This is a genomic window from Bacillus sp. AFS098217, assembly GCF_002551815.1.
GTDB lineage: Bacteria > Bacillota > Bacilli > Bacillales > Bacillaceae_G > Bacillus_A.
In genome coordinates this window covers 1-46,029 of the sequence record NZ_NVPR01000083.1, presented here as the reverse complement: position 1 = coordinate 46,029, position 46,029 = coordinate 1, and the positions used below count along the sequence as shown (strand labels likewise).

The following is a 46,029-nucleotide window of genomic DNA, read 5'->3' as shown; positions in this document are numbered from 1 at the left end:
TTCTGTTTTCACTTCGCATGGGGCGGAAAAAGGCACTGACCGCTTCTATGCATGGCCAGATGCTCTCTCCCATCTAAAAGAGGGGGGGGTATGTCGGTTTTTTAATATACATTTGTCATTCTTATCCATTTCGATTACAATGAACCTAGCAAATAAAGAATCTCGTTATCACAGGGGGAGCCTCGTTGCTGAGAGGGAACACTTCGTTCCGACCCTTAGAACCTGTTAGTTAATGCTAACGTAGGAATTGTGCAAACGTCGAAATACATATACCTCATTATTTTCTATTCACGTATTTCATCTCTCCCTATGGTACATTATTCTTTTTTGTGCAATTTAGATTTAGGGGGAATAACAAAATGCGTAACACCAATTTACAAGCGATGATTGAATCTGCAATCCTTGCAGCCTTCGCCTTGATCATCGATATCTTACCACTATCAATTAAAATTCCAACAGGCGGTTCCATTTCATTTGCTATGATTCCTATTTTTATTATCGCTTACCGCTGGGGATTCAAAATGGCTTTCTTAGGCGGCTTAATTTGGGGACTATTACAAATCGTAGTCGGCGATGCTTCTATTTTAACGCCTACGCAAGCATTCATTGAATACTTCATTGCATTTGCTTTTATCGGTTTTGCTGGTTTATTCCATCGTCCAATTCAAAAAGCACTCGGAACATATAGCACTAGTAATGAACAATCTGATCTTGGCAGCCGCAAAGACAAACCTTCATCAAAAAGTAACCAAGGGAAAAAAGTACTTGGTTATATGATCCTTGCTACATTCGTTGGTAGCTTTGCACGTTACTTCTGTCACTTTATTGCCGGGATTATCTTCTGGGGACAATATGCACCGAAAGGTCAATCTGCTGTCCTATATTCATTGATCGTGAACGGTAGTACAATGCTTGCTTCTTTCACGCTATGTACAGTACTACTAATCCTTTTATTTACAACTTCACCACACTTATTCAAAAACGCTGGTGCATATTATATGAATTCCAAAAATAAGAGCGCCTAAATGGTGCTCTTATTTTTCTAATAACGAATTAGATAAGTAATATCCATACATGCAAAAAGCATCGTAGATTTTCTCTACAATGCTTTTTAAGTGTCTCAGTGTCTAATTGTTACTTTCCTGTGATTTCAGAATAGGAGAGTCCAAAGCGGTAACTAACTGTCTTGTCTCAGTTTTCTTTAAGTGATTTATGACGTTACACTTACGATGTTGAAAGGCCCATGCTTTAATCGGGTTTGTGAAGATGATTCTTTGCTCTTTATTAGGGGTCTCTTCCTCAAATTTACAACTTTCGCTCCATTTACACCACTTCATTGTAAACTGTGAAGAAAAATGATCGTCTTCTCGATCAAACAAGTGCGAAAGGCTCATCTCTTCATCTAGTATCAGGGTGTTACTAGTTAATAAGAAAGCAAAGGTCATCCAACGTCTCTCCATTCCCTCCTACTCCTTTTCACATATAGTGCCTAAAGCTTACTTTACCTAAAATGTATTTGCCTTTTCCCTTACACTTATGAGTTTATCCAAAAAACTACTACTCAACTATCGATTTATCTTACAAATTACCTTACACTTTTGTAAGAAATGAAAAAACCTCTATCTTTTTTGACTTTTCCTTCACTATCCTTTACAGTCGAAATATTCATGAGTTTTACATTGTAGGAGGATTATAATGAAAATCGAAATAAAAGACACTTTAATCTCTGAAGAAGCATTGCAAGCAAAGGTTAAAGAACTAGCACTTCAAATTGAGCGTGATTTTGAAGGAGAAGAACTCGTTGTTATTGCTGTATTGAAAGGTTCTTTCGTATTTGCGGCTGATTTAATTCGTCACATTAAAAATGAAGTAACAATCGATTTTATCTCTGCATCTAGCTATGGTAACCAAACAGAAACAACTGGAAAAGTGAAATTATTAAAAGATATCGATGTAAATATTACAGATAAAAACGTAATTGTTGTAGAAGACATTATCGATTCTGGCTTAACACTTCACTTCTTAAAAGACCACTTCTTTATGCATAAGCCAAAAACACTAAAGTTCTGTACATTACTTGATAAACCAGAACGTCGTAAAGTCGATTTAAAAGCAGAATATGTAGGCTTCCAAATTCCAGATGAGTTTATCGTTGGTTACGGCATTGACTGTGCAGAAAAATATCGTAACTTACCATACATCGCTTCAGTTGTAACAGAAAAATGAAACCATATATAACTTCCATCAAATTTTGATGGAAGTTTATTCATATTATCCTGTTGCTTTGAAATAAAGTTTGATTAAAAGCATCTTATAAACACGTATTTATGCAATTCCATTACGCATATATCCTCCCAGCCTTTTTTCTACAACTAAGAACATAGGCTGGCGGAAAATTAAACCAAACCCTTTTCAATAAAATTTCTGGGAAAAAGGTTTGTATAAATCCTTTTTTTACAAGCGAATATTGGAATGTGATAAACTCACCATTCTCTTGTAATGCCTCCATCACATTATTTAAAATTCGTAACGATACTTCTTGTGGTAATGAAGTAAATGGTAATCCCGATAATACATAATCAACCTTCTCTATTTGTAATGCCTTTATATATTTCTTTATGTTTTCAGCTGATCCATGTATAACCAAAACATTTGGATCGTCCGCGAACTGCTTCTGTAACTTTTTGAAAAAAACTTCATTAATTTCAATCAGAATAAATATTGTATGTTCTTTTTTTCTTTTTATAATTTCTCTTGTGAATACTCCTGTTCCAGGTCCTAATTCTACAATGTACCGTGCTTCCTCAAAATTAATCGCATCAACCATCTTTTTCGCTAATATGTGAGAACTAGGTGCGATAGCCCCAGTTTTTTTCGGATGTTTAATAAATTCGGTTAAAAACGTAATAAGTTGCATCTAACCTCTCTCCGTTCATTCGGTATTGTCTAATACGCCTCCAAATATAACTATTATTTTTTAAGAAATATCATGGGATTTTCTTAATATTTTATGAAGAAATGTAAAAAAGCTTTGTGCATTTACACAAAGCTTTTTCTCTATTTACGAATAAATAAAACAGCTATTGCTCATCACAATAGCTGCTGCTTTCATTACTTCGCACTCACGATCTTGTAATAAGAACGAACTGTTAAGAAATAATATCCAATATAAATCACGCTATACACACCGATACTCATGAATAATGGAATTAGGATTTCATATGGCATTAACGTTGATAAACCTTTTAATGCAAATAAACTGTGACAAATCCCTACTACTAATGGAATTGCAAAGATAAAGCTTACTTGTTTTGCAATTGCCTTTTTCATTTCTCGTTTTGTAACTCCGACTTTGCGAAGTACAATGTATCGATCACGGTCTGCATTCGCTTCTGTTAATTGCTTGAAGTAAATGATAGAACCTGTTGCTAGTAAAAAGACTAAACCTAAGAACAAACCGATAAACATCATTAATCCTGTTGCTTCCAGCATACTGTGGAAACCAGTGTAAAAATCATTGAAAGGTAACGCAACTTCTGACTCTCCGATTGGCATCACTTTCTTTAATTTCTCTGTCAGCACTTTACTATTCTTTTCATCTTTCACATCAATATTTTTAACAATACGTGTCTCGGCCACTGCTTTCGCACTGTTATATACTTCATCTGGTACAATGACGAATAATTCACCTAAGTTTGTTATATTACGCCCTTCAGCACCTTGAATCGTTAATGTTTCCGCCCTATTTCCAATTGGAAATACTGCTTTGTTCCCCTTATATACCGTACTAAATTCATAGCCTTCCATATACATGCCATCGTATACAAAAGCTTCATCGGCAGCTAAACTAACCTCATCTATATCCATTTTCTTCGCCAATTTATTAAATGCTGATTGCGATACAAGCTGATATTTCTCAGTAACTAAATAATTCGCATTCATACCCATATCTACTTTTTCGCCTTCAAACTTACCTTTAACAGGAACCATTTCTATTTCGAATTGGTTCGTTACGGGATGATTTTCCTTCTCTTCATTTAAAATTGCATTTACTTTATTATCAAGTGCTGCATCCTTTTTCTCGTAAGAATAACTGTGCGGCGCATAATCTTTCGTTTGTTTAAATGTATTGTAATACATCGTTACAGATGTACCAACCGCTGTTAATGTTACCGCACTTAATACTGCAATTGTTGCTAATGACTTTGCATTTCCTTTAATACGGTACAACAGCTGCGACGTTGTTATCATATTCATTCCATTATAGAATGACGATTTTTTGTTTCTCGCTCTTTTTAAAACGAATACTGTAAAGAACATAAACAATAAATATGTGCCAAGTACTGTTGCAAGTAAAATATAAAATGCAACCATCATAAAGTCAGCATATTTAGCGGCCTTCATAAATGTTAGTGATAAGAAATAACCAGAACCAATTAAGAAGACTGAAATCAATGCCATAATAAACGAACCTTTTGGCATCGTTTCTCCTTCACGTTCTGCACGGAAAAGTTCGATTAATTTAAAGCGATAAATTAATCGATATCCTTGAAGTGATGTATACAATATAATTACGAAGAAAATGATTGCTGTATCAATAATTGCGGACATTGGTACTTCAAAATGAACATGTAAGTTTAATCCCATCATGCTTATTAACAATTCAAGGAATAACTTCGAAAGTACACTACCAATTGCAATCCCAATTACTAATGATATGAATCCCATTAGCATATTTTCATAAAATAACATTTTCCCAATTTGTCTTTTACGAATTCCTAGTAATGAATATAATCCAACCTCTTTTTTACGCTTACGTGTAAAGAAGCCGTTAGAATATATAATAAATACTGCTACGAAAATAATAAGCATCACACTTGATACTTGGAAGGCTCCACTAATTTTCTTAGAACCTTCCGCCGCTTTTTCCATTTGTGAGTTATACTCTAGCGCCTTAAATGTAAAATAAATAACGATGCTAAAAATCATAGATGTAAAATATAAAAAGTAATCCTTAAAGTTCCGCTGTATGTTGCGGAGGGCAATGCTAGATAACGTCATCCATTGCACCTCCGGAAATTGCGGACATTACGTCGACTACTTGTTGGAAGAATTGTTTGCGAGTTAATTCCCCGCGGTGTAATTCTTTATATAACTCGCCGTCTTTAATGAAGATAACGCGTTTACAATAACTTGCGGCAAATGCATCATGCGTTACCATTAAAATTGTTGAATTATCATATTCATTTAATGACTTCATACTTTCTAATAAATCTGTTGCTGATTTGGAATCGAGTGCTCCTGTTGGCTCGTCTCCAAAAATCATACTTGGATTTGTAACGATTGCACGCGATGCTGCGCAGCGCTGCTTCTGGCCGCCTGACACTTGATATGGAAATTGGCTTAAAATATGATCAATACCGAACTTCTTCGCTATTTCAAGAACACGGCGATCAATTTCACTTGTTTTCACTTTTGATAGTGCAAGTGGCAATGCAATATTCTCTTTCACCGTTAGCGTATCTAATAAGTTATAATCTTGGAAAATGAATCCTAAATGATCACGGCGGAATAATGCCAATTTATCATCATTCATTTTCAAAATGTCTTTTCCATCAATTAAGATCTCACCGCTCGTTGCATTATCAATTGTAGAAAGAACATTTAAAAGTGTTGTTTTACCAGATCCAGAAGGCCCCATAATTCCAACGAACTCACCTTCTCGAACTTGTAAGTTAATACCTTTTAATGCTTCAAATTTATTTCCGCCTGTATCATATACTTTTTTAATATTTTTCGCTTCTAATACTGTTTTCATCTCTATATCCCTCTCTTCATCTATTCTCTATTTTCACTATATCTAACTTCTACTCTTGCCACTATGGATGTTTCTTACACAAACATGACAGTTATGTAAGGCCATTTAGCAGAAGAAACATAAATTTAACTTTATGAAATAACTACTTTGTTACTATAACACTGGGATAAATAGCCAGCTATTCATTCTCCTTACATGAATATTACATTTCTGTAAGGTAAAAAAATCGGTGCTGATGATTCAGCACCGATTTCCTTGCGAAAGAGCAATATGAATGAAAAAAGAAACGAGAAACATAACTGTTATAGCATTACATATGGAAAGGATCCTTTTTCAGCATCATGACTTTCACTCTATCATTCTTTAATTGGTAATTGTAATCGAAACGTGGTTCCCCTACCTACTTCACTTTCCACATGAATGGTTCCACCGTGTGACTCAGCAATCCATTTTGCTATCGACAAACCGATTCCATTGCTGCCTAAATCCCTTGATCTTGCTTTATCTATCCGATAAAACCGATCAAAAATACGTGGCAATTGCTCTTTTGGGATGCCTATTCCTGTATCCTCTACGATCATTTCTACTGTTTTTCCTTTTTGGTGAACTTTTAGATAGACAGAGCCGCCTTGTTTGTTGTATTTTACAGCGTTATCTATCAAAATGTATAACAATTGTGTAATTCTTTCTTTATCTCCTATAACAGGACATGACGAAGATGTCACAAGAACAATCGTTACTTCTCTTTGATCGGCCAATAGTTGAAAAGAGCGAACTAGCTGTTCTAACACTGTATACAAATCAAAGGAACTCAACCGAATGTCTAATATTCCTGAATCCGAACGAGCAATCGTCAATAAATCCGCTATCAACTTCGTCATTCTTTTCACTTCATCTTTCATATCATGAAAAATTTGCTGTGAAAAAGGGGATAATCGTTCTTTCTCCTCGACCTCAATCACTTCTAATGACGATTGCATAATCGACAGTGGCGTCCGCAGTTCATGAGATGCATCACTGACAAATTCTTTCTGACGTTGAAAGGAATGCAAAATTGGAATCATCGCTTTTCCAGCCATGAAGTAACCGAGCCATAAGGATAAGATAAGGAACAAGATGGAAAGACAAGATAATACTAAGAGAAATTGATCCAAGACTTGTTGTTGAGCTGTTACATTCGTTCCTGCAATGATGGTTCCAAAATGCTTACCTTGCTCTTCAACAGAAAGACCAGCAAATAAAATGTCTTTTTTAGTACCAGTTTGATCTACTATCATCTCCTTGCGCACTTCCACATGACGAGGCTTCCACTCTTTCATTTCATCACCTAAAGCAGCTGTTACGTACGGTAAACTGTTATCGGCATCCATGATTTGTCCATCTTTCGAAAGAATATAATAAAATGTTTGCATATCTGTATAAGGGTGTTTGTCTCTTTCATTGTCGTTATCTATGTAATTTTGCTGATTTAGTAAATCGTTCTTATGTTCTGCCCATTCTTCCTTGACGAGCTGTATCACTGCCTCCCGCTGATATTTAATGATGGAAGATGATACAAGCATATATGCAATGAAAATAAAAGAAAGCAGAAAAATCATCATTAACCCCGTAAATAAAATGGTTAAACGCCGCCTTGTTTTAAAAAACATGATGCTTTACCAGTCTGTATCCTACTCCGCGGATATTATGAATGAGGCGCTCTCCTTCAGGAGTCTCCACCTTTTTTCTCAATAACCGAACGAGTGCATCAAGATTATTGTCTGACACATCAGCCTCAATTCCCCATATTTTATCCAATAATACATCCCGCGGTAATATTTGTTCAGGATTCGACATTAAAATGTTGAGCAGTTGATATTCTTTTGGTGATAATTGAATTTCCTGCTCTTTGCGGCAAACTTTATGATTCACACGGTCTAGTGTGAGTTCACCAACTTTCAATACATTATTTATAAAGGGGATGTTCCCTCTTCGTTCTAAAGCTCGAACTCTCGCAAATAACTCTTCAAACTGAAATGGCTTCACAATATAATCATCCGCCCCTGCATCTAGTCCTTCTACTCGATTTAATACATCATCTTTTGCTGTTAACATTAAAATCAGTCCCTGAAAATGATTATTCCGTAGTTGTTTGCATACATCAATTCCGCTGACCTCTGGCATCATCCAATCAAGAAGTACCAAGTCATATAGAGTAGAAAATATATAATCAAGCGCACTAGCCCCATCTGTTACCCAATCGACAGTATGCTTTTCCTTACCCAACATATGAACAATTAAACGACCAAGCTTCTTGTCATCTTCTGCTAATAAAATATACATTATCCCAACATCTTCCTTTTTCTTTTTATTATACACACAAATAGGTAGAAAAAAGAAAGAGATTTATTATATTTCATTGAATATTCTAATTACGAATAACGCAACTACCACTACGAAAGTAGCTGAATAAAAAATCACCATCCATAATGCGCCTGTATCCGTTCCAATCATGATTCCATGAATGAAAGCGAGTAAATATCCAGGAATAGCAAGATAATGAATCGCTCGCCACCACTTCCTTCCTATTTTTTTCATGACATCTGAGGAGATAAAAAGAAACAACAGTATATACAACGCAATCGTTCCTACTCCAGATGCGACTGTTTTGTAATTGGCCGTAAATGGAATAACAATTTCACTTAGAGTATATGAAACATACTGATCAAACAACAGCATGAGCGCATGAAAAAAGGCGAAAAGTAAGCTGAACCAGCCAGCCGTTTGATGAATGATTAATAGCATCGGTTGCCGCGTTTTCGTAGCTATTTTTCCTTTATACATTAATCCAGCTACATTTGAGATGAACAGCAGCAAATAGGCTGTGATCCCTGCTGACCGTATCCACTCCCACGTCGAATATAAGGTTCCCATTAAAACATCATCTTCTTCGTATATCGTTTAATTGTAGCACTAACTTTCACTTTTCCGTTTTCATCAATAATGACGGCTGCAGCGTGAGGAAAGTGCTCCAGCATCCATAGAATTCCTTCATGAAAGGAAAGGATGCATAATACTTTAGCAATCACTTCTGATTCAGCTGTACTTTTTGCAAAGACTGTTGCCTGTATAACATCACTTTCGGCCTGTAAACCGGTCTGTCCATCTAATAAGTGATGGCGAACGAAAGAACCTTGTTTCCATGATCGATGTTTTTTATTAGAAGTAGCCATGCACCCTTGCAAAAAATAAAATTGAGCAATATCTCTCTCTTCTTTTTCCGGATCTGCAATCCCTATGACTTTCTCCTGATTCCCCCAAACGGTAAGATCGCCTCCTGCATTGAGAATTCCGTTTACAACCCCTGCTTGCCTCATTAATCTTGCACCTCTATCAACCACCCAGCCCTTTCCAATCCCTCCTAAGTCAACTTTTTCTGAAGTTTGTTTCACGATTGCACTTGCATGATGGTCAAACTGAAAGGAATTGCAATCTCCCTTTCCTATGTCATTGTCTATAGTGCTCCCAACATCTGTTATTTGATCAAAAGATCGGTCATATCCCATTCGTTCCATTCTTCTCGCCATTAAGGGATTGAAATAATAATCCGTCATTTCAGCATAACGAATGGCTTCTTTCAGAACATCAAAAAGAATAGGGCTCACTTTAATTTTTGCACCGATCGGAGCACGATTGACCATTGCTAACTCATTGAAATTGAGAAAACGCGAACAAATAGATTCAAATGCAAAAAAGCATTCTTTTAATTTTCTGCTCCAACTGCTATTCCAAGGGGCATCTCCCTTAACCTGTACTTCGGTGTTCATAGCTCGAAAGGAAAATGAATATTCACCATCCATCGTTAAGACCTCCTTGTACGAGTTTCCGCCTGCTGTTTCCTAGTATTTTTACCTTTTGGAGTCAATGTGGCCGCTGTATTAGAGGTATCTATTTCCCAATTCCCTTCTTCCCAATCCAAAGTAGAAATCCATTGTTCTCTCTCGGTCTTTTCTGTTTCTTTTAATTCCTTAATATTGGATATGGAATAGTTGTCTCTTCTCGTATTTACTGAAGGATCTTCCTTTTGATTAGTCGAATTTTCCTCTTGTACAACATTTAAGAAAACCGCAAGAGAACTGATACTACCAATCCCTACTACCCATTTCAACCATTTTTGTTTAGCCATTTTGATTCACCCTTGCCTTCAGCAAAATCGTCTGATTTTCATTCCATGTTATATCCCACCCTAATGCATTCGCTATAACACTAACCGGCACGTATATTTTGCTATTGTATGTAATAGCAGCCGTTGGCATCGGTGTTTTATACATATCTTCATACACAGCCCGTGAGCCTTCTTTAAAAATCAAATGCTTTTTCTGCTGAATAACCTCAACTGTAGAGATTCGGCGGTATTCATAAACCTCGGCTCCTAAATAAACAGCTACTTCTTGTACGGGGACAAGTATTTGCCCCTGATAGGGCAACACCTCTAACAAACATTCTTTTTCATTCTCTTTTTGCATCCTTATTTGTTGCTGAGTCGTTATAGGACTTTGTTCGTAAGCAATACTAAGAGCAGATAATTTTGACCATGTATGCCAAACTTCTTTCTGTGTATTTACTGTTTGTTTTTCATAGCCTTCCTCCGATTCATGACCTTCCTTTTTCTTGTGTTTCTCATGTTTCTCGTGTTTTTCATGGTCCTTATCGTCATCCGCATAGCTTCCTTGTTGAGGTATGAATATAAAAACAAAGAGCAACAAAAACGTTAGTAATTTATTGTTCCTTTTCATATTTCTCTCTCCTCTACCTTATCGATAACTTGAATATAAAGAATGAAACTGAAAATAAAATGAAAACTTTAAAATCGTGTTAATTGTTTAAAAGGATAAAGTCCTTCAATTCTTGAAAAAACGAAAAGCCGTTCTTCCAAATGGAAAAACGGCTTTTCGTTTCTTTTATAAATTTGAATTTGGAGACAGCTTTTTACACTAACATTTCACTTTATACTTCTTTTAGATTCATTGTTATACAATACTGCAGTCATAATCGAAATCATTACAACAACTACAAAAGTAAACACCCTATAGTTTGATATCACAGCCGTACCTACTAGCAAAGCAGGAATGCCCGCTATAATCATACCTCCAAGCATGCCAAGAGCAGATCCCACACTTTGTTTCACCACTTGTGTTTCGGAAACCCAGTCGTAATAAGCGAATCGATTATTAATAAAAATACCCCATACTGCTGAAAAAAATGAATATGTGATAGGAGTTATTATGATTAAAATGGAAGTCCAAATATCCGGCTTTAAACCTATTATCATCAGTATAGTGCTAATAATCGATGCCGGAATGCTTAATGAAAGATTCATTAGAATTTTACTATCATAAATCATTTTAGGGGTAAGAGGTAGTGACTTGATAATCCATACGTTTTTCCCCTCTAACGACAATGACACACAAGTTGTACATGTCATGGAAATCATCGCTGAAATAGCAAACGGTGCAATTTTTTGGAGAATTGTTTCAACCCCTGGATATCCGATTAATTGGCTTGGTCCTACTACAACTACTGCAAGTGAGAAAATGACTGCTATGACAACTCCCATACCAATATTTATCACATATACTGTAGAAGAAAAGAAACGCTTTAATTCTTTTTTATATAATGCAATCAATACTGTTTCTTTCTTCATACGATTGATCTTGTAATCCGAACACATATGATACGTAGAAATGCCTGTGTTGATTTGCTTATATTTAAGAGCGAGTATTTTCACAAAAAGATAATACCAAATAACAGATATGCCAACAAAAAGGATGAAAGCCCCTATATTCGCATCGACAATTGCTTTTTGAAAAATGGTAGCTAATGGATACACTTTAGTTAATCCCTCTGAAACAGTTGCCCCAATCCCTTCTAAATCAGTAAAGCTATATTTCGTATTTCCTTGCTTGAACATAAAGTATCCAAAAATAATGATTGCTATAAAGCTTAAAATGGTGGTGATTCTATTTGCATATCTAAATTTAGAGGCTATCGCTGTAATACATGCTCCAAAAACTGCCGCAATTGTTGTTGGAATTAAAGATACTGTAAACAGAGTGATAATCCACATTAAATAGAAAGACGCTAATGGCTTCTCATATATACAATAAACAACGCCCATCGGCAGCATGATGATCATTGAAAAGACCGTATTTAATACGTACAAATACAAAAATCTACTAGCAATAATCGTATCTACACGAATCGGTAAAGACATAACAAAATCATAATCCTTAAAAGCGAAAATCTCGCCATTCGCCTTAAACATCGTGAAAACTAAAACTAATACACTGCTAATCACAAATGCATAAACCGGAATGACTTCACCTATCCCAAGTTTGATCAATCCATATGCCGCGCTTCCACAATACAGTATCAAAAGGGCAGCAACTAATGCAATTGAGACTGAAATTAAAATTTTGTTCTGCTTCTTTTTCTTATCTTTTTCATATTTAAAAGTATTGAGGCCAAGCTGCGTTATTAGACGAATTTTTAAAAGAGCTAGCGTATTACTTCTCATCGGCAAGCACCTTCATAAAGAGCTCTTCTAATGAGTTTTCCTTTATTAAAGACTTTACTTCCCCTGAAATTGCTAGTTTCCCTTTATGAATCATCGCTATCTTATTACATAACTTTTCTGCTACATCTAATACATGAGTAGAAAAGAAAATCGCACTGCCTGATTCGCAAAGTTCCCTCATAATCCCCTTAAGTACAATAGCCGCCTTTGGATCAAGTCCAACAAAAGGCTCATCTAAAACTAATAATTTCGGATGATGTAAAACTGCTGATATAATCGCCACTTTTTGTTTCATACCGTGTGAGTAGGAAGATATTAAATCTCCCAAATATGGTGTAATCTCAAAAGCATCCCCATATTTTTGTATCCGTTCCTCTCTGTCTTTTGCAGACACTCCAAAAACATCAGCAACAAAGTTCAAATATTGAATTCCTGTTAATTGCTCATATAAATCTGGATTATCAGGAATATATGCCATTACTTTCTTACACGTAATCGGGTCTTTTTTTACTGAATGCCCATCAATAAAAATTTCGCCCTCTTCGAAATCTATAACACCTACTAATGATTTAATTGTCGTACTTTTCCCCGCACCGTTATGTCCGATAAATCCAAAAATATCTCCTGCTTGAACAGTCAGATTCAAATCATCTACCGCTTTTTTGCCACCTTTGTATGTCTTGCTAAAATTTATGATTTCTAACATATTCTCTCCCCCAAACGATTTAAACTCGTATCGTGTCGAATCAACTGAATGTATTTTAGTTGCATAATCAATCGTTCACATTGAAGCATTACTTAGAAATGAATAGACATATCGGAATAATGATTAACGATAATGCAGGAATTGACCATTTTTTTAATACTTGCTCTGCTTTCGGTATATTTTTTTGAGAATAATTGATTGTAAAATGAACGATCACATTAGTAACAAACATAAGCAGTGGCATTCCAAAAACTACTATATTTTTACTTACATAATGATCAGCGGCACCTGTAGCACTCCAATGAATAGGCATTTGTTCTGGCAAATCACTATATAAAGCAATTGATAATATCATTGGCACTAAACAAACTAACGAGCTTATGATACACGTTACATCCATTTTCTTTTTCATCATCTTTTCTCCATTCCATCATTATTTTTGTTACTTAATAAAAAAATATTAGGATTACATCAATATTAATCTGAATATTCAGACTTTCGTTATTAAATTTCACTCAGTGAGGTTTTTTCTTTTCCTCACTGAGCATTCTTATTAAAATATATAACTAATAACTAACTGTCCAGAATACAAATACTCGCTTATATCCCCATTTCTTTTTTATAAACAAAATAAGAATACAGCATCGTTAATGCTACTGCTCCTATAATAATTCCAAGCATCAAAAATGATTTCAAAGCTGCTGGTGCAAAAATACTTATAATCATCATAAGCCCTACTATTACAAATACTTTTCCGCTAAAGCGATGTGTTTTCCGCCATACTTCTTCATTACTTAATGTCCAAGCATTCCGAATCCCAATGAAGAAATTTGGTTTACATTGTGGTAAATAGTTGCCGATTACTAAAAATAAAATACCTACAATTATATTTGGTGCACTATTCATTGGAATTTTGTAGCCTAATGCCGTTGCAAGTACAAGGATATTCACCAAAAATAAAACAAATAATATACTGTAACTTATCATTGTAAAACTCTTAGAAAATTTATCATAATTCGTTTTCCTTGGATCCACCTTTGGAATAACGATTAGTAATCCATAACTAACAATCATAATACCTAATGTTAAAAGCATTGCATTAAACTTTGTAGCAAATCCATTTGCTTCTTCACCGCTCCAATGAATTGCCATTGTCTCTGGTAGGTGTGGCCAGGAAACCGCCCATGCTACACATGTTATAAGAATTAGTATGATTGCAAAAAGATGTTTTTTCATTTCCCCTCTCCCCCTTTATTCGTAAACGTAAACACCCAAGTTAATAAATCTTGAAAAACAGTGGTGTTTAAGGAATATACAACAAATTGCCCTCTTTTTTCATCTTGAATGAGCTCAGCGTTTTTGAGCGCATTTAAATGATGAGAAATACTCGGCTTTGTCATATTGAACTGTTCGGCAATTTCACCAGCCGTTAAATCGCCCTCTTTTAATAAGTCTAAAATCTTTCGCCTTGTTGGGTCTGCTAATGCTTTAAATGCTTGATTCAATGTCTTTCTTCCTTTCACCAATTAGACATTTAGATATTTATCTAAATGTTAAAATAAAAACTACAAATTGTCAATTATATACACAGCCCTTTTTACTTTTTCACTTTTGACCTATACTGTTTACTAGCGCTCGCTGCAACATAATGAAAAGACAGAAAACACATGGTACACTATAACTACAATTGTTTTTAGGAGGAATACATATGTATAAAATTTTAATCGTTGAAGACGATCCAAATATCTCATCTTTACTACAATCTCATATTCAAAAATACGGTTACGATGCAGTTGTTGCCGAAAACTTTGATGATATTATGGAATCGTTTAACACTGTGAAACCACATCTTGTATTGCTTGATGTCAATTTACCGAAATTCGATGGTTTCTACTGGTGCCGTCAAATTCGTCATGAATCTACTTGTCCAATTATTTTCATTTCAGCACGTGCAGGTGAAATGGAACAAATTATGGCGATTGAGAGCGGTGCGGATGATTATATTACAAAACCATTCCATTATGATGTTGTCATGGCGAAAATTAAAGGTCAATTACGCCGCATTTACGGTGATTATGCACCAAATATTTCAGAGCGTATTGTTGAAGTGGAAGGTTTAAAATTATTCCCTGAACGACCAGAAATCCATTTTGGCACTGAGCAAGTTCTTCTAACAAAGAAAGAAGCAATCTTAGCTGAAATGCTTTTATCTAAATTTCCACGTACAGCGAGCCGTGAAGATTTATTAGCTGCACTTTGGGATGACGAAAGCTTCGTTGAAGAAAATACACTAAACGTAAACATTACACGCCTTCGTAAGAAATTCAATGAGCTTGGTATTGAAAATGCAGTTGAGACTGTACGCGGATTAGGGTATCGTTTAAACGCAACTTGGAGTGAATAAGCATGAAGTTATTTTTACGTGATCATTTTGCGTTTTTTCTATTGTATGCATTAAACTTCGGTATCATTTTTATTCTATATGATGCGGTAGATGGATTCCAAAACAATAAGTTCTACTTTATTGTATTAAGTTTATATTTATTTATTTGCTTCCTCGCTTATCGTTATGTTCGTAATCGTAGAATGTATCACAGATTAAGTGAGCCGCCAGAGAAAATGGAAGATGCATTTATTGAAAGAGCAACTGCCCCTATGCCGCACGGTGTAAATGAGCTTGTTCGCACGCAATATCGTCTATTCCAAAAAGAACTGCAATCATATGAAGTAAAACAACAAGAACACCAATTGTTTATTAACCACTGGGTACATCAAATGAAGACGCCAGTTTCTATTATGCAGCTGATGGTATTAGAGATGGAAGATGAGCATCTCATTCCGAAGTTTAAGAAAGAACTAGAAAGATTGAATCAAGGGCTTGATATGGCGTTATATATGGCAAGATTAAATAACTTCCATGAAGACTTCCATGTAGAAACCATTTCACTAAAAGATACTGTAACGAAAAATATTAATGGCTTAAAAGAACTCTTTATTCGTAATGGCGTCTTCCCCGTTTTAGAAGTTCATTCCGACCTTATGGTTGCTTCTGATGCGAAGTGGCTTAAATTCATCATTTATCAATTAATGACGAATGCCGTTCGTTATTCTGGTGAGCGCGGAAAGAAAGTCTTCTTATCTGCTTATCGTAACGGCAGAGATATTATTCTAGAAGTTCGTGATGAAGGTGTCGGTATCCCGCAGGAAGATATTCGAAGAGTATTTGAACCATTTTATACAGGGAAAAATGGCCGTGCATTTGGAGAATCTACTGGTATGGGACTTTATATTGTGAGTAAAATTTGCTCTTATTTAGGCCATTCCGTAAAGCTAGACTCTGAAGTAGGCAAAGGAACTAGCATTAAAATCATCTTCCATAACGCTGCAAACAATGAGGCAGATAAACAAGAAAAGGTGATAAATGAATGAAAATAGCATATTTCAGCAAAATGTATGAGAGCTCATTCTCATACATTTTTTACAACATGACTACATCTTTCTCTTCTAGTTGGAGGTATACAGCATGACTTTTTGGCAGTTTGCATTTAAAAACGTAACGCGAAATTCCCGTGCTTATTTTGCCTACTTTTTAAGCAGTGCGTTTTCCATTGCGATTTTCTTTTCATTTGCAGTGTATTTATTTCATCCTCGTCTAAAAACTTTTAGTACAGTTGAGGGAATTACAGGGCTAATGATATTTTCAGAAGTAGTCATTGTGTGCTTTTCCTTTTTCTTTCTGTTTTATTCCATCGGCACTTTCTTAAAAGTTCGTAAAAAACAATTTGGAATTTTAACCGTTTTAGGAATATCAAGAAAGCAATTGAAACGTCTTGTTTTTATGGAAAATATGTTGATTGGGATATTATCCATCTTTGTTGGCATTCAACTTGGACTCGTATTCTCACAATTTTTCTTATTAGTAACAGGAAAAATCACACACGTTCCAGGATTGTATTTATATTGGCCTTCAGGGGCCATTATTTTAACAGCAACAATCTTTCTTGGACTCTTTATCATTGTTTCTGCTTTTACTCCTATGCTCATTCGTACACGAAAAGCAGTACGCCTTTTAAAAGAAGGAAAAATAAAGCAAAAAGAACGCAAACCATCTATACTTATTTCTTTATTTGGTGCTCTATGTTTACTATCGGGATATATGCTAGCTGGAAATCCAATGTTCTTTCTATCGTTAGGTCCAGACATTGCATCAATTTACATGTTTTCTAGTATTTTCGTCATTCCGTCACTTGTAGCAATTGGAACATACTTTTTCTTTTCACAAATTTGCTTCCTGTTCATTCGGATTTTGAAAACAAGACGAAAATTTTACATGAAGCGAATTAATATGTTGTGGATTTCAGATTTGGCAAGCCGTATTCGAACAAATATTAATATGCTTTTTATTGTAGCTATGCTATCTACTCTCGCTTTTACAATGATTACATTCATATACGGATTTGGGAAGTTTATAAAATTGGATGTAGCAAAAAATAATCCATTCCCGTTTACCTATCTTTCATACGATGCGGATCCCATGGCCACTCAACATATAGACTGGTTAGAACAGCAACTAAGCAAAGAAGGTTTTACATATAAAACGGTTAAAACCGATTTATATGCAGTGTCATTGAAAGTAGATGACATGACTGCCGATGAAAGAGAAGCGTATGTATTAAAGCAAAGTGACTATAACAAGCTTGCTACTGCTTTAAATCTCAAACACCTTTCTGTAAAGGGGAATGAAACATACATACTCCCTGGATATGGATATATAAACCTACTGGGTCCTATAGAGGAACAGTTCGAACAAAAAAACGTTACACTTTCTCAGAATTCCTTTCCCTTACATGTAAAGGGATATGAAAATTTTAGCGTCATCCCAACTGGAATGACGTATCAATTACTTATTTTATCTGATGATACCGTACGCTCCTTATCGAATAACATGAAACATATGACGCTTTATAATTTTCAAGTAAAAGACTGGGAAAAGACACATGAAATCGCTGCAGAGTATCTTGATAAATTAGAAAAAGAGCGAAAAAGCATCCCATCTGAAGAACCTTTATATAGGATGTGGGAAGCGAGTGATACGCTATACCAAATTAAATTAGGTGCCGCTTCATTCTTCTTTATTGGTACTTTCCTTGGTGTCATTTTCTTCATTGGTGCCGGGAGTGTTCTTTACTTTCGTATGTATACGGACTTAACAAATGAACAAGAAAAATATATTACAATTACAAAAATTGGGTTAACAGAATCTGAAATGAAGCGATCCGCTACCATTCAGCTCGCGATCTTATTCTTCGTTCCGTACATTATGGCTTCCATTCATACGATGTTTGCCACAAAAATGCTGCAAGAAGTCATAAATATATCATTATTTGCTGAAGTTACAGTTGTCCTTACGATTTTCGGAACGGTTGAAATTATCTTTTTCTTGTTAATTCGTTCCTTATATATGCAAAAGCTATCTCGGCATATTAGTCTTTAAAAAAAATATATACATCAATAAAAAAAAAACGACATAAAACCCCTCTTTTTAAGTGGGNNGAAGCGGTTAGGGCCTTTTCCTGCCACATGCGAAGTAAAAATAGAAAGAGCAGATAAGTGTAGGTTACTTTTTATTCTGCATAACTGGGATTTAGATGTCGAAAAATGAAAATGGATTTATATAGAAAGGTGATTCTTTATGGAAGAAGTCTTACACATAAAAAATGTCTCTAAAGTGTATGAGGGCAAAGTCCCTCATACCGCTTTAAAAAATATTAATTTACATGTAGATAAAGGAGAATTTGTCGCAATTATGGGACCTTCAGGAAGCGGGAAATCCACTTTCTTAAATGTAATTTCGACCATTGATTCTCCCACTGCGGGCGAAGTTTTTATTAATGGAAAACAGCCGCACACATTCCGCAGGGAAAAACTAGCCGTTTTCCGTCGCCAAGAATTAGGATTTGTCTTTCAAAACTTTAATCTACTAGATACATTAACAATTGGAGAAAATATTGTACTCCCATTAACATTAGATAATGTTCCATTAAAAGAAATGGATACGAGATTAGATATTATTTCAAAGAAACTTGGAATTGATCACATTTTAGATAAACGAATTTTTGAGGTTTCTGGCGGTCAAGCGCAGCGTACAGCCGTTGCACGCGCTGTTGTTCATAACCCGTCTCTCTTGCTCGCTGATGAACCGACAGGAAATTTAGATTCTAAAGCAGCAATCGATGTCATGGAGCTATTTACAAAACTAAATAAAGAAGAACAAGCAACCATCTTAATGGTAACGCATGATCCATTTGCTGCTAGCTATTGCAATCGTGTTATTTTTATTAAAGATGGTGAGCTTTACAATGAACTACACCGCGGATTATATCGTGAAAAATTCTATCAAGAAATATTAGATGTATTAGCACTACTAGGGGGAAGACGCAGATGACGTTTTGGCAGTTTGCATTTAAAAACGTAACGCGAAACTCAAGGGCTTATTTTGCCTATTTTGTGAGCAGTGCGTTTTCTATTGCCATTTTCTTTTCGTTTGCAGTGTATTTATTTCATCCTAAATTAAAAAACAACGGCTTAAATCATGCTCTTGACATCTTAATGACAATTTCCGAAGTTGTAATCGTAATCTTTTCATTGTTCTTTTTACTATATTCTATCGGTACTTTTTTAAAAGTACGAAAAAAACAGTTTGGGATTTTAACAGTATTAGGTATATCTCAAAAACAATTAAAACGCCTCGTATTTATGGAAAATATGTTAATTGGTATTCTATCTATTTTTGTAGGCATTCAATTTGGACTTGTGTTTTCACAATTCTTTTTATTAGTTACTGCGAAAATCACTCATGTACCAGGACTATATTTATATTGGCCAACAGGGGCTATCATTTTAACAATAACCATCTTTCTTGGACTCTTTATCTTTGTATCATCTTTTACGCCTATGCTCATTCGAACAAGAAAGGCTGTACGCCTTTTAAAAGAAGGAAATGTCAAACAAAAAGAAAAAAAACCATCTATACTCATTTCCTTGTTTGGTGCTGTATGCTTGCTATCCGGATATACATTAGCAGGGAATCCGAAATTTTTCATATCACTAGGGGATGTAATAGCCGTTCTATACGTTCTCTTTAGTATTTTCTTGATTCCATCACTTGTAGCAGTTGGAACGTACTTTTTCTTTTCTCAAATTAGTTTTTTACTCATTCGGATCTTAAAAAAGAGACGGAAATTTTATATGAAACGAATTAATATGCTCTGGATTTCAGATTTAGCAAGTCGCATTCGGACAAACATTAATATGCTCTTTATTGTGGCAATGTTATCCACTCTTGCATTTACAATGATTACCTTTTTATATGGATTTGGGAAATTCACAAAATTTGATGTTGCACAGGAAAACCCATTCCCATTTACCTATCTCTCACACGATGAGAACACATTAGCTGCTGAGCATATAGACTGGTTAGAGCAGCGGTTAACCGAGGAACAATTTACATATCAACAGTTCAAAGTAGACTTATACGAAGTATCAGGGGCAGAACAAAATTCATCTCCGTATTATGTCATCAAACAAAGCGACTATAATACACTTGCTACTGCGTTACAACGAGAAAATCTCTTTGTAAATAAAAATGAAACTTATGTATTTCTAGGACATTTAAATCAAGGTTTCTTTGGTACAATTGATGAGAATTCAAAACAAAAAACAATTACACTTATGCAAAATTCACTACAATTACAAGTAAAAGGTTACAAAAATTATAGCGTTACACCATTTCGTTTAGTACCACAATTAATTGTACTATCTGATCAGGACGTATCTGCATTCCCAGCTAACACGAAACATATGACGCTGCACAGTTTTCAAGTTCAGAATTGGGAAAAGGCGCATGTAATCGGGGCAAAGTTTATGGAAAAAATCAGCAATGAAAGTAAAGAGTTTCAATCCGAACATCCTGCATTTCATGCTGCTGAAGCAAGCGATTCACTCTATCAAACAAAACTAGGTGTTGCTTCATTCTTCTTAATTGGAACGTTCCTTGGTGTCATTTTCTTCATTGGTGCTGGAAGTGTCCTTTACTTCCGTATGTATACGGATTTAACAAATGAGCAAGAAAAATATATTACGATTACAAAAATTGGTTTAACGGAATCTGAAATGAAGCGATCCGCTACCATTCAGCTCGCAATCTTATTCTTCGTTCCGTACATTATGGCTTCCATTCATACGATGTTTGCCACAAAAATGTTACAGGGCGTCCTAGGACTATCGTTATTTGCTGAAATTACAGTAGTTCTTACGATTTTTGGGACAGTTGAAATTCTCTTTTTCTTATTAATCCGTTCGCTATATATGCAAAAGCTATCGCAGCATATTAAGCTTTAAGAAATAGAAGGGTGATCTTTTTTTATGGAAGAACTATTACACATTAAAAAATTATCGCAACACATCAAACTATGAATAAAATAGCCTTATGCGTCGTGCACAAGGCTATTTTCAATAGTTTTTGTTAGCAGCAACCGCCAAAGCCACCGCCATATCCACCATAGCCATAACCGCCGCCGTAACCGCAACCACCGCCGAAGCAGGCAGCACCGATGATAATCAGTAGGATAAACAATACAATTAGAAGCGCAAAGCCGCCTCCGCCAAAGCCATGATGGTCATGGTGGTCATGTCTAATATCACAATTTTCACTCATTACCCTATTCCTCCTTTAGTATCATTCGTAACAAGATCTTAATCTTGCTCTAAATGAGGGGATTCAATTTATATTATGTTTTACGGGCAAATCGGCAGCTTGTTTTTCCAAAAAACAGGCTTGTTTCCTTTAGAAGGCCACAATGTAGTGAAGAAAAGGGATAGACGATAGAAAAAAGAGGATGTGAATTCACATCCTCTTTTTCTATCCGCTCATCTCCCGCATACAATACGCTGCTTCGTTATTTCTCCTAATCTTTCTCGGTCTACTTTATACCCAAATCCAACTTCTTTCGAGACAATTACCTTTCCGCCTTGCAGCGTTACCTCTGGTGAAATAATATCTCGCTCCCAATGCCTGCTAGAAGCTGAAATATCACCTGGAATCGTAAAATTCGGAAGCGATGCTAACGCAATATTTTGCGCGCGTGAAATTCCCATCTCAACCATGCCGCCGCACCAAACAGGAATACCATGTTCCTTACAATAATCATGAATTTGAATCGACTCGGTCAATCCCCCAACTCTTCCCGGTTTAATATTCACAATACGGCAACTTCCAAGTGTAATTGCTACCCTTGCATCCTCTAAGCTATGAATACTCTCATCTAAGCAAATCGGTGTCTCTATTTGTTTTTGTAACTCGGCGTGATCAAGAAAATCATTATCTGCTAAAGGTTGCTCAATCATCATTAACTGAAACTCATCTAACCTCTTTAATTGCTCAGTATCCGCTAACGTATACGCTGAGTTTGCATCGGCCATTAACGGGACCTTTGGAAAGGCATTTCGAATTTCCTTCAGCAGTTCATAATCAAGGCCTGGTTTTATTTTCACTTTAAAACGGCCATATCCTTCTTTTGCATACATTTCAATTCGCTTTAACATATTAGAAATAGTATCTATTCCAATTACAACGCCGACTTCAATTTCTGGTTGTGTTCCCCCAAGTAAAGCCGCTAATGATTGATTTTCATGTTTCGCATACAAATCCCATACAGCACCTTCTATTCCCGCCTTTGCCATACGATTCCGTTTTATATGTTGAAAAAGATTAGGAATTTCACTCGGATGTGTAATCTCTGCTTTCAATAAATTTGGCAATAAAAAATCTTGAAGCATATGAAGTGCCGTTGTTACGGTTTCTTCTGTATACCACGGCTCTGAGAAAGCAACAACTTCTCCAAAACCGGTATATCCGCCCGTATCTTCTAGTTCAATAACGATACTTTCACGTGTTTCATATGTTCCGTAACTTGCTGCAAAAGGAATCACAAGCGGCATTTCCGTTACATAAAGCGTTGCCTTTTTGATTTTCATCTACATTTCCTCCAGCATGTGCCTTAGTTCCCGTCTTAACAATTTTTTCGAAGCATTTCGTGGTAACTCAGGTAAGAAATGCACTTCCTTTGGTACTTTATACTTTGCTAATTTTTCTTCACAAAAATGAATGATTTCTTCCTCTGTTACATAGTCTGCTCGTACAATAAAAGCGGCAGGCATTTGTCCCCACTGTTCATCTATTTTTCCAACAACACCAGCTTCCGCCACTTTAGGATGCGCAAGCAGTACTTCCTCAATTTGCGCTGGATAAATGTTTTCTCCTCCCGAAATAATTAAATCACTGCGCCGATCTAATACATATAAGAACCCTTCTTCATCCAAATATCCAAGGTCTCCAGTATGCAGCCAACCATTCTGTATTGTTTCACGCGTTGCTTCTTCACGCTTAAAGTAACCATGTGTCACATTCGGACCTTTTACAACAATTTCCCCTTCAACATGAGGTGCTGCTACCATGCCATCCTTCTCAATTCGAAGCTGACATGGGAAAAGTGGTTTACCCGCTGAACCGACTTTCGTTAACATGTAATCAGCTGATAGCGTACAAATTTGAGAAGAAGTTTCCGTCATTCCGTATGTTTGGTACACAGGAATTCCTTTTCTCACACATGCTTCTAATAGAGGCTTCGGTGCTGGTCCCCCGCCTAATAACATGCAGCGTAAAGAGTTAGGATAAGTTCCCTCTCCAAGTCTCTCTAATAAGTCTGTCAACATCTTAGAAACGACCGATATAATTGTTACCCCCCGTGTTTTTATTGCCTCATGAATGAAATCAGGATCATATTTCGGAACGAGTAAAATGCGCATACCGTACATAATATTTTTCATTAACAGAGATAACCCGCCTACATGAAACATCGGCATGCATGCTAACCAACAATCATCATCACGAAGCCCTAAGTTCAATGATGATCCAACTGCACTCGCCCAGTGATTACCGTATGTTAAAATAACACCTTTCGGCTTTCCTGTTGTTCCTGACGTATAAATAATTGTCATCGCTTCTTCTAAAGAGAACTCCTCTTGAACAACTGCAGTTTGCTTCGGTCCGTTCACTACCTCTTCAAATGCATATACTGGTACTTGCTCCGTTTCAAATTGTTGATCTGTTACTAAGCAAATAACTTCAGCATCTTCCATTTGCCAAAGTAGCTCTTCTCTTGAAAGACGTGTATTCAGAAGTACAGCTACCGCTCCTATATAAGATAAAGCGTGAATGACTGTGATCATCTGGATGCCATTTTTCATCAGAACAGCTACTTTTTGCCCTTTCTTCACCTGTAAGTGTGAAAGGTGTTCACAAACAGATACTACTTTTTCATGCAGCTCTAAAAAAAGAATTGTCTCCTCTTTCGTTTCAATCGCAGTGCGCTCTGGTGTTAAAAAAGCACGTTGCATTAACCAATTGGGCATCGTCTCCATTACACATTCTCCTTTCATGAAAGAAAGAGACTTGATGTAGAATCAAGTCTCTTGTTTTTTGCTTCCGCTTTTAATTTATCTAGCTATAGCGGCTAGAATGTTCGGTGGCTTCGCTTCTTCCTACGAGGCAAACTGCGCCTCTTCGTCAGAAGCTCCATCCCCCTCCTATTCTGAACGAGCTGCTTCCGCTTTTATCACGGGAAACGAGGGAATTGTCCGAAGTCTGGACGACGTTTTTCTTTGAATGCGTCGCGGCCTTCTTTTGCTTCATCAGTTGTGTAGTACAATAACGTCGCGTCTCCTGCTAGTTGCTGGATGCCAGCTAAACCATCTGTATCTGCGTTAAATGCAGCTTTTAAGAAACGAAGTGCCATTGGGCTGTTTGCTAAGATTTCTTCTGCCCATTGTACTGTTTCTGCTTCAAGCTCTTCTAATGATACAACTGTGTTTACTAAGCCCATATCAAGTGCTTCTTGTGCACTGTATTGACGGCATAGGTACCAAATTTCACGCGCTTTCTTATGACCTACCATACGAGCTAAATAGCCAGCTCCATATCCGCCGTCAAAGCTACCTACTTTAGGACCAGTTTGTCCGAATACAGCGTTGTCAGCTGCAATTGTTAAGTCACATACGATATGAAGTACGTGTCCTCCACCAATTGCATAACCTGCTACCATTGCGATAACTGGTTTAGGGATTGCGCGAATTAAACGTTGTAAGTCTAGTACGTTTAAGCGTGGGATTTGGTCCTCACCTACATATCCGCCATGACCGCGAACTTTTTGGTCGCCGCCAGAACAGAATGCACGTCCACCTTCACCAGTTAAAATGATAACGCCAACATTTGCATCATCACGTGCGTGTGCAAAAGCATCGATTAACTCCATTACCGTTTTAGGACGGAATGCGTTATGTACTTCAGGGCGGTTAATCGAAATCTTTGCGATACCATTGTATGTAGAATAAATAATATCTTCGTAATTGCCTTCTTTTACCCATTCAATAGCCATTACTCTTACCTCCTTTTTATTGTGCTAATGGTTGCCCACTAGCCACTCTATAAGTTCTACTCTCTTCAAGTAAGAAAAAAGTATCACTGCATAGTTTTTAGAAATCCCTTTACTATTGTATCAAACTTTTGCGGTTGTTCCACATGAATTGCATGGCCAGCCCCATCAATTTTGACAAAATTCGCGTGAGGGATGCTTTTTTGTATGTTTTTTAAGATGTGAAAGAACTTTTGATCTCTCTCTCCGTTTATTAACAAGACAGGCATTTTCAGCTCTTCAAGCCGATTCCACCATGATGGCTGCGCCCCTGTCCCCATGCCTCTGAGACTATTTGCGAGTCCTCTTGGATTATTGGCAAGTCTCTCTTTCCGCACTGCTTCTTGTACTTCTCGTGGCAACTTTTTTTGCGTTGCAAATAGCGGGATATTTTCCCAACGGTTTACAAAGGATTCCATTCCTTCTAATTCAATTCGATCTGCAAGCTGTTCATCTTTTTCACGGCGTTCTTTCTGGTCCGCCTCTTGCTTCAGTCCAGCTGTACAATTTTCTAACAGCAAAGAGCACACGCGGTTTGGATACAAACATGCCATTGTAATCGCAAGCCTTCCGCCCATTGAGTATCCAAGTATATGCGCCTTTTCAATACGCAAATGATCAAGTAACGTCGTCATTTGGAGTGCTACATTTTGAATATCATACTGCGCAAGTTCCTTAGGACTTTCCGTCTTCCCATGACCAATAAGGTCGACTGCAATCACTCGAAACTGTTTGCTCCATGAAGGAATAAACGTACGCCACGTCTCCATACTACCCGTAAAACCATGAAGAAGTAGAAGCGGCTCTCCGCTTCCGACTACTTCATATTCATACGTCACACCTTGCAGCGCTACTTTCATTCCACTTCACCTTGTACGAATGTTGTAACTGTGTTTGATGTCTTTGTCCATAATTCACGATGCAGCTGCAAGTTCTCTTCTCGATTTGTACAAATTTCCACAACGTGTAAGCCTTTTTCCGCTGTTCCTTTTTGTACTTCTTTACGAAATACTTCCCAGCCATTTACACGGGTAAATGAACCACCATACATTTTAACAACGTGTTCATAATCCAGCCCAAGCGGCGTTCCAAATAATGATTCGAAATGTTCCTTTGACTCATATTGCGGTAAGAATGAGAAAATACCGCCGCCGTCATTATTCACAACAACAATTGTTATGTTTAAATCATGTAATTTTGCTGCTAAGAGCCCATTTAAATCATGATAAAATGATAAGTCACCAATTACTAATACGAGTGGATCACAAACTGTACTTGCTCCTAATGCCGTTGAAATAATCCCGTCAATACCATTCACACCACGGTTTGCCATAACATGGACCTTTTTATCTGTTGTAAAGAAAAACGTATCTGTATCACGAATTGGCATACTGTTGCTAATAAATAACGTTGCGTCTTCTGGCAATACATGCATCATGTCTGTAATTACTTTTCCTTCAAATGCTGTTTCATATGTTTCAATTTCGCGAAGATGTGCTTTCGTTTTATCATTGATATGTTTCCACATCTTACACCAATCATTCTGTTCTCGCTTTTGCATATTCCCTATCAGTTCTTTACAAAAATCGATATCACTTGCACATACAACTTCAGTTGCTGCAAGAGCTGGATCTCTCCATTTTCCAGATTCATCTACAACGATATGAACAGCCATCTTTTGTTTCTTTATATACTGCGTTAAAGCTTTTGATACAGGCATACCGCCGAAACGAATCATAACATCTGGCTTCCATGTATCCTTTAGCAATTCATTTCGTAAAAATGTATCGTAACAATCAATTACCATTGTTTTATCATGTTGTCCAGAGCGAAGGTTTGAAAGTGGATCTGCTAAAATAGGATATCCAGTTTTCTCAGCAAACTGCGTAATCACTTCCGCAAGATCTTGATGACTATCATCTCCACAAATAATAAGCCCCTTTTCCATACTTGAAAGGCGCTCTATAAGAGAACTTCCGTATTCACTCGTCATTGTCATGTTTCCTTGATAGACTGCTCCTGTATATTCACCACGGCCCTTTTCCCATAAATTCTCTAAAGAGAAATCAGGAATGAGCGGCTCCCGAAGCGGAAAATTAATATGAACAGGCCCCTTTGGCGCAAAGCATGCACTTGCCACAGCACGCCCTGCTGTCATACGTGCATAATGATACATTGACTCTGAAGCCTCTGGAAGTGCCATCTCCATAAACTGTTTCACAAAAGAACCATATAAATTCAATTGATTCATCGCCTGCGGTGCGCCCACATCTCTTAGCTCGTGCGGTCTATCCGCTGTTAATACAAGCATCGGCACTCTTGAATGAAATGCTTCACAAATGGCTGGATAATAGTTCGCTGCCGCTGTTCCTGATGTACACAAAATCGCTACAGGACGCTTCTTCGCTTTCGCAATACCAAGTGCGAAAAAAGCAGCTGATCGCTCATCTACATGCAAATACGTTTTTATTTGTTCATGTTGCTCCATTAGCAAGGCTAACGGCGTTGACCGTGACCCTGGACTAATGACAACATCATATACATTTAGACGCGCTAGTTCGTCTACAAACGCACCTAAATAATATGATAATGCTTCTATATGATTATTCATTTCATTAATTCCTCCAAAGCACCAAGCATCGGTCTAAACTTCAAACTTGTTTCTTCATATTCAAGTTGCGGCACTGAATCAATTACAATTCCGCACCCCGCAAATAAGGATGCCTTCTCACCGCTTAGTAATCCGCAGCGCAGCGCTACCGCAAATTCACCGTTCCCTTTGTCATCTATCCAGCCGATCGGTGCTCCGTACAACCCTCTATCTAATAATTCAACATCACGAATCAGCTTCATTGCTTCGAGACGAGGTGTCCCGCCAAGAGCTGGCGTTGGATGTAATTCTTCTACCATTTTTAAAAGAGATGCATCACCTTTCGCTTCAACCGGTGTATACAAATGCAGTAAATTTTTCGTTGTTAATAAACCTGGATGCTGCGGAATATTAACAGACTCACAATGCTCATTTAATACGTCCCGAATCATGTTTACTACATAGCCGTGCTCTGCTAAATTCTTTTCATCATGAAGAAGCATCGCGCCATTTTGCTTATTTTCTTCTATAGAATTACCATGACCAATCGAACCAGCAAGGCACATCGATGTAAATTTCTCGCCTTCTTTTCGGATCAATCTCTCAGGTGTCGCCCCTAAGAAACATGCTCCTTTATAATCAAAAGAAAATACGTAGCAATCCGGTTGTCCGATACGGAGCGCTTCTAAAACCCGAGCGGAATCAACCTCTTGATCCATCACTAACTTTAGTTCTCTTGCTAATACAACTTTCTGTACGCTTCCTTTTCTCATTTCATCCTGCACTTTTACAATTGCATTCATCCAGCCCTTTGGATCAACTTCTACCTTAGAAGTAACCGCCAATCTCGCATCCACAAGCGGGCGCTCACTCTCTTGTAAAATCCTTTTTTCTAAAGAGACAATCTCTTCATAAATCTTCTCTGCAGAATCTTCAGCTGTAACAAATGTATTCATCGTTAACCATGCTTTTTCATTTTTTACTGTTAATAGAAAAGCTGGTAACGACAATGTTGTATCTTTAAATTCTTTCCAAAGACCCGTTTGTTCTTTTTCTGGATCGAATGAAAAACCGCCAAATAAAAGTGGGCCAGTCCCAAATTCATACTCTTCTCTTTGAACAATTGCCTTCTCCTGCACTTTACTCCACTCCGCGCGAGCATTTTGAAAGCGCTTGTCAGAAGAATTTGCTATAGTAAAAACAGAACCAATTCCAGCAAATATGACATGCTGAGCCGGGTCTGTAAAATAACATCTATGTTCGGATGCAACCCTTCTTCCTGCTGCATAAAAAAGAAGCGGATCTACCCAATCTATTTGTTTTACAAAACTAACCAATGTTTTTTCATCAGTCGCATGTTCAATAGCTGTAACCAATACTTCTTGTAAATCTTTTTGTTTCGTCTGAATCACAAAGTCTCCCCCCTATGGGCGAAAAATAGTCATAAATACGCTTGATTTTAAGATACACCTCAAACGAAAGCCCTGTCAACGTTTAGCATTTCTGAGAAATTCACCTTCTCTTCCTAGAAAATAAACATTGACACTAAAAGATGCTTTTCCTACACTTAATTGTGTACATTACGTGACAAAGGAGGATTCAATATGGAAATGAAAGTCGAAACGAATTCCTCTCCTATGCCGCCAAAGCTAAGTAAACAAACGGGTTGGCGCATTTGGTGGAGTTTATTACGTCCTCATACATTAACAGCCGCTTTTGTTCCTGTTTTTATCGGAACAGCTTATGCAATGCAAGTAGGGGGTATTAATCAAATACATTTCCCTCTTTTCTTTATCATGCTTCTTGCTTGTCTTCTCATTCAAGCAGCAACAAACATGTTTAATGAATACTTTGATTATAAAAGAGGGTTAGATCATGAAGGTTCAGTTGGAATTGGCGGTGCAATCGTCCGTGACGGAATTCAGCCAAAAACTGTACTGAATTTAGCATTTGGATTTTTTGGTATCGCCATGCTATTAGGCGTTTATATTTGTATGAACTCTAGCTGGTGGCTTGCTGCAATCGGTCTTGTTTGTATGGCTGTTGCCTACCTTTATACAGGCGGCCCACTTCCAATTGCCTATACGCCTTTTGGAGAATTAACAGCAGGGTTGTTTATGGGTGTTATTATTATTGGTATTTCATTTTTCATTCAAACTGGAACGGTAACATCGGAAGTTGTCTTACTCTCCATTCCTAACGCAATTTTAATCGGGGCTATTTTACTTTCTAATAATATTCGTGACTTAGATGGAGACAAAGAAAACGGTCGTAACACATTAGCAATTATCGTTGGACGTGAGAATGCAGTTGGTGTCCTTGCTTCTATGTTTATCGTTTCCTATATTTGGACGATTGCATTAATCATTGTCGGAATCGTATCGCCATGGATGCTTATCGTTTTCCTAAGTGCACCGAAAGCATTTAAAGCAACAAAAGGATTTATCGGAAAAAGCATCCCGATGGAAATGGTACCTGCGATGATCGCGACAGCAAAAACAAATACAATCTTTGGATTTTTAATGGGAATTGGTTTATTACTTGGATATTTCTTATAAAAAAGGGACTGCCTGGGCAGTTCCTTTTTTATAGGCATTTTTTCAAATATATCGGCGATTCAACACAGCACATCGACCATTCAATGATTTACGACATAATAGATTCCCTCTAGTTCCTTCTCATAACGTGAAACTTTCCTCAGTGGAATTTTATGGTTATATAAATTCATTTTCATTTTTCGACATCTACATCCCTACTATGCAGAATAAAAAGCAACTTACACTCGTTTGTTCTTTCTGCTTTTACTTCGCATAGGGCAGAAACAGGCCCTGACCGCTTCTATACATGAATAGATGCTCTCTCCTACCTAGAAAGAGGGGTTTTATGTCTTTTTTTAATTGATATATATAGTTGAACGAATCAGGCTTTTACAGGTAGCTTATCTCCCACTTCACTTCTTTGTTTTTCATTAAATTTTGCAGTCGGAGTACTACCGCCCGCAAATAGCGGGATAATTCCCACAATCCAGCCCATACTACATAAAGAAACCGAATTGTAGGAAGGTGGATACTACTATGTTAACTCCACAACAAATCAATCATTTTAAATCCATGTTAGAACAGCAACAGCAAGAACTTGAACAAACGCTGCAAAATCATGAGAGTGAAGATCGTGCTTCTGAACGGGAATCTGTTGGGGAATTATCTGCTTATGATAACCACCCTGGTGATATGGCTACCGAATTATACGAACGAGAAAAAGATTTCGGGCTGATTGAATTATGGAATAAACAGCTGCAAGATACAAAGCACGCCCTGGAAAAAATTGAAGCTGGCACATACGGTATTTGTGAAGTGTCTGGTGAAGAAATTCCACTGGAAAGATTGGAAGCAATGCCAACTGCAACAACTTGTATTGAACATACAACAAATAAATTAAATCTAGAAGTACGTCCCGTTGAAGAAGAACTACTAGAGGGATTTGGCAAATATGATTTAGACAGTGCTGTTGCATACGATGCTGAGGATGCTTGGCAAGACGTCGCCTTATACGGAACATCAGAAACACCAGCTGATTTAGAACGCCGCGATTCTAAAAACTTTAACGAGATGTATATCGATGCTGAAGAGCCACGTGGTTACGTAGAAGACTTTGAAAACTTCATCGGAACGGATATATATGGAAAGAATCCGCAAGTGTATGCGACAGAAGCACATGAAGAATATGAGCAAATGCTGGATGATTTTGAAAAACGTGCCTTTAATGGAGAATTGTCTTCTGATGAGTCTGGTTCGAAGGCATAAAAAAAGCATTCCGAAATTCGGAATGCTTTTTTTCGCTAGCTAATTAGTTTTTTGTAACGTTAGCAGCTTGTGGTCCACGGTTACCTTCAACGATTTCGAAAGAAACTTCTTGACCTTCTTCTAAAGTTTTGAAGCCGTCGCCTTGGATAGCTGAGAAGTGAACGAATACATCGTCTCCACCTTCAACTTCGATGAAACCGAAACCTTTTTCGCTGTTAAACCATTTAACTTTACCTGTTTGCATGTCATGTACCTCCTAAATAAAATGAAACTATGAATCCACATGAAAAGGTGGATATAAAGGACATGAATGCATCACAAGCTTAAGGCCTTGAATTCAACGTGCTTTATTTCCGTACCACATTATGTAGCTCATTAGTGATTTCACTATATCACGCTATATCAAAAACGTCAAATGCGAACACTGTCACTTCATTATTTTTCATCATTTTTCATAATTTTTATTTTTAAGATCTAACGAATCTTTTATCAATACAAATAAAAATCCAATTGTACATAGAAACTCTAACCAATTGAATGTGTGGTCTTTTAGCAATTCAGCAATAAAGTCAATGCCATTCGTAACAAATAATATGCCAAAAATGCATATGCTAACTTTCAATATTTTTAAACTTTCCATACTGTTCACCTCAAATTCCAAACGAATATATTGTTATTTAAATATCATAATGAAAAATATATGTGTATATAGCTTTTCACCACGCTATATGTTGTGGTTACAATTTCTTTCGACCAAATGTATCTACCCGTACTCCAGCAATAGGAGATGTTAGTAGTTGAACAAATGCAAATGTAGTAATTAAATATCCCATAATATTAGTACCTAATTGTAATTCCTTCATATAAGATGGCATTATGGGAACAACAAGACCAATACCTAAAAATACAATAAATAAATTGAATCATCCTAAGGCTAAAGATAATTTTTTCTGTTACCTGCAACCATGTTACTTCCCTCATTCTATAGTTAATGGATTTTGTATCGTACTAATAAGTAGTGTAAACTTTCAAGTTACTTTAATGTCAATACAGTAATTGAACTACCCCCATCTTCACTTCGTTTAGAGGAAGGGGTGTTCTCGGTTAAAATAATAAAAAAATATAGGCCTTCTGATATTAGATTGATAAATTCAGAAGAAAATTTCATCCTTCCTCAGCTAACTTGTTTAGAAATAATGGCGTTTTTTATTCCGCTATTTGCGGGCAGAATACTTTTTTAAGTCGATGGGTATGTGCGTTCATTCCTATTTATTATTTTTTATTTGAAAATTAACAAAACGATAGTTTTCTAATTCCTTTAATTTCTGTACAATATTAGTATCTATTACATATGAGGTGAAATAATGAAAGCACATGAAATTGAGTATAAATTATACGGGGATGATATGCAGTTCGTTGAAATCGAATTAGATCCAGAAGAAAGCGTGATTGCAGAAGCTGGAGCCATGATGATGATGGAAGACCATATCGAAATGGAAACAATTTTTGGTGATGGAGCTAGTCAATCTAGCGGCCTTTTCGGTAAATTAATGGGTGCTGGTAAGCGTCTTGTTACAGGTGAAAGCATGTTTATGACTGTATTTACAAACACAGGTCATGGCAAACGTCACGTATCATTTGCTGCACCGTACCCTGGAAAAATCGTTCCAGTTGATTTAACAGAATATCAAGGTAAAGTAGTTTGTCAAAAAGATGCATTTCTTTGCGCTGCAAAAGGTGTTTCTATCGGAATTGAATTCACGAAAAAAATAGGCAGCGGCTTCTTTGGCGGTGAAGGCTTCATTATGCAAAAACTTGAAGGTGATGGACTTGCTTTCATGCACGCAGGCGGCACAGTATATAAACGTGAACTTAAGCCTGGTGAAAAACTCCGCATTGATACAGGGTGTCTTGTTGCGATGACGAAAGATATTAACTATGATATTCAATTCGTAGGTAACGTAAAAACTGCGTTATTTGGTGGTGAAGGCTTATTCTTCGCAACATTAGAAGGTCCAGGAACAGTTTGGATCCAATCTTTAACACTTAGTCGTTTAGCAGCGCGTATTGCAAGCCCAGCAGCTCAAAGCAGCGGTGAAGGCAGTGTTTTAGGAGGACTTGGTCGCCTTCTAGATGGGAAAGAGTAAAATCGATCAAGGCAAATCGCTACGTATGATGACGTAGCGATTTTTTTATTTATCCCGCTATTTGCGGGCAGTAATACTCCCACCTCAAAATTCAGCGAAAACATTGGTCAGCTCTAGCGGCTAGAATCTCCGGTCGTTTCGCCCCCTCGGACGAGGCAAAAAGCGCCTCTCTGCCCTTGGCACGGGCGTCCTGCGATTCTGAGCAAGCCGCTTCCGCTTTTCTAAAGAAGTAAGGTAGGAGATAAACTGCCCGTAAAAGCCCGATTGGTGAGAGCTGATAATCAGTGGGGGATGAAGAACCCCCCACTGATCAAAGTTTCACTTTATCTTTTTCTATTTTAAAACTGTACATACCGTTCTGAATTATATAATACTCCATTTATCTTACTTTGTTTTACAGCTCCTCAAAGAATGATTCCCCCCTTTAACTCATATATTGAACTATACTTTTTTCTTGAGGAGGGCTTCCTAGATGCGTGCTCCTTTGTCCTTTGACAAAGATACTGCCATATTGTTAGCTTCTTGCTGCGAGTTAACATATGAACAATATAAACAAAATGGAGTTTTCCAAATACCTGATGGGTTTCAATATGTACAAGGCTTTCAAGGAAAAGCGATTCAAACAACAGAATGGTTTGGCTTCATCTTAGAATCTGACGATACCATCATTGTCGCCTTTCGCGGAACACAAACAGATCCAGATTGGATTATCGATTCACTTGTAAACCAAAAACCGTATCCATACGCCTTAAATAGCGGGAACGTTCATAACGGCTTTCTCTCTATCTATGAGTCTTGCCGCGATACAATTATGGATATACTTGTCTCTTTACCATCTCATAAAAAGCTTCTTGCTACAGGGCATAGTTTAGGCGGGGCACTTGCTACACTGCACATATTAGATGCACGCGTTAACACTGCGTTTGCACAATACGGTCTCTATAGCTTCGCTTCTCCAAAGGTTGGAGATATCGCTTTTCGAAACTACTATAAACTCCAAGTAGCCAGTAGCTTTCGCTTCGTTAATTTATTTGATGTCGTTCCGCTTCTTCCCCCGCGTAAAGTACATTTTAATGAACAAGACTGGGAATATACACACGTTCATCACAACATGACATTTACAAAAAATACAAAATCCATTACCAACAATCACGCTATTACAACATATAAGGCATGTCTGACTTCTCATTTTTGAAATGGAAACATTCGGAAAATGCATACTAGTATACTATAATATTTTTTGTACCTATATAAGCACAAATTGAAAAATCGACATAAAACCTTTCTTTTTAGATGGGAGAGAGAAGCCGGCCATTCATAGAAGCGGTCAGATCCTTTTCCTGCCCCATGCCAAGTGGAAACAAAGAGAGAAAACGAGTGTAGATTACCTTTTGTTCTTCATAGCCGTGACTTATATGTTGGAAAATCAAAATGGATTTATATACTTTTGGATGAGGGGACCATACATGCTAAAATACTTCTTTACATTTTTTCTTGTTATAGTTTTTGCAGTTACAGGTTTCTGTACATTCTTATACTTTGCTACAGAGGAATATGATGGAACTGGTATGTTATATTTAGTAAATCCTTATATCTCGATAGCGAACTAAACAAAAACAGCTTGGAAACTTTCCAAGCTGTTTTGACTTTGCATACTGTTTCATTCAATTCATTTAAACTATTTTTTAAGATAATACATATACATCAATTAAAAAACCAACATAAAACCCCTCTTTTTAGGTGGGAGAGAGCATCTGGCCATGCATAGAAGCGGTCATGCCACATGCGAAGTAAAAGCAGAAAGAGCAAACGAGTGTAGGTGACTTTGTATTCTGCATAGCAGAGATTTATATAGTTCGGATTTTCATCCATTTTTCTTAAACAATCTTCATAAAGGACCTCTCTGTGTTCCTATTTTATTAATCACGAAAGCTTAACTCTATCACCAATACCCCAAATTTCGTTACTATATTGTAAAATCGTACGATCGCTCGCAAAATGGCCTGATTGTGCAATGTTTAAAATAGACATTTCTAGCCACTTTCTTCTGTTTTCATATGCTCTTCCTACATCTTCTTGCCTTTCTGCATATGGGCTAAAATCACGAAGGACAAAGTACTCGTCATTTTGAATGACAAGAGAGTCGTAAATAACCTCAAATTCAGCCCCAGCATTTGTAAAAAATCCATTCGTTAACTGATCAACCACTTTTTTAATGTACATATTATGATGGTAGTAATCATTTGCATGATAGCCACCATTTTGGTAATAATGAAGCACTTCTTCTGCTGTTAACCCGAAAATGAAGCAGGCATCATCGCCTACCCTGTCCTTTATTTCAATATTTGCACCGTCTAGCGTTCCAAGTGTAACTGCACCGTTCATCATAAATTTCATATTTCCTGTTCCCGACGCTTCCTTACTCGCTGTTGAGATTTGCTCACTTACATCTGCCGCTGGGAAAATATCCTCCGCTAGGGAAACCCGATAGTTTTCTAGAAAGATAACCTTCATATATTGACTTACATACGGATCATCATTTACCTTTCTAGCAAGTTCGCTTATTAATTTAATAATCTTTTTCGCGTAATAATAACCCGGCGATGCTTTCGCCCCGAAAATAAATGTACGTGGATAAAACGAAAAGCTAGAATCCTCTTTTAAACGATTATACAAATACAAAATATGTAACACGTTTAATAGCTGCCTTTTGTAGGCATGCAATCGTTTTACTTGTACATCAAAAATGGAATTTGGGTCAACAATAATCCCCATTTTATTGTGAATGCGCTCTGTCAAAATCTGTTTACGCTCCTGCTTTACAGCCTGCAACTTGTCAAGAAACGCCGCATCCTGTTTAAAATTTTGCAGTAATTGCAACTGAATCGGCTGCTTCTTCCACTCCGTTCCAATTGCTTCTGAGATGAGATTCGTAAGCTGCGGATTTGCCTTCATAAGCCAGCGCCGATGGGCAATCCCATTTGTTTTATTATTAAATTTGTCTGGGTAAAACTCGTAAAATAATCGCATTTCACGTTGTTTCAAAATTTCCGTATGAATTTTAGCGACACCATTTACACTATAACTTCCGACGATTGCTAAATGCGCCATTTTCACAAGATCATGCGCGATAATAGCCATGTCTTCAATTCGCTTCCACTCATACGGATACCGCTCCCAAAGCTCGTGACAAAAACGCTCATTAATCTCTTCAATAATCATATAAATGCGTGGTAATAACGGTCTAAAAATGTGAATAGGCCACTTCTCAAGCGCCTCTGATAATGTCGTATGATTCGTATAAGAAATCGTCTGAGTTGTAATATTCCATGCCTCTTCCCAAGCGAGCTTTTCTTCATCTAGTAAAATACGCATAAGCTCTGGAATTGCTAGAACCGGATGCGTATCGTTAATATGAATCGCAATTTTCTCATGTAAATTGCGAAGCGTTCCATTTCGCTCTCTCTGCATACGAACAATATTTTGTAAACTTGCCGATACAAGAAAATACTGCTGCTTTAAACGTAGTATTTTCCCTTCATCATGTGTATCATCTGGGTATAAAAATTCTGAAACCACTTCTGTATCGCGTTTATACTTCAAAACATTTTTACAGTTTTGCGGGAAAGGAACTGGCTCTGCATTCCAAAGTCTGAGTGTATTCACGGTATCTGTTTCATACCCAATAACTGGAACGTCATATGGAACTGCCATGATCACTTCTGCATCCGTATGACGAAATTCGAGGCGGCCATTTATTTCTATTGGCTCTACATCTCCAAAGTAGCTCACTTCTACCGCTTGATCATACCTTCTTACTTCCCATACATTTTCATGAAGGAGCCATTGTTCTGGTAGTTCTACTTGATATCCATCAACAATTTTTTGATCAAATAAGCCATGCTTATACCGAATGCCATATCCATGTCCAGGAAGATTTAAAGATGCAAGTGAATCGAGAAAACAAGCCGCTAAGCGACCTAGCCCTCCGTTTCCAAGACCTGCATCCGCTTCACTTTCTTCTAATTCTTTTAATGAAATACCAAGCTCAGAAAGCCCTTGTTCACATACATCTCGAATTCCTAAATTGAGCATGTTACTTCCAAGTAAACGCCCAAGTAAAAATTCAATTGATAAATAATACATTTGCTTTTGATTTCCAGCTCGGTACCTTTCATTCGTTGCAATCCAATCCTGATTTATATACTCACGTACCATATGACCGAGTGTATTATACTGATCTCGACTTGTAGAATCTTTGAAACTCTTCCCATACATCGTTTCTAGTTTTTCTAAAAAAGCTGCTTTAAAGCTTTCCACATGAGTAAACATTTTTTCACCACCTAAGAGTGTTTCAGCAAACTGCTATATAGCTCCTTATATGCAAGCGCGGACGTTTTCCAGCTGTAATCTGCTGTCATCGCTTGTTTTACAAGCTGATTCCATACTGGCTCATTATGATAATAATGAAGTGCACGACGAATCGTATGTAACATGTCATGCGCATTAAAATTTGTAAAGGTGAAGCCATTTCCAGATGCAGTCTCCTCATTATAAGACTGCACCGTGTCATTCAATCCCCCTGTTTCTCTTACGATTGGGATTGCGCCGTATGCTAATGCAATGAGTTGTCCGAGTCCGCATGGTTCAAACAATGATGGCATTAAAAATAAATCACTGCCCGCATATACTTGATGCGCCAACTCTTCATTAAATCCAATGTATACCTTTACTTTTTCTGGATATTCATATGCCATCCATTCAAAAAATTGCTCATAATCAGAATCCCCTGATCCTAAAATGATGCATTGTACATCCTCTTCCATGATTTCACGGAAGACAGCACGTACTAGATCCAGCCCCTTTTGCTTTGTTAATCGCGTTACCATCGAAATAATTGGTGTATCTTCTTTTTCCGGCAAACCAAAATAACGCTGTAAGGCACGCTTATTATCTTGTTTTTCATATAATGACTCTGCATCATACTGAGCAGTAATATAAGGGTCTGTTAGCGGGTTGTACACGCTCGTATCAATCCCATTTACAATGCCGCTCAGCTTATCATTATATTTGCGTAATAAGCCATCTAGCTTTTCACCAAAAAATTCATATTGAATTTCTTCTTTATACGTCGGACTGACCGCTGTAATACGATCTGAAGCGATGATACCGCCTTTCATAAAATTAACATTTCCATAGAACTCAAGCTGTTCGCTATGGAAATATTCATCACCAAGCTCAAGTAAATCATGCATAACCTCGCGGGGAAATACACCTTGGAACTGCAAATTATGAATGGTATAAACCGTTTTAATATGTTTATATAACGGGTTGTCCCCATACTTTTCACGCAGTAAGAAATTTGCCATTGCGGTATGCCAATCATGGCTGTGTAAAATATCCACTTCAAAATCAAGATGCGGGATACATTCTAATACAGCTCTCGAAAAGAAAGAAAAGCGTTCTCCATCATCATAATGACCATAGAGCGAATCTCTTTTAAAATAGTATTCGTTGTCGATTAAATAATACGTAATCCCGTCCTGCTCACCTTTCAAAATTCCGCAGTATTGATTTCGCCAACCGAGCTGAACATTGATTACTTTATGAAGCGTACATGCTTCTCGTAAATGCGCAGGGATAAGACTATAGTTTGGAAGTATAATGCGAACGTTTACTCCTAATTTCTTCAACTCTTTTGGAAGTGCACCTGTTACATCTGCTAAACCTCCGGATTTAATAAACGGTACGCATTCTGATACTGCAAATAAAATATTCACGTGTTATTCCACTGCCTGAAAAGCGTATACGCCGATAGCCGCCCTTCTAACAGCTTCCTCCCTTCGAGTTTTTGATTCGTTATATTTATGAGTAGATGAATCCCTATCAAATAGGGATTCATCTTTTAGAATATTTGAGAATAACTATTGATTGTGTGATTTTGGACACTACCTTTTTCCACAACGTACGGTTTATCAGGTGTTCCTGTTAAAATCACACCATCCTCAATTTTAACATCCTTATCAATAATAACGCCGTCTAGTATACAATTATCTCCAATTTGGCTCTTTTGCATAATAATACTGTTTCGAATGACAGAACCTTTTCCAACCTTTACAGAGCGAAATACAACACTATTGTCTACTTGTCCTGCAATCATACTACCGTTTGCAATCATTGTATTTGTCACCCTAGCACCTTTCATATAGCGCGTTGGTGGTTCATCTTTTACTTTTGTAAAAATAGGGGCTTCCTTCGTAAATAATTGTTTCCAAATTGAAGGATGCAAAATTTCTAAGCTATGTTTATAATAACTTTCAATTGAATCGATTACCGCTACATATCCCGTATGTTCATATGTAGTAATACATAGCGATTCTCCTCGTTTCTCCTTGACTACATCAAATAAACTATAGTGTTCCATATCTTTATATGTTTCAAATAAATCTAATAATAATTGTTTCTTAAGTACATAAGTTTGCAGTGAAACACCTTTATGACATACCTCAGTGACATCTGCTTTCGTATGTATATGTCTCTCTAACACCTTTTGAAAATTCAAGGCGGTAACAAGATGGCTATTTGTAATGACTACATACTCCTCTCTGCTGCGCAGGAAATAATCAATATGTCTTCGAAAGTGAGCAAAGGAGCCAAACTCATCTTGATCGCATTGGCAATTTGGAGGAAATAAAAATAAACCGTCACGTTTTCTATCCAAATCCCATTGTTTCCCTGATCCGAGATGATCCATCAAGGAGCGATTTTTATGACTTGTAAAAATCGCTACACTATGAATATGGGAATGAACCATATTAGAAAGCATGAAATCAATGAGACGATACCGCCCTCCAAATGGCAGTGCCGCCAGTGAACGATGCCCAGTTACTTTCTTTAAGGAAGGAAAACTCCCTGTTGCATTAATAATTCCTAACATTGTTTCTCCCATTCATTTCATCCCCTTCGTCTATTTTCCCTCTGCAATTAATACGATATCATCCGTATTTTTCTCTGACCGAATAACCATGTCATCTTCAATTACCATACCTGATCCAACAATTGCTTTTTCAATTACAACATTTTTACCAATGTGAGCTCCTGGCATAACGACTGAATCTATTACTTTACTTCCTTCTCCTACTGTTACACCTTGGAATAAAACGGAATGCTTCACTTCCCCTTCAATAACACATCCCTCATTTATTAATGATTCCTCCACTTTCGCCGCTTCAGAAATAAACTGTGGTGGCTCATTTGGATTGACAGAATAAACGCGCCATTCATGATCATTTAACCGTAGTAAAGACTCATCACGAAGCAAATCCATATTTGCTTCCCATAGGCTCTTGACCGTTCCAACATCTTTCCAATACCCTTGGAATGGATAAGCAATTAATTTCTTTCCTTCATCTAATAAAAGAGGGAGGACATCTTTTCCAAAATCATTACTAGACTCTGGATTTCGCGCATCCATCTCTAAATATTCTTTTAAAATTTCCCAATTAAAAATATAAATTCCCATTGAAGCTAAATTACTTTTTGGAAACTGTGGCTTCTCTTCAAATTCAACAATTTCCATCTCTTCATTCGTATTCATAATACCAAATCGACTTGCTTCTTCCCAAGGTACTTCAATAACCGAAATTGAAACATCTGCCTCTTTTTCAATATGGAAATCTAGCATTTTACTGTAATCCATTTTATATATGTGATCTCCTGACAAAATCAGAACATATTCTGGATCATATTGCCGTAAGAAGTTTAAATTTTGATAAATTGCACTCGCTGTTCCCGTATACCATTTCACCCCAGAGGACTCTGCATAAGGAGGTAGTACGGTTACTCCCCCGTTCACACGGTCTAAATCCCACGCATTCCCAATCCCAATATAATTATGGAGCTCTAATGGCTGATACTGCGTTAAAATCCCCACTGTTTCAATCCCAGAATTCGAGCAGTTACTTAATGTAAAATCAATGATTCTATACTTACCGCCAAAAGGAACAGCTGGCTTTGCTAAATTTTTTGTTAAAGCACTCAAACGACTACCTTTTCCCCCTGCTAGTAACATTGCTACGCACGTCTGCTTTTGAACCATCTTGTTTTTTACTCCCCTTTCTCGTCTTCACTGGCCGTAAAATGGATAAGCCAAATGGTGGAATTGTGATTTCTACATGAGCAGACTGACTATGATATGGCTCTAGCATTGTTTTTAGACGCTTTTTATTTACCTTTCCTGAACCGCCATACATTGCTGCATCACTATTTAAAATCTCGTTATAATACGTAAACTCTGGTACACCTACTTTATAGTTTTCGTACACCACATTGGTAAAATTACATACCACGACAAGGATATCTTCTTCCTTATCTCCTTTCCGAATAAATGAGAAAATACTTTGCTCTTTATTATTAGCATCAATCCACTGAAATCCCTCCTGCGAATGATCGAGCTGCCAAAGTGGTTTAGAGCGCTTATACAATGCTATGAGCTCTTTAAAGTAATCATGCATATAACGATGCATTTCAAATTCATGTAAATTCCAATCTAAATCCTCAAGATCTTTCCACTCATCAAATTGACCAAATTCACCACCCATAAAGAGCAGCTTCTTGCCTGGATGCGTAAAGAAATATCCATATAATAAACGCAGCTGTGCAAACTTTTCCCAGTAGTCTCCTGGCATTTTATTTAACAATGATTTTTTTCCATGAACAACTTCATCGTGAGATAGTGGCAATATAAAGTTTTCGGAGTAAGCATACAGCAAAGAAAATGTCATTTTCTCATGAATATATTTCCGGTATTCTGGTGCGCACTCCATATATTTCAATACATCATTCATCCAGCCCATATTCCACTTATAATTAAATCCTAGTCCGCCCTCATACGTTGGAGCCGTTACAAGCGGCCAAGCTGTCGAATCTTCTGCAGTCATTAAAAATTCTGCATCCTCTGCAAATACTGCCTCATTTAACTCTCGCAAAAAAGAAACTGCATATTCATTACTTTGCTGCTTTCCTTCCTTCTCCCAATACAACATATTAGCAACCGCATCGACACGAAAACCGTCAATATGGTAATATTTCATCCAAAACAGTGCATTTGAAATTAAAAAGTTTCGAACTTCTCGCTTTCCCAAATCAAAGTTCACTGTTCCCCACACGCGATTTTCCTGTACATCCAAATCTTTATATTCATAGGTCGGCGCTCCATCAAATAAATACAAACCGTGAGCATCTTTGCAAAAGTGCCCCGGTACCCAATCTAAAATGACACCGATTCCATATTTATGACATTTATCGACAAAATACATAAAATCATGAGGCGTACCAAATCGGCTTGTGACCGCATAATATCCAGTTCCCTGATATCCCCAGGAACGATCATACGGATGTTCAACAAGCGGCATAATTTCAATATGAGTAAATTGATGCTCCGCCACATAAGGAATAAACTCATCTGCCATCTCTCGATACGAGTACAGAGAGCCGTCTTCTTTCTTTTTCCATGAACCAAAATGTAATTCATAAACAGCCATTGCTTCCTTATAAATCGGCTTCCGCTTCTTCTTCCGAAACCAATTCTGATCATTCCATTCATATCCTCTTATATCAAAAATAGCCGATGCCGTATTTGGTCTCACTTCTGCATATGTACCGTAAGGATCTGCTTTCAAAATAATCTCACCATCTAAAGTCTCAATCGCATACTTATATATTTCTTGCTCCCCTAACTGTGGGATAAACAACGACCAAATACCCTCTTCTGTCATTTTTCGCATCTTATGTTGCCCATTATTCCAATTATTGAAATCTCCAACAACACTTATATTTTTTGCATGAGGAGCCCATACAGTAAAACGCACGCCTTGTACCTCTCTCTCTCTTACAAGGTGTGCTCCAAATATGTTATAGCTCTCATAACATCCTTCTGTATGAAATTCAGACATTCTTTCTTCTATGCAATTTGTTACACCCAATATGTTCACCTCACTAAGATGACAGAATTTTTAATACCTTTAAACTTTCGCTAAATAACTAAAATATCCTTGTGACATTTTAAATAAATATACGTTTTTCCACGGAAATTAAAGGTAATACTTAAAATTTTGATAAAATATATCGAATTTTGACGAATATTCATTGAAAACGGTTTATTTTCACATAATAAATTTATTTGTAACCATATAATAAAAAACCACTCTATGTTTGAATAGAGTGGTTTTCCTATAAACAATCCTTCTCCAAGAAAAGGGGGTGTATATTTGGGGATATACAAGGGAACTGGAAAAGGAATTTATATGAATTTATATAAAGATTCAGAAGCAGGAAGCAGTTTCCTACCTCTGAATGACTTATCAGTTATCTTATAGTACTGGTGCCATTGTTTCTTTTAATACTTTTACAGAGTGAGCGAATTTCGCTTTTTCTTCTTCATTTAACTCAAGCTCAACGATTTCACGTACACCTTCGCGGTTAATAACAGCTGGAACACCTACATAAGCATCTTTCTCACCGTATTGACCTTCAAGGTATGCAGATACAGTTAGTACGCTGTTCTCGTTGTTTAAGATTGCTTTTGTTACACGAAGTAGTGACATACCGATTCCGTAGTAAGTTGCACCTTTACGCTCGATAATGTGGTAAGCAGCATCGCGTACATTGATAAAGATTTTATCTAAATCTTCTTTGTTATACTGTTCGTTATTCGCTAAAATTGTTTCTAGCTTTTGTACACCTACAGTAGCGTGGCTCCATACTGGAAGTTCAGTATCACCGTGTTCACCAATGATGTATGCATGAACGTTACGTGGATCTACATCTAGGTAGTCACCTAACATATAGCGGAAACGAGCAGAATCTAAAGTTGTACCAGAACCGATTACACGTTCTTTTGGTAATCCAGATTCTTTCCAAGTTACATAAGTTAAAATATCAACTGGGTTAGTTGCGATTAAGAAAATCCCATCAAATCCGCTGTCCATAATACCGCGTACGATTTGTTTAAAGATTTTTGTATTTTTCTCAACTAAATCTAAACGAGTCTCACCTGGCTTTTGTGGTAATCCAGCAGTAATAACAACAAGATCTGCATCTTTACAATCTGCATAACTACCTTTCCAAACCTTTGTTGGCGCTGGAGCAAATGGTACCGCATGGCTTAAGTCCATTGCTTCCCCTTCTGCTTTTGCTTCGTTTACATCGACAAGTACAAATTCCTCAGCTACACCTTGGTTAATCATTGAGTAAGCATAACTACAACCTACAGCACCTGTTCCTACTAATACTACACGATTGATACCTTTTTTCATGATAATTCCCCTCTCTATTGTTTACATTTATTATTATTATTAATGTTGTTTAAGTAATTAATTAAAGTACTAATTTAATGTTGTTTAACTTCCTTACATTTATATTGTAGCATAAGTTATTGTGAATTCATTCACAAATTATGACCTATTTGTGAACTTTTTCACAGACAGTATAAAGTTATAATGGTGGGGGTGGAATCCATCTCAATGGAAGCCTTTTCTTTAGATTGTGAATAAAAATAATGTGATTTCAGTATTTCATTTTATCAATAAGCTATATTATATAATAAAAATTCCAGTATTATATACATCAATTAAAAAACCACTCTTTTTGGGTGGGATAGAGCATCTGGCCATGCATAGAAGCGGTTAGGGCCTTTTTCTGCCACATGCGAAGTAAAAACAGAAAGAGCANNGTCGAAAAATTAAAATGGACTTATATAGTGTAAAATCAGACTGAACAGTCGGTTTATAATTTATTATGGGAGTGAATCATATGAAAGATCACATCATAACTTTACAAGACAGGCGCAAGTTAGCCTATATTGAATATGGTAAAACAAA

At 37.0% G+C, this 46,029-nt stretch carries 41 protein-coding genes, 1 pseudogene and 1 riboswitch; of the genes and pseudogenes, 12 read left to right on the top strand and 30 right to left on the bottom strand.

Going from position 1 to position 46,029, the window contains the following annotated elements; all coding sequences use genetic code 11:
• Nucleotides 1–163: 163 nt before the first annotated feature.
• Nucleotides 164–265, top strand: a riboswitch (TPP riboswitch).
• A 94-nt stretch (nt 266–359) separates the two neighbouring features.
• Nucleotides 360–1,025, top strand: coding sequence for an energy-coupled thiamine transporter ThiT (gene thiT / locus COO03_RS21065; RefSeq protein ID WP_097899016.1), 666 nt, complete (start codon nt 360–362; stop codon nt 1,023–1,025).
• Nucleotides 1,026–1,127: 102 nt separating this feature from the next.
• On the opposite strand, the gene COO03_RS21060 is transcribed toward thiT, so the two are convergent.
• Nucleotides 1,128–1,460 carry a hypothetical protein gene (locus COO03_RS21060; RefSeq protein ID WP_097899015.1) on the bottom strand — a complete coding sequence of 111 codons (333 nt, stop codon included), beginning with the start codon at nt 1,458–1,460 and terminating at the stop codon, nt 1,128–1,130.
• Between the two features lie 235 nt (nt 1,461–1,695).
• Here COO03_RS21060 and hpt point away from each other — a divergent pair, with 235 nt between their 5' ends.
• On the top strand, nt 1,696–2,226 hold the full coding sequence (hpt, locus tag COO03_RS21055; protein ID WP_097899014.1) for a hypoxanthine phosphoribosyltransferase: 531 nt from the start codon (nt 1,696–1,698) through the stop codon (nt 2,224–2,226).
• Nucleotides 2,227–2,338: 112 nt separating this feature from the next.
• Here the strand turns inward: hpt and COO03_RS21050 are convergent, their stop codons facing one another.
• The 14 genes from COO03_RS21050 to COO03_RS20985 form a co-directional block, all read right to left on the bottom strand.
• Nucleotides 2,339–2,917 (bottom strand): class I SAM-dependent methyltransferase, encoded by a 579-nt coding sequence (locus tag COO03_RS21050; protein ID WP_097899013.1) that lies wholly within the window; start codon nt 2,915–2,917, stop codon nt 2,339–2,341.
• A 194-nt stretch (nt 2,918–3,111) separates the two neighbouring features.
• Nucleotides 3,112–5,061, bottom strand: a complete 1,950-nt coding sequence (locus tag COO03_RS21045) for an ABC transporter permease (RefSeq protein WP_097899012.1) — start codon at nt 5,059–5,061, stop codon at nt 3,112–3,114.
• Complete coding sequence (locus COO03_RS21040; RefSeq protein WP_097899011.1) at nt 5,048–5,818, bottom strand: ABC transporter ATP-binding protein; 771 nt, start codon at nt 5,816–5,818, stop codon at nt 5,048–5,050. Before COO03_RS21040 ends, COO03_RS21045 begins: the two co-directional genes overlap by 14 nt.
• A gap of 356 nt (nt 5,819–6,174) precedes the next feature.
• Complete coding sequence (locus COO03_RS21035; RefSeq protein WP_179863019.1) at nt 6,175–7,338, bottom strand: sensor histidine kinase; 1,164 nt, start codon at nt 7,336–7,338, stop codon at nt 6,175–6,177.
• 118 nt (nt 7,339–7,456) lie between these two features.
• Complete coding sequence (locus COO03_RS21030) at nt 7,457–8,140, bottom strand: response regulator transcription factor (protein ID WP_097899009.1); 684 nt, start codon at nt 8,138–8,140, stop codon at nt 7,457–7,459.
• 66 nt (nt 8,141–8,206) lie between these two features.
• A complete protein-coding gene (locus COO03_RS21025; RefSeq protein WP_097899008.1) occupies nt 8,207–8,731 on the bottom strand; it encodes a ferric reductase-like transmembrane domain-containing protein in 525 nt (174 codons plus the stop codon).
• A complete protein-coding gene (locus COO03_RS21020; protein ID WP_097899007.1) occupies nt 8,731–9,657 on the bottom strand; it encodes an FAD:protein FMN transferase in 927 nt (308 codons plus the stop codon). Before COO03_RS21020 ends, COO03_RS21025 begins: the two co-directional genes overlap by 1 nt.
• A 2-nt stretch (nt 9,658–9,659) precedes the next feature.
• Nucleotides 9,660–9,983 (bottom strand): hypothetical protein, encoded by a 324-nt coding sequence (locus COO03_RS21015; RefSeq protein WP_097899006.1) that lies wholly within the window; start codon nt 9,981–9,983, stop codon nt 9,660–9,662.
• Nucleotides 9,976–10,593 carry a copper amine oxidase N-terminal domain-containing protein gene (locus tag COO03_RS21010; protein WP_097899005.1) on the bottom strand — a complete coding sequence of 206 codons (618 nt, stop codon included), beginning with the start codon at nt 10,591–10,593 and terminating at the stop codon, nt 9,976–9,978. Before COO03_RS21010 ends, COO03_RS21015 begins: the two co-directional genes overlap by 8 nt.
• 206 nt (nt 10,594–10,799) lie before the next feature.
• Complete coding sequence (locus COO03_RS21005) at nt 10,800–12,374, bottom strand: permease (protein ID WP_097899004.1); 1,575 nt, start codon at nt 12,372–12,374, stop codon at nt 10,800–10,802.
• On the bottom strand, nt 12,364–13,080 hold the full coding sequence (locus tag COO03_RS21000) for an ABC transporter ATP-binding protein (protein WP_097899003.1): 717 nt from the start codon (nt 13,078–13,080) through the stop codon (nt 12,364–12,366). The genes COO03_RS21005 and COO03_RS21000 overlap by 11 nt, the downstream gene beginning before the upstream one ends.
• Before the next feature lie 88 nt (nt 13,081–13,168).
• Nucleotides 13,169–13,480, bottom strand: a complete 312-nt coding sequence (locus tag COO03_RS20995; protein ID WP_170958132.1) for a DUF1648 domain-containing protein — start codon at nt 13,478–13,480, stop codon at nt 13,169–13,171.
• Between the two features lie 200 nt (nt 13,481–13,680).
• A complete protein-coding gene (locus COO03_RS20990; RefSeq protein ID WP_097899001.1) occupies nt 13,681–14,316 on the bottom strand; it encodes an SdpI family protein in 636 nt (211 codons plus the stop codon).
• Nucleotides 14,313–14,585 (bottom strand): autorepressor SdpR family transcription factor, encoded by a 273-nt coding sequence (locus COO03_RS20985; RefSeq protein ID WP_097836188.1) that lies wholly within the window; start codon nt 14,583–14,585, stop codon nt 14,313–14,315. The genes COO03_RS20990 and COO03_RS20985 overlap by 4 nt, the downstream gene beginning before the upstream one ends.
• Before the next feature lie 203 nt (nt 14,586–14,788).
• Between COO03_RS20985 and COO03_RS20980 the strand changes: the two genes are divergently transcribed.
• From COO03_RS20980 to COO03_RS20960, 5 genes are all read left to right on the top strand, one after another.
• Nucleotides 14,789–15,484, top strand: a complete 696-nt coding sequence (locus tag COO03_RS20980; RefSeq protein ID WP_097899000.1) for a response regulator transcription factor — start codon at nt 14,789–14,791, stop codon at nt 15,482–15,484.
• A 2-nt stretch (nt 15,485–15,486) separates the two neighbouring features.
• Nucleotides 15,487–16,509 carry a sensor histidine kinase gene (locus COO03_RS20975; protein WP_097898999.1) on the top strand — a complete coding sequence of 341 codons (1,023 nt, stop codon included), beginning with the start codon at nt 15,487–15,489 and terminating at the stop codon, nt 16,507–16,509.
• 94 nt (nt 16,510–16,603) lie between these two features.
• Nucleotides 16,604–18,574 carry an ABC transporter permease gene (locus COO03_RS20970; protein WP_097898998.1) on the top strand — a complete coding sequence of 657 codons (1,971 nt, stop codon included), beginning with the start codon at nt 16,604–16,606 and terminating at the stop codon, nt 18,572–18,574.
• Nucleotides 18,575–18,772: 198 nt separating this feature from the next.
• On the top strand, nt 18,773–19,525 hold the full coding sequence (locus COO03_RS20965) for an ABC transporter ATP-binding protein (RefSeq protein WP_097898997.1): 753 nt from the start codon (nt 18,773–18,775) through the stop codon (nt 19,523–19,525).
• Entirely contained in the window at nt 19,522–21,480 is a 1,959-nt protein-coding gene (locus tag COO03_RS20960; protein ID WP_097898996.1) for an ABC transporter permease, read from the top strand. The genes COO03_RS20965 and COO03_RS20960 overlap by 4 nt, the downstream gene beginning before the upstream one ends.
• A 184-nt stretch (nt 21,481–21,664) precedes the next feature.
• Here COO03_RS20960 and COO03_RS28190 read toward each other — a convergent pair.
• The 7 genes and pseudogenes from COO03_RS28190 to COO03_RS20920 form a co-directional block, all read right to left on the bottom strand.
• Nucleotides 21,665–21,778, bottom strand: a pseudogene (locus COO03_RS28190) (YjcZ family sporulation protein); the annotation flags it as partial.
• A 230-nt stretch (nt 21,779–22,008) separates the two neighbouring features.
• Nucleotides 22,009–23,115, bottom strand: coding sequence for an o-succinylbenzoate synthase (gene menC, locus COO03_RS20950; RefSeq protein WP_097898994.1), 1,107 nt, complete (start codon nt 23,113–23,115; stop codon nt 22,009–22,011).
• Nucleotides 23,116–24,561 (bottom strand): o-succinylbenzoate--CoA ligase, encoded by a 1,446-nt coding sequence (locus tag COO03_RS20945; RefSeq protein ID WP_097898993.1) that lies wholly within the window; start codon nt 24,559–24,561, stop codon nt 23,116–23,118. It lies immediately after the preceding gene.
• A 194-nt stretch (nt 24,562–24,755) separates the two neighbouring features.
• Nucleotides 24,756–25,574, bottom strand: a complete 819-nt coding sequence (menB, locus tag COO03_RS20935; RefSeq protein ID WP_097898991.1) for a 1,4-dihydroxy-2-naphthoyl-CoA synthase — start codon at nt 25,572–25,574, stop codon at nt 24,756–24,758.
• Nucleotides 25,575–25,657: 83 nt separating this feature from the next.
• The gene (gene menH, locus COO03_RS20930; protein ID WP_097898990.1) at nt 25,658–26,470 is read right to left on the bottom strand and encodes a 2-succinyl-6-hydroxy-2,4-cyclohexadiene-1-carboxylate synthase; all 813 of its coding nucleotides are present in this window, start codon (nt 26,468–26,470) and stop codon (nt 25,658–25,660) included.
• Nucleotides 26,467–28,221 carry a 2-succinyl-5-enolpyruvyl-6-hydroxy-3-cyclohexene-1-carboxylic-acid synthase gene (gene menD / locus COO03_RS20925; RefSeq protein ID WP_097898989.1) on the bottom strand — a complete coding sequence of 585 codons (1,755 nt, stop codon included), beginning with the start codon at nt 28,219–28,221 and terminating at the stop codon, nt 26,467–26,469. The genes menH and menD overlap by 4 nt, the downstream gene beginning before the upstream one ends.
• Nucleotides 28,218–29,612: an isochorismate synthase gene (locus COO03_RS20920; RefSeq protein ID WP_097898988.1), complete on the bottom strand. Its 1,395-nt coding sequence runs from the start codon at nt 29,610–29,612 to the stop codon at nt 28,218–28,220. Before COO03_RS20920 ends, menD begins: the two co-directional genes overlap by 4 nt.
• 192 nt (nt 29,613–29,804) lie before the next feature.
• Here COO03_RS20920 and COO03_RS20915 point away from each other — a divergent pair, with 192 nt between their 5' ends.
• Together COO03_RS20915 and COO03_RS20910 are read left to right on the top strand one after the other, a co-directional pair.
• Complete coding sequence (locus COO03_RS20915; RefSeq protein ID WP_097898987.1) at nt 29,805–30,758, top strand: 1,4-dihydroxy-2-naphthoate polyprenyltransferase; 954 nt, start codon at nt 29,805–29,807, stop codon at nt 30,756–30,758.
• A 516-nt stretch (nt 30,759–31,274) separates the two neighbouring features.
• The gene (locus tag COO03_RS20910) at nt 31,275–32,003 is read left to right on the top strand and encodes a TraR/DksA C4-type zinc finger protein (protein WP_097898986.1); all 729 of its coding nucleotides are present in this window, start codon (nt 31,275–31,277) and stop codon (nt 32,001–32,003) included.
• 43 nt (nt 32,004–32,046) lie between these two features.
• Here COO03_RS20910 and cspD read toward each other — a convergent pair whose 3' ends face one another.
• Together cspD and COO03_RS20895 are read right to left on the bottom strand one after the other, a co-directional pair.
• Nucleotides 32,047–32,247 (bottom strand): cold-shock protein CspD, encoded by a 201-nt coding sequence (cspD, locus tag COO03_RS20905; protein WP_001193054.1) that lies wholly within the window; start codon nt 32,245–32,247, stop codon nt 32,047–32,049.
• Between the two features lie 493 nt (nt 32,248–32,740).
• Nucleotides 32,741–32,914 (bottom strand): MFS transporter, encoded by a 174-nt coding sequence (locus COO03_RS20895; RefSeq protein ID WP_141523141.1) that lies wholly within the window; start codon nt 32,912–32,914, stop codon nt 32,741–32,743.
• A 453-nt stretch (nt 32,915–33,367) separates the two neighbouring features.
• Between COO03_RS20895 and COO03_RS20890 the strand changes: the two genes are divergently transcribed.
• The 3 genes from COO03_RS20890 to COO03_RS27185 all read left to right on the top strand — a co-directional run bounded on the left by COO03_RS20890 (nt 33,368) and on the right by COO03_RS27185 (nt 35,760).
• Nucleotides 33,368–34,150 (top strand): TIGR00266 family protein, encoded by a 783-nt coding sequence (locus COO03_RS20890; protein WP_097898984.1) that lies wholly within the window; start codon nt 33,368–33,370, stop codon nt 34,148–34,150.
• Between the two features lie 472 nt (nt 34,151–34,622).
• Nucleotides 34,623–35,345: a lipase family protein gene (locus COO03_RS20885; RefSeq protein ID WP_097898983.1), complete on the top strand. Its 723-nt coding sequence runs from the start codon at nt 34,623–34,625 to the stop codon at nt 35,343–35,345.
• Between the two features lie 271 nt (nt 35,346–35,616).
• Nucleotides 35,617–35,760 (top strand): hypothetical protein, encoded by a 144-nt coding sequence (locus tag COO03_RS27185; protein WP_097899017.1) that lies wholly within the window; start codon nt 35,617–35,619, stop codon nt 35,758–35,760.
• A gap of 313 nt (nt 35,761–36,073) precedes the next feature.
• Here COO03_RS27185 and COO03_RS20875 read toward each other — a convergent pair whose 3' ends face one another.
• The 6 genes from COO03_RS20875 to COO03_RS20850 all read right to left on the bottom strand — a co-directional run bounded on the left by COO03_RS20875 (nt 36,074) and on the right by COO03_RS20850 (nt 45,465).
• The gene (locus tag COO03_RS20875) at nt 36,074–38,482 is read right to left on the bottom strand and encodes a glycogen/starch/alpha-glucan phosphorylase (protein ID WP_097898982.1); all 2,409 of its coding nucleotides are present in this window, start codon (nt 38,480–38,482) and stop codon (nt 36,074–36,076) included.
• Nucleotides 38,483–38,493: 11 nt separating this feature from the next.
• On the bottom strand, nt 38,494–39,930 hold the full coding sequence (gene glgA / locus COO03_RS20870; RefSeq protein ID WP_097898981.1) for a glycogen synthase GlgA: 1,437 nt from the start codon (nt 39,928–39,930) through the stop codon (nt 38,494–38,496).
• Nucleotides 39,931–40,055: 125 nt separating this feature from the next.
• The gene (locus COO03_RS20865) at nt 40,056–41,099 is read right to left on the bottom strand and encodes a sugar phosphate nucleotidyltransferase (protein WP_097898980.1); all 1,044 of its coding nucleotides are present in this window, start codon (nt 41,097–41,099) and stop codon (nt 40,056–40,058) included.
• 18 nt (nt 41,100–41,117) lie between these two features.
• Nucleotides 41,118–42,248 (bottom strand): glucose-1-phosphate adenylyltransferase, encoded by a 1,131-nt coding sequence (locus COO03_RS20860; RefSeq protein ID WP_097898979.1) that lies wholly within the window; start codon nt 42,246–42,248, stop codon nt 41,118–41,120.
• Nucleotides 42,196–44,133 carry a 1,4-alpha-glucan branching protein GlgB gene (gene glgB / locus COO03_RS20855; protein WP_097898978.1) on the bottom strand — a complete coding sequence of 646 codons (1,938 nt, stop codon included), beginning with the start codon at nt 44,131–44,133 and terminating at the stop codon, nt 42,196–42,198. The genes COO03_RS20860 and glgB overlap by 53 nt, the downstream gene beginning before the upstream one ends.
• A 387-nt stretch (nt 44,134–44,520) precedes the next feature.
• Nucleotides 44,521–45,465: an L-lactate dehydrogenase gene (locus COO03_RS20850; RefSeq protein ID WP_097898977.1), complete on the bottom strand. Its 945-nt coding sequence runs from the start codon at nt 45,463–45,465 to the stop codon at nt 44,521–44,523.
• Between the last annotated feature and the right edge of the window lie 564 nt (nt 45,466–46,029).

What these genes read in the sequence shown, in the direction of transcription:
- hpt (WP_097899014.1), top strand. Translation starts at nt 1,696, where the DNA reads ATGAAAATCGAAATAAAAGACACTTTAATCTCTGAAGAAGCATTGCAA.
- COO03_RS20995 (WP_170958132.1), bottom strand. Translation starts at nt 13,480, where the DNA reads ATGGATGTAACGTGTATCATAAGCTCGTTAGTTTGTTTAGTGCCAATG.
- COO03_RS21040 (WP_097899011.1), bottom strand. Translation starts at nt 5,818, where the DNA reads ATGAAAACAGTATTAGAAGCGAAAAATATTAAAAAAGTATATGATACA.
- COO03_RS20850 (WP_097898977.1), bottom strand. Translation starts at nt 45,465, where the DNA reads ATGAAAAAAGGTATCAATCGTGTAGTATTAGTAGGAACAGGTGCTGTA.
- COO03_RS20990 (WP_097899001.1), bottom strand. Translation starts at nt 14,316, where the DNA reads ATGAAAAAACATCTTTTTGCAATCATACTAATTCTTATAACATGTGTA.
- menD (WP_097898989.1), bottom strand. Translation starts at nt 28,221, where the DNA reads ATGAATAATCATATAGAAGCATTATCATATTATTTAGGTGCGTTTGTA.
- COO03_RS21000 (WP_097899003.1), bottom strand. Translation starts at nt 13,080, where the DNA reads ATGTTAGAAATCATAAATTTTAGCAAGACATACAAAGGTGGCAAAAAA.
- COO03_RS21025 (WP_097899008.1), bottom strand. Translation starts at nt 8,731, where the DNA reads ATGGGAACCTTATATTCGACGTGGGAGTGGATACGGTCAGCAGGGATC.
- COO03_RS21050 (WP_097899013.1), bottom strand. Translation starts at nt 2,917, where the DNA reads ATGCAACTTATTACGTTTTTAACCGAATTTATTAAACATCCGAAAAAA.
- COO03_RS20965 (WP_097898997.1), top strand. Translation starts at nt 18,773, where the DNA reads ATGGAAGAAGTCTTACACATAAAAAATGTCTCTAAAGTGTATGAGGGC.
- COO03_RS20885 (WP_097898983.1), top strand. Translation starts at nt 34,623, where the DNA reads ATGCGTGCTCCTTTGTCCTTTGACAAAGATACTGCCATATTGTTAGCT.
- COO03_RS21020 (WP_097899007.1), bottom strand. Translation starts at nt 9,657, where the DNA reads ATGGATGGTGAATATTCATTTTCCTTTCGAGCTATGAACACCGAAGTA.
- COO03_RS20875 (WP_097898982.1), bottom strand. Translation starts at nt 38,482, where the DNA reads ATGTTTACTCATGTGGAAAGCTTTAAAGCAGCTTTTTTAGAAAAACTA.
- COO03_RS20910 (WP_097898986.1), top strand. Translation starts at nt 31,275, where the DNA reads ATGTTAACTCCACAACAAATCAATCATTTTAAATCCATGTTAGAACAG.
- COO03_RS21030 (WP_097899009.1), bottom strand. Translation starts at nt 8,140, where the DNA reads ATGTATATTTTATTAGCAGAAGATGACAAGAAGCTTGGTCGTTTAATT.
- menB (WP_097898991.1), bottom strand. Translation starts at nt 25,574, where the DNA reads ATGGCTATTGAATGGGTAAAAGAAGGCAATTACGAAGATATTATTTAT.
- menH (WP_097898990.1), bottom strand. Translation starts at nt 26,470, where the DNA reads ATGAAAGTAGCGCTGCAAGGTGTGACGTATGAATATGAAGTAGTCGGA.
- COO03_RS21010 (WP_097899005.1), bottom strand. Translation starts at nt 10,593, where the DNA reads ATGAAAAGGAACAATAAATTACTAACGTTTTTGTTGCTCTTTGTTTTT.
- cspD (WP_001193054.1), bottom strand. Translation starts at nt 32,247, where the DNA reads ATGCAAACAGGTAAAGTTAAATGGTTTAACAGCGAAAAAGGTTTCGGT.
- COO03_RS21015 (WP_097899006.1), bottom strand. Translation starts at nt 9,983, where the DNA reads ATGGCTAAACAAAAATGGTTGAAATGGGTAGTAGGGATTGGTAGTATC.
- thiT (WP_097899016.1), top strand. Translation starts at nt 360, where the DNA reads ATGCGTAACACCAATTTACAAGCGATGATTGAATCTGCAATCCTTGCA.
- COO03_RS20970 (WP_097898998.1), top strand. Translation starts at nt 16,604, where the DNA reads ATGACTTTTTGGCAGTTTGCATTTAAAAACGTAACGCGAAATTCCCGT.
- COO03_RS20915 (WP_097898987.1), top strand. Translation starts at nt 29,805, where the DNA reads ATGGAAATGAAAGTCGAAACGAATTCCTCTCCTATGCCGCCAAAGCTA.
- COO03_RS20890 (WP_097898984.1), top strand. Translation starts at nt 33,368, where the DNA reads ATGAAAGCACATGAAATTGAGTATAAATTATACGGGGATGATATGCAG.
- COO03_RS20860 (WP_097898979.1), bottom strand. Translation starts at nt 42,248, where the DNA reads ATGGTTCAAAAGCAGACGTGCGTAGCAATGTTACTAGCAGGGGGAAAA.
- COO03_RS20960 (WP_097898996.1), top strand. Translation starts at nt 19,522, where the DNA reads ATGACGTTTTGGCAGTTTGCATTTAAAAACGTAACGCGAAACTCAAGG.
- COO03_RS21005 (WP_097899004.1), bottom strand. Translation starts at nt 12,374, where the DNA reads ATGAGAAGTAATACGCTAGCTCTTTTAAAAATTCGTCTAATAACGCAG.
- COO03_RS21045 (WP_097899012.1), bottom strand. Translation starts at nt 5,061, where the DNA reads ATGACGTTATCTAGCATTGCCCTCCGCAACATACAGCGGAACTTTAAG.
- COO03_RS20975 (WP_097898999.1), top strand. Translation starts at nt 15,487, where the DNA reads ATGAAGTTATTTTTACGTGATCATTTTGCGTTTTTTCTATTGTATGCA.
- COO03_RS21060 (WP_097899015.1), bottom strand. Translation starts at nt 1,460, where the DNA reads ATGGAGAGACGTTGGATGACCTTTGCTTTCTTATTAACTAGTAACACC.
- COO03_RS20980 (WP_097899000.1), top strand. Translation starts at nt 14,789, where the DNA reads ATGTATAAAATTTTAATCGTTGAAGACGATCCAAATATCTCATCTTTA.
- COO03_RS20865 (WP_097898980.1), bottom strand. Translation starts at nt 41,099, where the DNA reads ATGGGAGAAACAATGTTAGGAATTATTAATGCAACAGGGAGTTTTCCT.
- COO03_RS20945 (WP_097898993.1), bottom strand. Translation starts at nt 24,561, where the DNA reads ATGGAGACGATGCCCAATTGGTTAATGCAACGTGCTTTTTTAACACCA.
- COO03_RS27185 (WP_097899017.1), top strand. Translation starts at nt 35,617, where the DNA reads ATGCTAAAATACTTCTTTACATTTTTTCTTGTTATAGTTTTTGCAGTT.
- menC (WP_097898994.1), bottom strand. Translation starts at nt 23,115, where the DNA reads ATGAAAATCAAAAAGGCAACGCTTTATGTAACGGAAATGCCGCTTGTG.